This window comes from Paenibacillus koleovorans NBRC 103111 (assembly GCF_004000845.1).
GTDB lineage: Bacteria > Bacillota > Bacilli > Paenibacillales > NBRC-103111 > Paenibacillus_AA > Paenibacillus_AA koleovorans.
Window position 1 is genome coordinate 1 of sequence record NZ_BIMA01000039.1, and the last position, 57,671, is coordinate 57,671.

At 56.7% G+C, this 57,671-nt stretch carries 54 protein-coding genes, 1 pseudogene and 1 riboswitch (1 of these 56 running past the window's edge); of the genes and pseudogenes, 48 read left to right on the plus strand and 7 right to left on the minus strand.

Features of this window, described 5'->3' with window-relative positions; all coding sequences use genetic code 11:
• The coding region (locus PKO02S_RS32395; RefSeq protein ID WP_164821464.1) for a coiled-coil domain-containing protein at nt 1-982 on the plus strand (982 nt) is incomplete at its 5' end.
• Nucleotides 983-1,531: a CvpA family protein gene (locus PKO02S_RS14760; protein WP_127584092.1), complete on the plus strand. Its 549-nt coding sequence runs from the start codon at nt 983-985 to the stop codon at nt 1,529-1,531.
• A gap of 83 nt (nt 1,532-1,614) precedes the next feature.
• Here the strand turns inward: PKO02S_RS14760 and PKO02S_RS14765 are convergent, their stop codons facing one another.
• The 3 genes from PKO02S_RS14765 to PKO02S_RS14775 form a co-directional block, all read right to left on the minus strand.
• The gene (locus PKO02S_RS14765) at nt 1,615-2,352 is read right to left on the minus strand and encodes an SDR family NAD(P)-dependent oxidoreductase (protein ID WP_127584094.1); all 738 of its coding nucleotides are present in this window, start codon (nt 2,350-2,352) and stop codon (nt 1,615-1,617) included.
• A gap of 323 nt (nt 2,353-2,675) precedes the next feature.
• Complete coding sequence (locus PKO02S_RS14770) at nt 2,676-3,101, minus strand: cupredoxin domain-containing protein (protein ID WP_127584096.1); 426 nt, start codon at nt 3,099-3,101, stop codon at nt 2,676-2,678.
• Nucleotides 3,102-3,248: 147 nt separating this feature from the next.
• Nucleotides 3,249-3,614 carry a phage holin family protein gene (locus PKO02S_RS14775; protein ID WP_127584099.1) on the minus strand — a complete coding sequence of 122 codons (366 nt, stop codon included), beginning with the start codon at nt 3,612-3,614 and terminating at the stop codon, nt 3,249-3,251.
• A gap of 295 nt (nt 3,615-3,909) precedes the next feature.
• Between PKO02S_RS14775 and PKO02S_RS14780 the strand changes: the two genes are divergently transcribed.
• From PKO02S_RS14780 to PKO02S_RS14810, 7 genes are all read left to right on the plus strand, one after another.
• Nucleotides 3,910-6,273: an endonuclease MutS2 gene (locus tag PKO02S_RS14780; protein WP_246067025.1), complete on the plus strand. Its 2,364-nt coding sequence runs from the start codon at nt 3,910-3,912 to the stop codon at nt 6,271-6,273.
• A gap of 154 nt (nt 6,274-6,427) precedes the next feature.
• Entirely contained in the window at nt 6,428-7,105 is a 678-nt protein-coding gene (locus tag PKO02S_RS14785) for a PspA/IM30 family protein (protein ID WP_127584103.1), read from the plus strand.
• A gap of 107 nt (nt 7,106-7,212) precedes the next feature.
• Entirely contained in the window at nt 7,213-7,632 is a 420-nt protein-coding gene (locus PKO02S_RS14790) for a DUF350 domain-containing protein (protein ID WP_127584105.1), read from the plus strand.
• A gap of 104 nt (nt 7,633-7,736) precedes the next feature.
• Nucleotides 7,737-8,255 carry a hypothetical protein gene (locus tag PKO02S_RS14795; RefSeq protein WP_127584107.1) on the plus strand — a complete coding sequence of 173 codons (519 nt, stop codon included), beginning with the start codon at nt 7,737-7,739 and terminating at the stop codon, nt 8,253-8,255.
• Nucleotides 8,256-8,433: 178 nt separating this feature from the next.
• A complete protein-coding gene (locus tag PKO02S_RS14800; RefSeq protein ID WP_127584109.1) occupies nt 8,434-9,816 on the plus strand; it encodes an MFS transporter in 1,383 nt (460 codons plus the stop codon).
• Between the two features lie 69 nt (nt 9,817-9,885).
• Nucleotides 9,886-10,809, plus strand: coding sequence for a cysteine synthase A (cysK, locus tag PKO02S_RS14805; RefSeq protein WP_127584111.1), 924 nt, complete (start codon nt 9,886-9,888; stop codon nt 10,807-10,809).
• A 260-nt stretch (nt 10,810-11,069) separates the two neighbouring features.
• Nucleotides 11,070-14,582, plus strand: coding sequence for an S-layer homology domain-containing protein (locus PKO02S_RS14810; protein ID WP_164821465.1), 3,513 nt, complete (start codon nt 11,070-11,072; stop codon nt 14,580-14,582).
• A gap of 488 nt (nt 14,583-15,070) precedes the next feature.
• On the opposite strand, the gene PKO02S_RS14815 is transcribed toward PKO02S_RS14810, so the two are convergent.
• The 3 genes from PKO02S_RS14815 to PKO02S_RS14825 all read right to left on the minus strand — a co-directional run bounded on the left by PKO02S_RS14815 (nt 15,071) and on the right by PKO02S_RS14825 (nt 17,155).
• Nucleotides 15,071-15,730, minus strand: a complete 660-nt coding sequence (locus PKO02S_RS14815) for a hypothetical protein (protein WP_127584116.1) — start codon at nt 15,728-15,730, stop codon at nt 15,071-15,073.
• Nucleotides 15,727-16,281 (minus strand): RNA polymerase sigma factor, encoded by a 555-nt coding sequence (locus PKO02S_RS14820; protein ID WP_127584118.1) that lies wholly within the window; start codon nt 16,279-16,281, stop codon nt 15,727-15,729. Before PKO02S_RS14820 ends, PKO02S_RS14815 begins: the two co-directional genes overlap by 4 nt.
• An 82-nt stretch (nt 16,282-16,363) precedes the next feature.
• On the minus strand, nt 16,364-17,155 hold the full coding sequence (locus PKO02S_RS14825) for a class I SAM-dependent methyltransferase (protein WP_127584120.1): 792 nt from the start codon (nt 17,153-17,155) through the stop codon (nt 16,364-16,366).
• A gap of 186 nt (nt 17,156-17,341) precedes the next feature.
• On the opposite strand from PKO02S_RS14825, the gene PKO02S_RS14830 reads away from it, so the two are divergent.
• From PKO02S_RS14830 to PKO02S_RS32900, 28 genes and pseudogenes are all read left to right on the plus strand, one after another.
• Nucleotides 17,342-17,770, plus strand: coding sequence for a hypothetical protein (locus PKO02S_RS14830; protein WP_127584122.1), 429 nt, complete (start codon nt 17,342-17,344; stop codon nt 17,768-17,770).
• A 132-nt stretch (nt 17,771-17,902) separates the two neighbouring features.
• Nucleotides 17,903-18,394: an Lrp/AsnC family transcriptional regulator gene (locus PKO02S_RS14835; RefSeq protein WP_127584124.1), complete on the plus strand. Its 492-nt coding sequence runs from the start codon at nt 17,903-17,905 to the stop codon at nt 18,392-18,394.
• 12 nt (nt 18,395-18,406) lie between these two features.
• Nucleotides 18,407-19,627 carry an aminotransferase class I/II-fold pyridoxal phosphate-dependent enzyme gene (locus PKO02S_RS14840; RefSeq protein ID WP_127584126.1) on the plus strand — a complete coding sequence of 407 codons (1,221 nt, stop codon included), beginning with the start codon at nt 18,407-18,409 and terminating at the stop codon, nt 19,625-19,627.
• Nucleotides 19,628-19,751: 124 nt separating this feature from the next.
• Nucleotides 19,752-20,024: an aspartyl-phosphate phosphatase Spo0E family protein gene (locus PKO02S_RS14845; RefSeq protein WP_246067026.1), complete on the plus strand. Its 273-nt coding sequence runs from the start codon at nt 19,752-19,754 to the stop codon at nt 20,022-20,024.
• 150 nt (nt 20,025-20,174) lie between these two features.
• Complete coding sequence (locus PKO02S_RS14850) at nt 20,175-20,678, plus strand: hypothetical protein (RefSeq protein ID WP_127584128.1); 504 nt, start codon at nt 20,175-20,177, stop codon at nt 20,676-20,678.
• Nucleotides 20,679-20,737: 59 nt separating this feature from the next.
• A riboswitch (cobalamin riboswitch) is annotated at nt 20,738-20,950 on the plus strand.
• 215 nt (nt 20,951-21,165) lie between these two features.
• On the plus strand, nt 21,166-22,173 hold the full coding sequence (locus tag PKO02S_RS14855) for an ABC transporter substrate-binding protein (RefSeq protein ID WP_127584130.1): 1,008 nt from the start codon (nt 21,166-21,168) through the stop codon (nt 22,171-22,173).
• Between the two features lie 2 nt (nt 22,174-22,175).
• On the plus strand, nt 22,176-23,213 hold the full coding sequence (locus tag PKO02S_RS14860; RefSeq protein WP_127584132.1) for a FecCD family ABC transporter permease: 1,038 nt from the start codon (nt 22,176-22,178) through the stop codon (nt 23,211-23,213).
• Nucleotides 23,214-23,225: 12 nt separating this feature from the next.
• Nucleotides 23,226-24,053 (plus strand): ABC transporter ATP-binding protein, encoded by an 828-nt coding sequence (locus PKO02S_RS14865; protein ID WP_127584134.1) that lies wholly within the window; start codon nt 23,226-23,228, stop codon nt 24,051-24,053.
• A 207-nt stretch (nt 24,054-24,260) separates the two neighbouring features.
• Entirely contained in the window at nt 24,261-25,358 is a 1,098-nt protein-coding gene (gene cobT / locus PKO02S_RS14870) for a nicotinate-nucleotide--dimethylbenzimidazole phosphoribosyltransferase (protein WP_127584136.1), read from the plus strand.
• Nucleotides 25,359-25,374: 16 nt separating this feature from the next.
• Nucleotides 25,375-25,968: pseudogene (gene cobU / locus PKO02S_RS14875) on the plus strand (bifunctional adenosylcobinamide kinase/adenosylcobinamide-phosphate guanylyltransferase); the annotation flags it as partial.
• A 98-nt stretch (nt 25,969-26,066) separates the two neighbouring features.
• Entirely contained in the window at nt 26,067-27,101 is a 1,035-nt protein-coding gene (gene cbiB / locus PKO02S_RS14880) for an adenosylcobinamide-phosphate synthase CbiB (RefSeq protein ID WP_127584140.1), read from the plus strand.
• Nucleotides 27,080-27,895 carry an adenosylcobinamide-GDP ribazoletransferase gene (gene cobS, locus PKO02S_RS14885; RefSeq protein WP_127584142.1) on the plus strand — a complete coding sequence of 272 codons (816 nt, stop codon included), beginning with the start codon at nt 27,080-27,082 and terminating at the stop codon, nt 27,893-27,895. The genes cbiB and cobS overlap by 22 nt, the downstream gene beginning before the upstream one ends.
• Nucleotides 27,896-27,921: 26 nt before the next feature.
• The gene (gene cobD, locus PKO02S_RS14890; protein WP_127584144.1) at nt 27,922-29,028 is read left to right on the plus strand and encodes a threonine-phosphate decarboxylase CobD; all 1,107 of its coding nucleotides are present in this window, start codon (nt 27,922-27,924) and stop codon (nt 29,026-29,028) included.
• Nucleotides 29,025-30,608 (plus strand): cobyric acid synthase, encoded by a 1,584-nt coding sequence (locus PKO02S_RS14895; protein ID WP_127584146.1) that lies wholly within the window; start codon nt 29,025-29,027, stop codon nt 30,606-30,608. The genes cobD and PKO02S_RS14895 overlap by 4 nt, the downstream gene beginning before the upstream one ends.
• Before the next feature lie 21 nt (nt 30,609-30,629).
• Complete coding sequence (locus PKO02S_RS14900; RefSeq protein WP_127584148.1) at nt 30,630-31,196, plus strand: cob(I)yrinic acid a,c-diamide adenosyltransferase; 567 nt, start codon at nt 30,630-30,632, stop codon at nt 31,194-31,196.
• Nucleotides 31,196-32,224, plus strand: coding sequence for an RluA family pseudouridine synthase (locus PKO02S_RS14905; RefSeq protein ID WP_127584150.1), 1,029 nt, complete (start codon nt 31,196-31,198; stop codon nt 32,222-32,224). The genes PKO02S_RS14900 and PKO02S_RS14905 overlap by 1 nt, the downstream gene beginning before the upstream one ends.
• Before the next feature lie 397 nt (nt 32,225-32,621).
• The gene (locus PKO02S_RS14910) at nt 32,622-32,939 is read left to right on the plus strand and encodes an MGMT family protein (protein WP_127584152.1); all 318 of its coding nucleotides are present in this window, start codon (nt 32,622-32,624) and stop codon (nt 32,937-32,939) included.
• Between the two features lie 47 nt (nt 32,940-32,986).
• Nucleotides 32,987-33,904: a DMT family transporter gene (locus PKO02S_RS14915; RefSeq protein WP_127584154.1), complete on the plus strand. Its 918-nt coding sequence runs from the start codon at nt 32,987-32,989 to the stop codon at nt 33,902-33,904.
• Nucleotides 33,879-34,706, plus strand: a complete 828-nt coding sequence (locus PKO02S_RS14920; protein ID WP_127584156.1) for a threonine/serine exporter family protein — start codon at nt 33,879-33,881, stop codon at nt 34,704-34,706. The genes PKO02S_RS14915 and PKO02S_RS14920 overlap by 26 nt, the downstream gene beginning before the upstream one ends.
• Nucleotides 34,703-35,137 carry a threonine/serine exporter family protein gene (locus tag PKO02S_RS14925; RefSeq protein WP_127584158.1) on the plus strand — a complete coding sequence of 145 codons (435 nt, stop codon included), beginning with the start codon at nt 34,703-34,705 and terminating at the stop codon, nt 35,135-35,137. Before PKO02S_RS14920 ends, PKO02S_RS14925 begins: the two co-directional genes overlap by 4 nt.
• 124 nt (nt 35,138-35,261) lie before the next feature.
• Nucleotides 35,262-35,636, plus strand: coding sequence for an arsenate reductase family protein (locus tag PKO02S_RS14930; protein WP_127584160.1), 375 nt, complete (start codon nt 35,262-35,264; stop codon nt 35,634-35,636).
• Nucleotides 35,637-35,731: 95 nt separating this feature from the next.
• A complete protein-coding gene (locus tag PKO02S_RS14935) occupies nt 35,732-36,823 on the plus strand; it encodes a site-2 protease family protein (protein WP_373865212.1) in 1,092 nt (363 codons plus the stop codon).
• A gap of 113 nt (nt 36,824-36,936) precedes the next feature.
• Nucleotides 36,937-37,809, plus strand: coding sequence for a 5'-3' exonuclease (locus PKO02S_RS14940; protein ID WP_127584164.1), 873 nt, complete (start codon nt 36,937-36,939; stop codon nt 37,807-37,809).
• 1,011 nt (nt 37,810-38,820) lie between these two features.
• The gene (locus PKO02S_RS14945) at nt 38,821-40,443 is read left to right on the plus strand and encodes an extracellular solute-binding protein (protein WP_127584166.1); all 1,623 of its coding nucleotides are present in this window, start codon (nt 38,821-38,823) and stop codon (nt 40,441-40,443) included.
• Nucleotides 40,444-40,542: 99 nt separating this feature from the next.
• Nucleotides 40,543-41,505: an ABC transporter permease gene (locus PKO02S_RS14950; protein WP_127584168.1), complete on the plus strand. Its 963-nt coding sequence runs from the start codon at nt 40,543-40,545 to the stop codon at nt 41,503-41,505.
• A 125-nt stretch (nt 41,506-41,630) separates the two neighbouring features.
• The gene (locus PKO02S_RS14955; RefSeq protein WP_127584201.1) at nt 41,631-42,476 is read left to right on the plus strand and encodes a carbohydrate ABC transporter permease; all 846 of its coding nucleotides are present in this window, start codon (nt 41,631-41,633) and stop codon (nt 42,474-42,476) included.
• A gap of 72 nt (nt 42,477-42,548) precedes the next feature.
• Nucleotides 42,549-44,792 carry a helix-turn-helix transcriptional regulator gene (locus PKO02S_RS14960; protein ID WP_127584170.1) on the plus strand — a complete coding sequence of 748 codons (2,244 nt, stop codon included), beginning with the start codon at nt 42,549-42,551 and terminating at the stop codon, nt 44,790-44,792.
• Between the two features lie 11 nt (nt 44,793-44,803).
• Nucleotides 44,804-46,369: an aminotransferase class III-fold pyridoxal phosphate-dependent enzyme gene (locus tag PKO02S_RS32900; protein ID WP_218033932.1), complete on the plus strand. Its 1,566-nt coding sequence runs from the start codon at nt 44,804-44,806 to the stop codon at nt 46,367-46,369.
• A 403-nt stretch (nt 46,370-46,772) separates the two neighbouring features.
• Here PKO02S_RS32900 and PKO02S_RS14970 read toward each other — a convergent pair whose 3' ends face one another.
• Nucleotides 46,773-47,609, minus strand: coding sequence for a phytanoyl-CoA dioxygenase family protein (locus tag PKO02S_RS14970; RefSeq protein WP_127584175.1), 837 nt, complete (start codon nt 47,607-47,609; stop codon nt 46,773-46,775).
• Between the two features lie 137 nt (nt 47,610-47,746).
• Between PKO02S_RS14970 and PKO02S_RS14975 the strand changes: the two genes are divergently transcribed.
• From PKO02S_RS14975 to PKO02S_RS15025, 11 genes are all read left to right on the plus strand, one after another.
• A complete protein-coding gene (locus tag PKO02S_RS14975; protein ID WP_127584178.1) occupies nt 47,747-48,637 on the plus strand; it encodes a helix-turn-helix transcriptional regulator in 891 nt (296 codons plus the stop codon).
• A gap of 186 nt (nt 48,638-48,823) precedes the next feature.
• A complete protein-coding gene (locus tag PKO02S_RS14980; protein WP_127584180.1) occupies nt 48,824-49,576 on the plus strand; it encodes a hypothetical protein in 753 nt (250 codons plus the stop codon).
• Nucleotides 49,577-49,754: 178 nt separating this feature from the next.
• Complete coding sequence (locus PKO02S_RS14985) at nt 49,755-50,663, plus strand: serine/threonine-protein kinase (protein ID WP_127584182.1); 909 nt, start codon at nt 49,755-49,757, stop codon at nt 50,661-50,663.
• A gap of 5 nt (nt 50,664-50,668) precedes the next feature.
• Nucleotides 50,669-51,292 (plus strand): metallophosphoesterase family protein, encoded by a 624-nt coding sequence (locus PKO02S_RS14990; RefSeq protein WP_127584184.1) that lies wholly within the window; start codon nt 50,669-50,671, stop codon nt 51,290-51,292.
• 14 nt (nt 51,293-51,306) lie between these two features.
• Nucleotides 51,307-51,819, plus strand: a complete 513-nt coding sequence (locus PKO02S_RS14995; protein ID WP_127584186.1) for a GNAT family N-acetyltransferase — start codon at nt 51,307-51,309, stop codon at nt 51,817-51,819.
• A 291-nt stretch (nt 51,820-52,110) separates the two neighbouring features.
• The gene (locus PKO02S_RS15000) at nt 52,111-53,433 is read left to right on the plus strand and encodes a hypothetical protein (protein WP_127584188.1); all 1,323 of its coding nucleotides are present in this window, start codon (nt 52,111-52,113) and stop codon (nt 53,431-53,433) included.
• A complete protein-coding gene (locus PKO02S_RS15005; protein ID WP_127584190.1) occupies nt 53,430-53,798 on the plus strand; it encodes a hypothetical protein in 369 nt (122 codons plus the stop codon). The genes PKO02S_RS15000 and PKO02S_RS15005 overlap by 4 nt, the downstream gene beginning before the upstream one ends.
• Nucleotides 53,799-53,868: 70 nt before the next feature.
• Nucleotides 53,869-54,339, plus strand: coding sequence for a hypothetical protein (locus PKO02S_RS15010; RefSeq protein WP_127584193.1), 471 nt, complete (start codon nt 53,869-53,871; stop codon nt 54,337-54,339).
• A 205-nt stretch (nt 54,340-54,544) separates the two neighbouring features.
• Nucleotides 54,545-56,209 carry a copper amine oxidase N-terminal domain-containing protein gene (locus PKO02S_RS15015; protein WP_127584195.1) on the plus strand — a complete coding sequence of 555 codons (1,665 nt, stop codon included), beginning with the start codon at nt 54,545-54,547 and terminating at the stop codon, nt 56,207-56,209.
• Nucleotides 56,210-56,273: 64 nt separating this feature from the next.
• A complete protein-coding gene (locus PKO02S_RS15020; protein ID WP_127584197.1) occupies nt 56,274-57,248 on the plus strand; it encodes an alpha/beta hydrolase in 975 nt (324 codons plus the stop codon).
• A 63-nt stretch (nt 57,249-57,311) separates the two neighbouring features.
• Nucleotides 57,312-57,671, plus strand: the start of a protein-coding gene (locus PKO02S_RS15025) for an AraC family transcriptional regulator (protein WP_246067027.1). Its footprint extends 573 nt past the window's final position; the window shows 360 of its 933 coding nt (coding positions 1-360); the start codon lies at nt 57,312-57,314; the stop codon falls past the right edge of the window.

A 57,671-nucleotide genomic window follows, 5' to 3' on the forward strand; every position in this document is an offset into this window, starting at 1 on the left:
GGAGCTCAAGCAGCGTCTCGCCAAGGAGCAAGAAGAGAAGCTGCTGGCCCAGATCGTCAGCCAGCAAGAAACGTTCAGACGCCAGCTGGACGACCAGCAAGCGGCCCATGAGCTCGTGCTGCTGGGGCGCCAAGACGTCCTGCAGGAAGCCCAGGACGCTCATCAAGAGCAGCTCGACACGCTTGATCGCTTGCAGCAGGAGCAGCTGGATGAGTTTGCCCGCCAGCTGGCAGAGCTGCAAGAAGCTCACAACCATGCGCTCCATGACCTGCAGCATCGCAACGAACTGTCGCAGAGCGCGCTGGAGAAGCTGGCGGCGGATCTGCTGCGGACGCGCAACGAGCGCCAGCACGAAGCCGAGCAAGCGCTGGTCGAGCTGACGCGCTTGCAGGACAGCGAGCGCCAGCTGCAGGAGTCGCTCGACGAGAGCGAGCGCCGCCGACAGTCCGGCCAGCAACAGCTCACCGCTGCCCGCGAGGAGCTGCAGCAGGCGGAAACCCGCGTAGCGGCCGTATCCAAACGAGCGGTCGAAGAGACCGAGCAGCAATGGAAAGAAGCGCTCGACGAAGCCGAGGCCGAATGGCAAACCAAACAACGCAACCTGCAGGAGCAGCTGCATGAGGCCCAGCGGCTCGCGGAACGAGCCGAAGCCGAGCTGCATGCGACGCGCGAGCAGGCCGACGGAATACTTGAGGCGGCGAGCGCGCGGGCGGAGGCGCAATGGCTGGTGCGGCTGGAGTCCGCCGAGAGCGACTGGGAAGAGCGGTTCGAGCAAGCCCAGACGCGCATCCGCGAGCTGGAAGAGGAGCTGGAGCAAGCGCGCATTGCAGCGAGTGACTCGATCGAAGGCCAGCTGACGATGGAGATTGGCGCCAATGACGAGCTGGAGGCGAAATACAAGAAGCTGGAGCATGAGTACAACAAACTCAAAATCGAGTTTAACGAATGGATTGAGCTTGTCGAAATCGTCGAGAACAAGTAGATGCATGCGACCAATATGCTAGACATCATCGTGATCGTCATACTGGCGGGCGCATGGTTCCTCGGCTACACGCGGGGTTTCATCGCCCAACTGGTGTCTGTAGCGGGTTTTTTCATCGCCTATCTCGTTGCTTACTTAGGCTTCAAGCCCGTAGCCGCTGCGCTCGAGAAGGCGCTCCCTCTGCATGCATTCCAAGCAACCGAGCAATATGCGTTTCTAATCGAAGGCTTGAACCTGGACGTCTATTTATATAACGCGCTTGCGTTTACCCTGCTGTTCGTGCTGACGAAAGTGGGGCTTTCTTTTGCCGGCAAAATTCTGAACCTCATCGCCCGCGCTCCGGTAATCAAAACGGTCAACAAATGGTCCGGCGCCATCCTTGCCTTGCTGGAAGCGGTCCTGCTCATCGTCATCGGCATCCACGTAATGAGCGCGCTGCCTGCCGAGTCGGTTCAGAAGCTGCTGGCGGATTCCCGGGCGGCCGGATTCGTGATCGAGAACATGCCCGATGCTTTGCTGAAACTAAAAGAACTATGGAGTGACTCCTAAGCATAGGAGGAGGACGGTAATGCGCAGGGAGGCGCAGGTGGACGGGTCCTGTCCGTGGGCGTGGCACTCGGAGACGGCTAAGCTCAAATGCCGCTAACGATTTGGCCGTCGTCTAAGTATGGGGCCTCGAACAGCATGCCGTTCGGACCATGGGCCGGCAGCGTCGCCAAGCGGAGCAGCCCCGGTACGGCCGTACTCGGGTCGGCGCCGCTGGCTTGCATCTCGGTTTTCAGAATACCGGGATCGTACATATTGATCAGCAGGTCGCGGCCGCCTTCCTCGCCGGCTACCGAGCGCGTGAGTGATTCCAGCCCGGCTTTGCTGGCACTGTAAGCGGCGAAGCCGCCGGCTCCGTCAGGCGCCAACCCGGACGTAATGTTCACGATCCGCCCGTATTGCCGATCCTTCATAAAGGGCAAACAAGCTTTCATCATCAGAAAAACGCTTGTCAAATTATTAAGCAGCTGATAGTTCCACGCGTCTAGCGAAGTATCCAGCACCTTCCCCGTATCGAGGACGGCGGCGTTATTGATTAGGACGTCGATCCGTCCATAAGCTTTGATTACGATAGAGATCAGCGCATCCACATCCGACTCCGACGAGACATCCGCTTGTACGGCGAGCGCTCTTCCTCCGGCCGCTTCGATCTGCCTCTTCACATCCTCCAGCTTCGACACCCTTCTCCCGCACAACACGACAATCGCGCCTTCACGCGCGAATTGAAGCGCCGTTGCTTGGCCCAGGCCGGTTCCCGATCCAGTAATAATGGCGACGCGATTCTGTAATTTACATGCCGCCGGTTGTCCTACCTGATTTCCCACAATCCAAACCCCCTACTGTGATTAGCTCATGTCGGTCTACAAGTTGATTATACCAATTCCTTTTACTTAATTAAAGCGGCAAAGCTTAACAGGAGGACAGTGACAAAGTGTTCCGCGTCCCGTTACTTCCGCGCTAACCAAGGATACGTTCCTAGCACCCATACACCTGTTATAGCCCATCCGCTCACCAATTCAGCCATTCCAGCCATCAACCTGAGGTCTCTCAGACCCCTGCTCACGTACTCCCAGATACAGCCTAATCGATCACCCAACCCTACAAAAAAAAGCAGCCCCAACCGGAGCCGCTCCTAAACTGCATCTATTTAAGCTTCTACAACAATTTTCGCTTTCATTGTCATGTGGCCGTTGCCGCATGGCACGTTGCATTGAATTTCGTAAGTGCCTGCCTTTTCAAACTTGTATTCGACCGTTTTGTTCGTACCGACGTTCAAGTTTAGGCCGGTCGTTTGGAAGCCATGGGCGCCTTCGGTGCTGCTCAAAGTCACTTTGTACGTTTCGCCGGCTTTTACTTTGTATTCCGCTTGATCGAACTTCCAGTTGGTTGCGGTAATCTTGAGCTCTTTGGCAGCGGATGCCGGTGCGGCAGGAGCTCCGCCTGGGCTTGGGCTAGTGGTTGCAGGCGCCGATGCCGAAGGGCTTGGCGAGCTGCCAGGCTTGTTTTCCTTGGCGCAGGCGGCGATCGTGAATACGACGGTAAAAGCCATGAGTGCTACAATCAGTTTTTTCATATTACCCTCCTGTTATGAATGGGAAATCCTAACGCTCGCCCTTATTGTACACCATGTATGTACCCGGCCCCAAAGAAAGAAGGCCCATCCTCGGGGAGGATAGACCTATTTCAGACGATTTTTCATTACTTCGTCACAAAGCGCGAATTAGGTGGCACTGCGCTCCCTTTTTGTGGAATCGAAAGGAGTGCTGACCGGAATGAACAGATCGATGATCCCGATCACCAGAGCAGCCAGAATCGCGCCGAGAATGGAAACATGAACACCGCTGACGATAAATTGAGCGAACCAGATGATCGCGGCACTAACCAGAAAACCGACGATGCCCCGGCCGAACGGCGTGATCCGTTTGCCGAAGATGCCTTCGATAATCCAACCGATGACCGCAATGACGAGAGCGAGGAAAAACGCGCTCCAGAACCCGCCGATGCTGAAAGCAGGTACGATCCAGCCCACCACCATCAAAACGATCGTAGCGACGACCAGACGAACCAGATGGCCTAAGAAACTCATGGGAAACCTCCTTTATGTTACGGATTTATCAACCGCCGCCGCTATTTCCGTACGGACGACCATCAACAATCTTCCCAAAACGGCGATGGCGACGGCGGTGACCTTGTGATCCGTTCGGGATTAGTGTTTACGGATTCGCAGGAAGTATCAGTCCCACATCTCGGCAAAAATGATCGCCAAAAATCGTTATAAAGGAAGCGGGCATGGAAAGGGGCGTCTCCCTTCGGCTATAATAGACGGATAAGCCCTCGATATGCGACTTTGGCTTGACCCAGGAAGGGAGTTTCGAACGCAAGTGAATACAAAAATTTTACATACATTGGAGTTCGGCAAAATCATTCGCCGATTGGCGAACCATGCCGAAACATCGCTCGGCAAAGCCCAGGCGGAGGCGCTTCATCCGAGCTCGGACCTCGAGACGGTGAAGCTGCTGCTCCGAGCGACGGACGAAGCGGCCAAGGTCGACCGCCTGAAGGGCGGCGCGCCCTTCGGCGGCATCCGCGACATCCGGCCATCGCTGCAGCGGGCGCGTATCGGCGGGATGCTGAACGCCGCGGAGCTGCTCGACATCGCGAACACGACGTTCGGCGGACGCCGGCTCAAGCGGTTCCTGCTGGCGGTGCACGAGAGCGATCCGATCGCGAGCCTGGTTGCCGTGACGGAGACGATCGCCGACCATACGGAAGTCGACCAGCCGATCAAAGCCTGCATCGACGATCAGGCCGATGTCATGGACAGCGCCAGCCCGGAGCTGGCCCGGGTCCGCGTGGAGCTGCGGACGAGCGAGTCGCGGGCCCGCGACAAGCTGGAGCAGATGATCCGCACGTCGTCGATCCAGAAAATGCTGCAGGACTCGCTCATCACGATCCGCAATGACCGCTATGTTATACCGGTCAAATCCGAATATCGCAGCCATTTCGGCGGCATTATCCACGACCAGTCGGCATCAGGTGCGACACTCTTCATCGAGCCGGAAGCAGTCGTCACGCTGAACAACAAGCTGCGCGAGCTGAAGATGAAGGAAGAGAAGGAGATCGAGAAAATTCTTCTCCGTCTCACCTCAATCGTCGCCGAGCATCACGAAATGCTCGGGTACAGCGTGGAGGGCATCGCCGAGCTCGACTTCGTCTTCGCCAAGGCGGGACTTGCCCGCGAGCTGAAGGCTACTCTGCCGATGATGAACGACCGCGGCTTTCTCAAGATCAAGAAAGGCCGCCATCCGCTCATCGCGCCCGAGGCAGTCGTGCCGCTTGACATCGAGCTCGGCAACCAGTTCACGACGATTATTGTGACCGGGCCGAATACGGGCGGCAAGACGGTGTCGCTGAAGACGACCGGCCTGCTTAGCTTGATGGCGATGTCGGGGCTGTTCATCCCGGCTGAGGACGGCAGCCAGCTATGCGTGTTCGACGCGATCTACGCGGACATCGGCGATGAACAGAGCATTGAGCAGAATCTCAGTACGTTCTCCAGCCACTTAACGAATATTATTAGTATTCTCAAAGGCATGACGCCTAAAAGCCTCGTGCTGCTCGACGAATTGGGCGCCGGGACGGACCCTTCGGAGGGCTCCGCCCTTGCGATCGCCATCCTCGAAGAAATTCATCGCCTCGGCTGCCGCACGATCGCTACGACGCATTACAGCGAGCTGAAGGCATACGCCTTCGAGCGCAAAGGAATCATCAACGCGAGCATGGAATTCAACGTGCAGACGCTGAGCCCGACGTACCGGCTGCTCGTCGGCGTGCCGGGGCGCAGCAACGCATTCGCGATCGCCGAGCGGCTCGGATTGCCGCGGCGCATCATCGACACGGCGCGCGGTCAGGTCGGCGAGGACGACCTGCGCGTCGAGTCGATGATCGCCTCGCTCGAGGCGAACCGCGCCACCGCCGAGGCGGAGCGCCGCAACGCCGAACAGCAGCGCGCCGAGATCGAGGCGGTGAAGCGGCAGCTCGAGGACGAGCAGCGCCGCTTCCGCGAGCAGCGCGACAAGCTGCTCGTCCGCGCCGAGCAGGAGGCGCGCGACGCCGTCGCCAAGGCGCGCGCGGAAGCCGACGAGGTCATCCGCGAGCTGCGGCGGCTGGCGCTGGAGGAGCGCGGCGCGGTCAAGGAGCACAAGCTGATCGACGCCAAGCGGCGCCTCGATCAAGCCGCTCCGGAGCTGCGGGCGAAGGATCCTCAGTCAGCCGTCAAACGCAAAGCTGAGCGCGTCGAAGCGGGCGACGAAGTGCGTGTCGTCCACTTGAACCAGAAGGGCCATGTCGTGGAGCTGATCAACGACAAGGAAGCCATGGTGCAGCTCGGCATCATGAAGGTGAAGGTGCGGCACGACCAGCTCGAGAAGCTGAAGTCGGCCCCGGCGGCGAAGCCGCAGCAGCAGGTGTCCGCTACGGTCAAGCGGACGCGGGACGAGAATGTTCGCACAGAGTTGGATCTCCGCGGAGCGAACTTGGAAGAGGCGATCATGGAGACCGACCGTTTCCTCGACGAGAGTTTCCTGAACGGCTTCGGCCAAGTATATGTCATCCATGGCAAAGGCACAGGTGTCTTGCGCACGGGACTGACGGAATACTTCCGCAAGCATAAGCATATCAAGAGCTTCCGGCTCGGCAATTACGGCGAAGGCGGCGTAGGCGTGACGGTCGTGGAGCTGAAATAAACGATTTCCCAGGGCAAATATGGGGGCTGAAACCTTCGCTTCGGAATTGCGTATAAAAGGGTGTAACCGGAACAAACCACGCGCGTTGGACACGGATCAAATCCTTAACCATAACCGAATCAACATCAAACCAAATTTGCGGGAGGCATGAACAATGGGAATTTTCAAAAGACTGCGCGACATGACGATGGCTTCGATCAACGACTTGCTGGATAAGGCTGAAGATCCGGTCAAGATGCTGAACCAGTTTCTGAGGGACATGGAGCAGGACATTCAGGAGGCCGAGTCGGCCGTAGCCAAGCAGATCGCGATCGAGAAGAAATTCAAGCAGCAGCTTGAGGAAGCGCAAGAGATGGTATCGCGCCGTGAGGAGCAAGCGCTCAAGGCGCTGGAGCAAGGCAACGAGGACTTGGCTCGCCGTGCGCTGCAGGACAAGAAGGAGCATCAGATCCGAGTCGACGACTTCAAGAACCAGCATGCCGTGGCGAAGACGAATGCCGACCGCCTGCGCAGCCAGCTCGAAGAGATGAAGGACGAGTTCGGCAAGATGAAGAACAAGAAGGACTTGCTCGTTGCCCGTGCGGAAGCGGCGAAGGCCCAGAAGCATATCAATCAGGCGATGAGCGGCTTCGGTACCGACAATGCAGCCAAGGGCTTCGACCGGATGAGCGAGAAGGTGATGCAGCTGGAAGCCGAAGCGGAGGCTAGCAGCGACCTGCGTGCTTCGAATCGTTCGCTCGACGATGAGCTGAACCAGCTCGACAAGAACGACGGGGTTGACGACGAGCTTGCCGCTTTGCGCGCGAAGCTGGCTGAGAAGAAACAAAACTAGAACCGGCCTGACTCGAATACTATTGTGGTATACTGATAAGCAGAGAGACCGCGGGAAGCGATATATCCTCGGTCTCTTCAGCCTTTTGGGAAGGGCGCTGATAATCGATGGTTGAGGAAGTGGATGTGTTGATGTCGAATCCTTATTTGGAAACATTGGCTTTTTTCTCGGTTGCGATTCTGGCGTTGATTTTGTTCCTGGCGATTTTCGAGTTCGTCACGAAGTATAACGACTGGGCTGAGATCAAGAAAGGCAACGTCTCCGTCGCAATGGCGCTAGGGGGCAAAATCTTCGGGATTTGCAACATTTTCCGGTTTGCCATCTTGAACAACGACACGATTCTGCATTCCTTGATTTGGGCCAGCTTCGGCTTCGTGCTGCTGCTCGTCGCCTATTTTATTTTCGAGTTTCTCACGCCTGTGTTCAAGATCGACCAGGAGCTGGAGCGGGATAATCGTGCCGTTGGCTTCCTGTCGCTTGTGCTGTCGGTGGCCTTATCCTATGTTATCGGAGCGAGTGTGACTTAATCGGCATGAAATACTTATGGGGTACGTTATTTGCTTTGGCATTTGTATTTTTCGGCATCGGAGTTTATTATTTACTGAAGTAAATGTAGCGGAGGAAGAGGCAAATGAGCGACGATCGGCTAACGACGATATGTCCGTGGTGCTCGACGGAAATTGTATGGGACGAGGAGCTGGGACCGGAGGAGCAATGTCCGCATTGCTTGAACGAGCTGACCAATTACCGCAGCGTCAGTCTGTTCGATAGCGAAGAGGATGAGGCGGAAGACGAAGGCGATGCTCGGGCCACGATCCATGCTCACAGTCGGCAAGCTTCAGACGGAGACGACGAGGAGCTGTATACGATGTCGAACTACGAAGCGGTTGCACGCCATTTGCTGGACCGGCAGGACGTGTTCTCCGAATGCCCCGCTTGCGGCGAAGATATGCTGCACATCGGGGAATTGGAAGGCGGGCGTGTTGTGAAGCCGTCTTCGGCGCTGGCCGAATGGCCGGAACCGCTTCTGGGGGGCAAACTGCAGGTGGACGCATTCGTATGCCCGAGCTGCTTCCGGGTGGAGACCAAGTTGACCGATGAGTCCCGGATGAAGTTCGTTCGGCAGCTAACGAAGCAATTGGACGAATAGAATAGCAATCGCACATCAAACCAATTGCCGGTGATGAGGGAATTTGCCTCTGTCTTCCGGCGTTTTTTTGTGTTGGCTGGAAATGGCTGCCGGATGGGGATGTTTTCGCTGGAGCGGGGGAACGTTATAGGAAGTCGCCGATTGGCTGGCAATCCAGAACAGAACATAGGTGAACTTCATGCGCACAAAAGACCGACCTGCCGCTCGCTCGCGATGGGGCACACTTGGGCAGCGTCCGGAGGAGGACGGCGGGTACTTTCAGAACCGCGACCGTTCGGACGACCGTGATGGCGATAGGCAGACAGCCGATTGGAAGGATGAAGGCCGGAAGGAGCCCGCCAAGCAGGGAAAGGGTGCTCGATTGAACAGGCAAGCGTGGCTGCTGCTGCTCGTCAACGGCTTGTTCGCGGCGGCCAATGCATTGTCCGGCACTTTTGTGAACGTTTATTTGTGGAAAGTGAAAAACGATTTTGCGATGATCGGCTGGTTCGCCTTCTCTCATCAGATCACGATGGCGTTTACGTTTTGGCTGGCGGGCAAATGGGTCAAGGAAGGCAATAAGATGAACGCCCTGCGGCTGGGTGTCGTCAGCTCGGCGTTGTTTTATTTGTTCGTGCTGTTCCTGGAGCGGGCGGCGGCGGATTGGATCGTAGCGCTCGGCATCGTGCAGGGGCTTGCTTCGGGTTTTTTCTGGTTGGCCTTCAACGTCGTATATTTCGAAATCACCGACCCGGACAACCGCGATCGATTCAACGGCTGGGCGGGGCTGCTCGGCTCCGGTGCCGGGATGATCGCGCCTTGGGTGTCGGGCTTCGTCATCTCGCAGCTGCCGGGGAATGCCGGCTATCGCTGGATTTTCGGAGTCTCATTGGCCGTGTTCGTGCTTGGGGCGGTCGTTAGTTTTTTCCTGAAAAAGCGCAAGGTGGAAGGGACCTATGATTGGCTGCTCGGCTTCCGCACGCTCCGAGTGAGGGGTCCGTGGAGGCCAGTATTCGCGGCTCTGGTTGCCCAAGGCATGCGGGAAGGTGTGTTCGGTTTTATTATCGGGCTGCTTATTTACATTGCGACCCAGAATGAGATGCACATCGGCAATTTTTCGCTGATTACTTCCGCTTTGGCGCTTGTAAGCTTTTTCGTCGTCGGGCGATTTATCAAACCGGGATACCGCAAACGGGGCATGCTGGTCGGAGCCGCCGTGATGATAGGGGTGATTCTGCCCTTTTTCTGGAAATTGAATTACTCGACTTTGCTTATTTTCGGGATCGGAACGGCCTTGTTCATTCCTCTGTATGTCATTCCCATGACCTCCTCCGTGTTTGACTTGATCGGCAAAGACGAAGAGAGCGCCAAACAAAGAGTCGAGTATGTCGTCATTCGCGAGCTCGGGCTGAACGTCGGACGGATGCTGGGGACCTTGACTTTCATCTTGGTCGTCACTTGGACGCATTCTTCGCCGATGGCCATCAATTGGCTGCTGCTCGGCATCGGCAGTTCGCCTCTTTTGGCTTGGTGGTTTATGCGAGGTCGGCTTGCTCCGGTCCATAGGAAGGAAATCCGATAACCATACTGGAGATTGTATGGTATACTAAGGATACTTCTTAGGAATGGACGATGGAGGCGAGTGGGGAATATGAGTCGTAAACTGGTATCGAGCATTACCGAATTGATCGGGAATACGCCGGCAGTGAAGCTGAACCGGTTGACCGGACCGGAAGATGCGGAAGTGATTGTGAAGCTGGAATACTTCAATCCTAGCCGCAGCGTGAAAGACCGTGCGGCTTTTAATTTGATCGCGCAGGCGGAAGCCGACGGTTTGCTGGAGCCGGGCGCGACGATCATCGAGCCGACGAGCGGCAATACGGGCATCGGCCTGGCGATGAATGCGGCGGCCAAGGGTTATCGCGCCATTATGATCATGCCGGACAACTCGACCAAGGAGCGGATCAACATCCTGAAGGCGTACGGCGCGGAAGTCGTGCTGACGCCGGCGGCCGAGCGGATGCCGGGCGCAATCCGCAAGGCGGAGGAGCTGCGGGCGACGATTCCCGGCAGCTTCATCCCGCAGCAGTTCGAGAACCGCGCGAACCCGGACATTCACCGGCGGACGACCGCGCTCGAGATTCTCGAGCAGACGGAGGGCCGGCTTGACGTGTTCGTCGCGACCTCCGGCACAGGAGGGACGATCACCGGCACCGGCGAGGTGCTGCGCGAGCATCTGCCCGGCATCGAGATCCTCGTCGTCGAGCCGCAGGGGTCGCCGGTGCTATCCGGCGGGCAGCCCGGGCCGCACAAGCTCGTGGGCACGAGCCCGGGCTTCGTGCCGTCGATCTTGAACACGTCCGTGTACGACCGGATCGTGCAGGTGGCCGACGACGACGCGCTGCGTACGACCGTGGACCTGGCGCGGCTCGAGGGTATCCTCGTCGGGCCTTCGGCCGGCGCCTCCGTGTGGGCCGGCTTGCAGGCGGCGCGCCGCATCGGCCCGGGCAAGCGGGTGCTCTGTATTGCGCCGGACACCGGCGAGCGGTATTTGAGCATGGGTGTGTTTGGATAACAAGGTTTTGGAGAGGGGCGGACCTGGGGGTAACCTGGGGTTCGCTCTTTTTTATTTGTATCGGAGTCGTCCCGCACGCATCGGCACCGCATTTGTTGAGCTGAAAATAGTCGAGTAATAGCGAATATTTCAGTATTTTTTCAGAATGGTTCGATATGCTTAAGGTATTTGGGTCGAAAGACTCTTTTATCATGGGAGGAGAATGGTGGATGCAGGGGCAACTTTATGCGAGGCCCGCTTTAGCAAGGTTATTGGTATTTGTGTTACTACTGACGGGGGTAATGCCGTTGCTGTCGGCCAATCCCGCCAACGCGGATCCGGCTTTCAACGTGGATTCCTTCGGCCCTGCGCCTGCATCTGTCGGGGTATCGGTATACGGCGATTTGACAATTACGTTCGAGGAGCCGGTAACAGTAGTTTCGGGGAAGTTGATCAAGATCAAGTATGCGGCCGACGACATCACAGCGGAGACGATTAATACGAACAGCGGCGCGTTAACGGCATCGGGGTCGACAGTTACGATCAACCCGGTCTATGACCTTTTATACAACACGGCCTACTACATAGAGATCGCTTCGGGTGCCTTTAAAAATGCAAATGGCGATATGTACGGCGGCATTGCGGATAAAATAACGTGGACGTTTACCACGGAATCGCGCTCTGAAGTGACCGCAATTGACTCGCTTTCCTTGAAATCGTATATAAACAATTCTGCCGTCTCCACTATTCACTTGGTTGAAGGACGCATCTACGACTTTCCGGGAGGCACTATCTCGCGCAGCTTGCAAATCATCGGGCATGGCGCTGTAATTCGGGCCGGGGCCGGGGTTACGGATACGGTCGTCGGCGCGGACGGTGTCGTTGTAACCTACATGGGCATCAATTACGCAGGTGTACAAACCTTCATTCGAGTTGAAGGCACGGGGAGTCATTTGAAACTTAAAGATGTAACCCTGCAAAATGGGAGCAACAGCATCCACACCGTAATCAACGTGAAAACCGGCGGTTCTCTGACAATGGATAACACGACGCTACTTGATTTTCACAATAACCCTGTACCGGGCGACAACCTTAGTTTAGGGGTTCATGCCGAACCCGGCGCTGTTTCTACCACAATCAAAAATTCCAAGTTCGACAGCAGCAACGCTTTCCGCAACGCGATTGCTATTCGCAGCGGAGCGCTTGAAATTACGAACAATTCGTTTGAAGGAACCGATTACCCGCAACGTCTGCGTCAGTCCGACGGCTACGAGTATGCCATGTACATTTATGGAGGAGCAGGCAGCATTACCAATAACAAGATTACAGGTTACGACAGCACGACTCAGCTTGGTTATGTAAGTTCTGCTATTTCTGTTATCGGCTTCTATAGTACCAACCTCTCCATTTCCGGCAATTTGCTTCTGTACAATGATTCTGGAGTCGATATCACGCAATCATGGGACGGGGTTACGACTAACACGACGATGATTGTCAACGGTCAGAGTCTCGTTTCAAGTGACGATGCCTACCTCATCGGCGAGCAGTTGAGAGAATCGAATTCGCAAGACAACGTATCCATTTCCTTGGATCAGGGAGATACGACCCTTGTGACTTCGCCTGCCAACAAACAGTACTATACCGTAGTCGGCGGTTATCGATCGCCCGCTCTGACAGTATCGGATGTGACATACAGCAGCGCCAAGCTGAGCTTTCCGAGCGGATTGATCGACATCTTGAATGCCGCTACTTCAATTTCCTTGGAACAAAAAGTAGATTATGCAGCAGCTTGGACAGCTTTGCCGCAAACCTGGACAGGGGTGCCAACGAGCATAGACGTCTCGTTTGATCCAGGCCATATGTATCAATTCCGGGCAAAGCTTACACACGTGACCGATCTTTCGCCTCCGGACGCGATAACATACTCCAATTCCGTAGAGGTGAAAAGCCCAGGGACCTCAACACTTGTGGCTACACCATCGGGCGATGGAGCGGTGACATTGTCCTGGACGCCGGTCGAACGGGCAACAGGCTATAAAGTGTACCAATCCGTCACCTCCGGTGTGTACGGCTCGCTGATCGATACGGTGGCCGGATCGGTCTATGGCAAGAACGTAACCGGACTGACGAATGGAACGCTGTACTACTTCGTGATAGTAGGCCAGATTGACACGGTGGATGGGGCGTACTCGAACCAGGCATCGGCTACACCGTTGACGGTGCCAGGTGTACCTACGGGTGTTTCCGCTACAGCAGGTGACGGGTATGCATCTGTGTCCTTCACGGCGCCTGCATCAACAGGCGGTACTCCGGTCACCGGTTACACCGTAACTGTGTCGCCCGGAGGCCGTACCGTGAGCGGAACGTCGAGCCCAATCCGGGTCGACGGGCTGAGCAACGGCACGAGCTACACTTTCACAGTTGCAGCGGTCAATGGACAAGGCAGCAGCACAGCTTCGGCTCCGTCCAACTCGGTAACGCCTTCGGCGCCACCGTCACCGTCACCGCCGTCGCCGCCGCAGACTCCGGTTACGAATCCGGATACCGGTGTAGTCGTGTTAGTGAACGGCAAAGAAGAAAACGCAGGCACCGCCAAAACCGAAAAAGTCGGCAACCAAACCGTGACCACGATTACAGTCGATCCCAAGAAGCTGGAGGAACGGCTCGCCACCGAAGGGACAGGTGCCGTGCTTACGATCCCGGTCAATTTGAACTCGGATGTAATAGCCGGCGAATTGACGGGCGCGATGGTGAAGAGCATGGAAGAGAAGGAAGCCATCGTCGAGATCAAGACGGAGCAAGCTTCCTATCGCCTGCCTGCGGACCAGATCAACATTTCGGCCATTACCGGCCAGCTCGGATCGAATGTCAACCTGCAAGATATCAAGATTCGCATTGAAATCACCCAATCGGACGAGTCGTCCGTTAAGGCTGCAGAAGAGTCCGCCGACAAAATGGGCTTCGAGCTCGTGGCAGCGCCTGTCATTTTCCATATCACCGCTACCTACGGGAACAAAGAGGTCGAAGTCGACCGCTTCAACGCCTACGTAGAGCGCACGATTACGTTGCCGGCTCAAGTGGATCCCAATAAGATCACGACGGGCATTACGGGTGATGGGGCAGGCAACTTCTGGCATGTTCCGACGAAAGTATTTATGGAAAAGGATCGCTACCAAGCAATAATAAACAGCTTGTCCAACAGTGCCTACTCGGTCATCTGGAATCCGAAGCAGTTCCCGGATGCAGCCGGGCATTGGGCGAAGGAAGCGATCAACGACATGGGCTCTCGGTTGGTGGTTGAGGGCAAGAGTGACAGCGAGTTCGCGCCTGATCTATCGGTTACGCGTGCTGAATTTGCCGCCATTCTGGTCAGAGGGCTCGGCCTGAAGCCGATGAAGGGCAGCGCGCCGTTCAGCGATGTGAAGACGACCGACTGGTACCACGATGCGTTGCTGACCGCCCGCACTTATGGCTTGTTGGACGGGTTCGAGGACGGCACGTATCGCCCGACCGCGTCCATCACACGCGAGCAGGCAATGGTCATCCTGACCCGTGCGATGGGACTGACCGGACTCAGCAAGAAGCTTCCGGCGCTCGGCGCACAAGACGGACTAAGCGGCTTCCAAGACGCGGTTCTCATATCGGCTTGGGCGAAGGGCAGCGTCGTCGACAGCTTGCGAAGCGGTTTAACCAATGGGCGTGCCGCCAATGAGCTGGCACCGCTGGCGTCGATTACGCGTGCGGAAACCGCAGTGCTCGTACAGCGTCTGCTTCGTTTGTCGGAGCTTATCTAATAGCTGCAATAAAAGGCATCGTCGGGCTTCCGCCCTGCGATGCCTTTCTTATGGTTCCCCCTTTCTAAGGACGGAGACAACGGCCTCCATTGTGCTGGAGTCCGACTTTTCCTGACTACGGGAGGCACCCGCTAAATATAGGGGGTGCTCCAGTCCGAGTTTACCCGCTTACAGAGGATTTTTTACGCACCTCTCACAAAACCCCCCGCTCCAATTCGGCAAACTCGGACTGGGGGGCCTAATCTGTCTAGGAGCGGCCTTGCAGTCCGACTTTTTCGGACTGCATCCAGCGAGCGGTTACTTGGCGTTCGTGGGGGAGGGGCAGGTTGACAAGGAATCCGCCTTCAGGGCGACAGATTGGTGGAAACTGGGCCAGAGAACGAAAGTGGGCTACTAACAAACAAAAGTTTTCTAAATTGCGGGTCGGAATTGTTATAGTTGTCGTAGTAGTCGGAAAATAGTTGGGTTGGTCTCCACTTCCCTGGCACTTACCGAGGCACCCGAACATCCAGCACAGCAAAAAGCTGTTCGTCCAGCATGACGCGGAATGTCCAGCCCCCTTCGACCGGAACGAGAAAAGAGGTAGACACCCGAGTGAAGTCATCGTAGGCTTGCCCGACTTGGGCGAGCTCGACCTCCGGAAGCTCCATGTAAGTCAATCCGCTGGCTGTATGCACGGCTTCGATGCGAACGCGCTTCGTCTTCGCTTCGTCGAACGGGATGTATAAGTTCCACCAGCAGCCTGCCGCTTCGCCTGCATGATAATCACCGCCGGGAAATGCCTCGGCTACTTTGCGCCCCCCTTGCTCGTAAACGATCGGAGCAAGCTGCACGCCAGCTGGAGAACGGTCCACAGCGGAAGGAGGCCCTGATAGCTGGAGAACGGCGGCGACCGCAGCTGCCACTATGAGCAGCCCCGCCATGGCATAACCTGCCGCAGCTGTACGAATCATCCGCCAACCCGGTGGCCATATCATGCTCTTGCCGCCTTTGCCGACGCCTCTGCTTTCTGCTGAAACACGAGCGACAACCAGCTCCTGAAGCCGCTTGTTCATGCCTCCCGCCGCTCCGCCCGGCTGCTCCCGCAGCTCCTTGTACCAGGCAGGCACTCCAGCCTCTCTGCTTCCTTCTGTGTCTGACGATTTCATGACCGCATTCCCTCCTCGTCGTCCGTAGCTGTGTTTGCTTTGAGCTTAGCCCGCGCTCTATGAATGCGGGATTTGACAGTCCCTTCGGAAATGCCCAGCAGCTGGGCGATTTCCCGGTACGACAGCTGATAATGCGCCTCGAGCACAAGCGCCTCTCGCAGCTTGGGCGACAGAGCCATGACGCTCGCCCAAACCTGCTGCAGCTCCATCCGCTGCAGAGCTTCGTCCTCCGCCGACCGATGCCGCTCCTTGCTCGCGATCCAAGCGTGCAAGACGGTTCTCCGGAAAAAGGAGGCGCGCCTGAAGTTGAAGCAAGCGTTGCGAGTGATGCGCAGAAGCCAGGTACGGACGCTGGAGTCTCCTCGGAAACCGGCGAGATTCCGGTAGGCGCTCAGGAACACATCCTGGGACAAATCATCCGCCGCCTCCCGTTGCCCGGTCAACACATATGCATAGCTCCACACCTCGTTGCCGTACGTCTGCATCAGGTCGCGAAGCAAAGTGCCGGGGTCGTCCGTATGCGTCAGCCCGCGCAAATAATGCTCCTCCATCGAATCACCTCACCTTAATAGAACCGCAAGCAGCAAAAAAGTTCCCTTCCAATAAAAAGAAAGGAACTTTACACAGATCACCTTACAATTTGCGTGCCGCCAGGGTGAATGTCTTCGGAATGCCTTTGTCGAACAAGTCGGAGGAGGCGTTCGCTTCTTCGTCCAGCCGTTCCAGGAACAACCCGGCGGACGCCACCCCGGTCACGATCTCGCCAAGCGTCCACTTGCGGAGCTTGACCTTGTGCATGGTCGCGGAATCGAGCCCCGGGACGAACTTCGAATAGGCGACATCGGTCTCCTCGATGGACGTGTCGAAATAGTCGCCGGTCACCTTATGCTTGCGAATGTTGGCCGTCGTTCCGCGGGAGGTGATCAGCTTGGTCGAGACGGGGTGAAAATCTTGCAGAATAAACCGTCCGCCGGGGTGCAGCAGCCGATTTACGATCCGCATCAGAGGCTCCAGCTCGAGAAAATAGTGAAGGATGCCGAATTCCATCAGCACGAGGTCATAGTCCCCGGTCAGCTCTTCGTCCGGCAGCTCCAGCACGTCCGCGACCACATAGCGGAGCGGGACCCCTGCTGCCGCGGCGAGCTCGCCGGCGTATTGCGCGTTCTCGTCGGAGAAATCGACGACTGTGACCGTCGCGCCGAGCAGCGCCATCGGGACCGCCTTGCCGCCGTGCGAGCCGAGCAGGTTCGCGACTTTCCGCCCGGCCAGCTCGCCGGTATAGGCGGCGAAGGAGCGGATGCGGGCGGCAGGATCGGCTTTCAGGCGAGCCGCAGCTTGCTCGGGCGTGCCGAATCGATGCACCCAAGCGTCGTAGGCGTGCTGGTTCCACGCCTTGGCATTGTGAAGATTCAATTCTTTTTGCATAGAGCGTCCTGTTCCTTCGTTCACTTGGATTATTGTACCCAGTATATCCAACGAACAACCAAGTAGCAATCCATGCTTCCGTGAAGTTGTAAGAGAAGTAGGAAATGAGAAAGATGTTGTATTAAAATACATAATAGTGCATAATTATAAGTGCAACGAATGAAACCGCTAATGAGGTGATACAAGATGATGATTGCATTTGAGAATCGAATGCCGGATCCGTATATGCTCGAGAAGCTGCTGAAGGAAAGCGCCAAACAACGTGAAAACGCCGGGCCCAATACCGCTGCTGTAGCCGGTTCCACCCCAATCGGAAGTTCGCCTTCCGCCACATCCGACGACGACACCTTTCCTTATAGCATGATGGATACCTCAGCGAACGACCGGATCATCGCCGCCTATGACGACAGCCGGTTGGTCGGCTTTGGCCGCTTGGTGGCTTCCTCCGCCTCGGCCTCCGCCGACCCAGCCTCCTCCTCCTCTCCTTACGACGGTGAAGAGCAGCCAACCACCTCCTTCGTCGTGCTGACGGATGATGGGCATCGCGACCTGATCCCGACGATTACGAAGCTGCTGCATGCCCGCAAGTATGTCCGTAGTCACCATACGATCTAGGATAATGCCGGTCCCGAACTTGTATTAGAGCCCCGCGGCTTTTGCGGGGTATTTTTGCTTTGCACGGCAGAAGGTTTGATGTATGATGGGATATAACCGAAAGTCAGCTATAGGAACGGAGGAATTGGCGGCATGAAGGAGATCAACTACAAAATATTGGACCTGCTGAAGGAAGACGCCCGACGCGGACCCGATATTATCGCGACGATGCTGGACATTACCCAGCAGGAAGTGATCGACGCGATCGACGAAATGGAAGAAGGCCACGTCATTGTGAAATACGCGACCGTGGTCAACTGGAGCAAGGTCGATGACGAGAAAGTGACGGCGCTCATCGAAGTGCAAATTACGCCGGAGCGCGGAAGAGGGTTCGATGCGATCGCGGAAAAGATTTATTTGTACCCGGCGGTAAAATCGGTCTACCTCATGTCCGGCGCCTATGATTTGCTCGTGGAGATCGAGGGCAAGAACTTGCGCGAGGTCGCGGGATTCGTGTCCAACAAGCTGTCTCCGATTGAGAGCGTGCTTTCGACCAAAACGCATTTCATTCTCAAAAAATACAAGCAAGACGGGATCATCTTGGAGGATCACGTGGATGATCACCGGATGCAGATATCCCCGTAAAGGACGATGGCGATGATTAATCAGGAGCAATTAACGCCGGGCCAGACCGGCTCTAATAAGTCGATGAAGGATTACCTCAATCCGCTCGTCCGCGATATTCCGCCGTCGGGCATCCGCAAGTTTTTCGACCTCGTCAGCGCGAGCAAGGACATCATCTCGCTCGGCGTCGGCGAACCCGATTTCGTCACTCCATGGCGCGTCCGCGAAGCTTGCGTGACATCGCTAGACCGCGGCCGAACCGCCTACACGCCGAACGCCGGCCTGTTGGAGCTGCGCGAAGCGATCGCCGAATACTTGAACACCCAATTCGCCGTTCGATATGAGCCGAAGGACGAAGTGATCGTCACGATCGGCGGCAGCGAAGCGATCGACCTGGCGCTGCGTGCGTTGATCTCCCCCGGCGATGAGATTCTCATCCCCGAGCCGTGCTACATCTCTTACTCGCCGATTACTGCGATTACGGGCGGCGTGCCGGTCGGTATAGAGACGTTCGCGAAGGACGACTTCAAGCTGCGTCCCGAAGCGCTTCGCGCCAAAATTACACCGAAGTCCAAGGTACTCATGGTGTGCTATCCGAGCAACCCGACAGGCGGCATCATGACCCGCGAGGACTGGGAGCCGATTGCGAAGATCGCCGAAGAACACGACCTGATCGTCATCTCCGACGAGATTTATGCCGAGCTTACGTACGGGTCGAAGCATGTAAGCTTCGCTTCGCTGCCGGGCATGAAGGATCGGACGATTCTGGTCAGCGGCTTCTCCAAGGCGTTCGCCATGACCGGCTGGCGGATGGGTTATGCTTGCGGGCACCAGGAGTTGATCGCGGCCATGCTCAAGATTCACCAATACACGGTGATGTGCGCCCCGGTAATGGGCCAGATCGCCGCTTATGAGGCGCTCAAGAACGGCTTGGAGGAGAAGGATCGGATGGTTGAAGCTTACAACCAGCGCCGCCGTCTCGTCGTCAAGGGCTTCCGCGAGATCGGCCTGGACTGCCATGAGCCGAACGGCGCGTTCTACGCCTTCCCTTCGATCGCTTCGACAGGACTTACGTCGGAGGAGTTTTGCCAGCGGCTGCTGCTCGAGGGCAAGGTCGCAACCGTGCCGGGCCAGGTGTTCGGCCTAGGCGGCGAAAGCTTTATCCGTTGCTCCTATGCGACCTCCGTCACCCAATTGACTGAAGCGTTGGAGCGAATTTCCACTTTTGTCGACAAAGTCAGAGTAAGTTCGTAAACGGTTGTTGGACGCATAGTGCAATGGACTCTCCCTTTTTTTTCTACTTTCTGGTATATTAGACTTAACCGTTGCATTGCAAGCGCACGGTTTTGTCTAACCATGGTGCAAAGGGGGAATTCATATGCTTTACGAAGCCGATATGATTCGCGCTACCTATCCTCACAGCCTGGTTCGAGAAACATCCAGACCGCTCCGCTGGTCTTACCGCAGCAAGAACGACTCTACGACCCCGACCCCCGACACCTCGGTATCGCTGGAAGATGAGATTGTCCGCTTGCGCAAGTCGATGGAGGATGCATACGTAGCCAATCAGTCGTTAACCGCCGACATCGTCATCGAGATTAGCCGAATGCTCGACATCAAGATTTTGGAGTACATGCGCAAATCTCGCTAAAAGCCTTACGGTTCTGCCTTCTACCTAACGACCCGTTCCAATCGCGCCACGCCGCGGTTGGCGGGTCTTGTTTATTTTCGTATCGGCGGCCGTTATGATATGATGGGTGTCAGGATAGAGAGATCAGGACAGGAGGAGAACGGCTTACAGATGCGCAAGAAATCGATTATGTTAGGACTTGTTATGGCAATGCTGATAGGGGTGCTGGCAGGCTGCGGGGGACCGAAATCGGATGTGCCGATGTTCGCGATGTTCCCGGACAAATATCCGTTCAACAAGATTGAAGTGATGGAGTCGACGCTAAAAGCCAAAGTAGGCGAGACGCCTACGCTCGAAATCAATTCGAGCCCGATGTTTAATATGGACAAGCTATTCGTAGAGCTCGCGGCAGGAGATAACGGCATCATTATCGTTCCGAAGGAGCAATTCGATATGTTCGCCAGCCAGGAAGGCTATATTCCGCTGGACGATACGTTCAAGAAGGAAGATTACCCGACCGGCGTGTACAAGGATCAGTTGGTCGGCGTGCCGGTGTCGGACTCCAAGTGGTTGACGGACCTCGGCTACAAGGGTCCTCCGATGATGGCGTTCGTTCCGTTCCGGGCGAAGAACAAAGAGATGGCGAAGCAGGTGCTGAAGGCGATCATGCAATAGGCTTGTCAGATCAGACCCCTTCTACTATAATTCAATAGGTAGCAGCTTGATCAATTGAATACTTGGAATATCCTTCAGGTGCCGGTGCTGCGTCTTCTTCCTGGAAGGCACGTCCGGTTAAAAGGGAAGTCGGTGTGAATCCGACACGGTCCCGCCACTGTAAAATAGGGATCTGCCTCATCGGTAGCCACTGTCCGGACGACGGATGGGAAGGCGAGGGAGATCATGCTGAACCTATAAGTCAGGAGACCTGCCTGTATGGAGTCAAGCTTATGGAATCCTTCGAGGAAAAGGACCGGCTGAATCAGGCGTCGCAGGCACGGACCACATCCGACCTGGCTTTTCTTCAACCCTGAATTTGCTGACCTCTGTCCCATCGCGGATGGAGGTTTTTTAGTTGTACTAGCCTTCCTAATAGAAGCGGATCCTTGGCGTTCAATCGGACAAGCTCTCGATATTTTTGCCGTAGGCAGGGGAGAGAGAATCGATGAAGAGCAAATGGTTGGTTGGTTTGGCGGCGCTGTTGGTCAGTGCTATGGTGATAGCGGGATGTGCGGATAATGGCAGCGGAGGCACGCCTAGCGGGGTCAAGGAACCTACGACAGCGGCGGGCGGCAGCAGCGTTAGCCCAAGTGCCAGTCCAAGTCCGAGCGCACCGGCCGCGGCAAGCAAGAAGACGGTATACCCGCTGACGGTGAAGGACGCTTCCGGCAAAGACGTGACGTTCACGAAGGCGCCGGAGCGTATCGTGTCGCTATCGCCGAGCGAGACGGAGGTCTTGTTTGCACTCGGGTTAAACAGTAAAATAGTGGGTGTATCCCAATACGACGACTACCCGGAAGAGGCAAAATCGAAGCCGAAGATGGGCAACCTGCAAGGAAACCCGGAAGCGATTATCGCCGCCAATCCGGATATCGTATTCGCCGGGCTGTCGCTGAACAAACCTTCGGTGGACAAGCTGACCGAGCTGAAGATGAACCTGTTCACGGCGGAGCCGAAGACGGTCGACCAGGCGATCGAGCGGATCGCGCTGTACGGCAAAATCACCGACACGCAGGAGCAGGCCGATAAAGTGATCGCGCAGATGAAGGCGGATAAGCAGAAAGTCGCCGATGCGTTGAAAGGTTTGAAGGACGACCAGAAGAAAAAAGTATACGTAGAGTTCTCCGCGGGCTGGACCGTGGGCAAGGGCGAATTTATGGACGATCTCATTACGCTGGCAGGTGGCGTGAACGTGGCGAGCGATCTCCAGGGCTGGAAGCAGATCAGCGAAGAGAAGATTATCCAGTCGAATCCGGAGGTCATCCTGTTCTCCAAGGGCGTGCCGGATCTCGAGAAGACGATTCGCGGCCGCGGCGGCTGGGACAAGATCAAGGCGATGCAAGACAACAAGGTGATTGCAGTGGACGACAACCTGCTGTCCCGTCCGGGCCCGCGAGTAACGAAAGCGTTGATAGACGTAGCGAAAGCCATTTATCCCGATCTGGTGAAATAACGATGAAGAAGAAGCTGTTGGTTGGAGGAGGAGCAGGCATGCTTCTCCTTCTTCTCTCTATGGTGGTCAGTTTGTCGATGGGGGCGGCGCATTTGCCGATCTCGCACGTCTGGCTCATTCTGCTGCACAACATTCCGTGGGTTGGGGATGCGGTGCCGGTCACCTGGCCGGAGTCCTCCGAGCAAATTATTATGAAGGTGCGCTTCCCCCGGGTGATGCTGGGCATTCTGGTGGGGGCTTGTTTGTCGCTTGCGGGAGCGGGCTTCCAGGGCGTGCTGCGCAATCCGCTGGCCGATCCGTATACGCTTGGCGTAGCTTCGGGTTCGTCCGTCGGAGCCGCGTTTCTCATCCTGTTCGGGCTGCAATATGTGCTGCTCGGGCAATGGACGATTCCGTTGGTGGCTTTTACGACCGGCTTGATCAGCTTGTGGATCGTGTTCCGGCTTGCTAATTTTCAAGGGAAGTTTCAGATGGAGACGATCATCCTCTCGGGGGTGGTCGTATCGGCGTTTCTCGGAGCGATCGTGTCGTTCATGGTGTCGATGTCGAGCCGGGTTGTCAACGATATTTTGTTTTGGCTGATGGGCAGCTTGGCGCTGAGAGGCTGGTCGTACACGTGGATCGTACTGCCCTATTTGCTGCTCGGACTGGTCGTGCTGACGGCGAGCGCGAGGTCGCTGAATTTGTTCGCATTGGGCGAAAGGCAGGCGGCGCATCTGGGGGTGTCGGTGGATCGGACGAAAAAAGTAGTTTTGATTATGTCCACCTTGCTGACGGCGGCGGCTGTTTCCGTGTCGGGCGTTATCGGATTCGTCGGGTTGATTACGCCGCATCTCGTGAGGCTGATGGTCGGGCCGGATTACCGGCTGATCGTGCCTTTGTCGATGATCGCCGGCGGCATTTACGTGCTGTGGGCGGACACGCTGGCGCGGATGGCGCTGAGCCCTACGGAAATTCCGCTTGGCGTGGTGACGGCTTTTATCGGGGCGCCGTTTTTCGCTTATTTGTTGAGCAAGCACAAGAAGACGATAAGGGGCTAAGGGGGCGGCGAAATGGTCATTACGATGGAACATGTGAGCAAATTGTTCGACCGTCGGCCTGTGCTGGCGGATGTGAGCGGTTCGGTGCGGCGCGGCGAGCTGTTCGGCATCATCGGCCCGAACGGGAGCGGCAAGTCGACGCTGCTCAAGCTGCTGTCGGGCGTCGAGAAGGCGGATAGCGGCGTTGTGGAACTCGATGGCCGTCCGGTAGCCGGGTATTCGCGTCGAGAGCTGGCGCGATGGGTCGCGGTGCTGCAGCAGGAGCCGCTGCCGGCGATCGGGTTCAAGGTGCGGGACGTCGTGGAGATGGGCCGGTTCCCGTTTCAGAATTGGCTCGGCGATGAGACGGGCGATACGTCGGCGCTGATCGAGGGGATCATCGAGAAGCTGGGGTTGGGAGCGCTCGCGGAGCGGACGCTCGAGCACTTGAGCGGCGGCGAGCGGCAGCGGGTGGCGCTCGCCAAGGTGATGGCCCAGCAGCCGAAGCTGCTGCTGCTGGACGAGCCGACGACGTACCTGGACATCGGGTACCAGGTCCAGATGATGGACGCCGTCCGGCGCTGGCAGACGGAGTCGGATTTGACCGTCGTGGCGGTGCTCCACGACTTGAACTTGGCGGCGCAGTATTGCGACCGGCTGCTCGTGCTGCACGAAGGCGTCGTCGCTAGCGTGGGGACGCCGGCCGAGGTGATGCGGCGCGAGCTGATCGCCGCGGTGTACGGCACGGAGCCGATCATAGCGGCTCATCCTGTGAGCGGCGTGCCGCAGATCATGCTGCAGCCGGGCTGGGGCGCCGGGGCTCGCGCGGGCAGCGGCGCTGCTGTAGGCGTGGGCCGCTGAGTCGGCAGGAGCCAGAGTAGACGGCAGGGTTGATGGATGGACTAACTGGAGCTGTGACTGGTGCTGGATGCGGGAGTTGGTGCAGAAATGGACGAACTGGAGCTGTGGCTGGTGCTGGATGCGGGAGTTGGTGCAGAAATGGACGAACTCGGGTGCAGAATGGTGCTGGGTTGGTCGCAAAGATAGACGGGATGGGGGATGTAGTGTATGGAGCGTGTTAGCGAGAGCAAGCTGACTGAGCTGGAGGCGGCGCTGGCGAAGGTGATCGGCGGAATTCAGCCGATTGATGCGGAGGCGGTCGAGGCGGCCAAACGTCGGCTCGATCAATTGACCAAGCCGCCCGGCAGCCTCGGGCGGCTCGAGGAGCTCGCCTGGCAGATCGCGGGGATGACCGGCAGGCTCGACCCCGACCTGTCGCGCAAGGCGGTCGTTGTCATGGCAGGCGACCACGGCGTGTGCGAGGAAGGCGTGAGCGCCTTCCCGCAGGAGGTGACGCCGCAGATGGTGCTCAACTTCCTGCACGGCGGCGCCGCCGTGAATGTGCTGGCGCGCCATGCGGGAGCGGAGGTCGTCTGCGTCGATGTCGGCGTGAAGGCCGACATCGCGCATCCGCAGCTCGTGAGCCGCAAGGTGCGCTACGGCACGGCGAACATCGCCGTGGGGCCGGCGATGAGCCGGGCGGAAGCCGCGCAAGCGGTGCTAGTCGGCGTCGAGACGGTGCGCGACCTCGGGGAGCGCGGGTTCAGGCTGTTCGCGACGGGGGAGATGGGCATCGGCAACACGACCCCGAGCTCCGCGCTGCTCGCGGCGCTGACCGGCGCGAACGTCGAGGCCGTCGTCGGCCGCGGCACCGGCATCGACGAGGCGAGGCGGCAGCATAAGGCCGCGGTCGTGCGGCGCGCGCTCGAGGCGAACCGAGAGGCGGTCGCCGCCGGCGCCGGCGATCCGCTCGGCGTGCTCGCCGCGCTCGGCGGCCTCGAGATCGCCGGCCTCGTCGGCGTCATCATCGGCGCCGCCGCGCAACACTGCCCCGTCGTGATCGACGGGTTCATCTCTTCGGCGGCGGCGCTCGTGGCGAGCCGGCTCGCTCCTGAGGCGGCGAGCTACATGCTGCCGTCGCATTTGTCGCAGGAGCAAGGCCACCGCCAGCTCCTCGAGGGCATCGGGATGAAGCCGATGCTGGAGATGGGCATGCGCCTCGGCGAAGGCACAGGCGCAGTGCTCGGCCTCCCGATCGTGGAGGCGGCGGTCAAGATCATGAACGAGATGGCCACGTTCGAAAGCGCCGGCATCTCGAAAGGGTAGGAGTCGATTCGACGCGATGCGGAACAACTGGAACACGATACTCGTCACTGGCGGCGCCCGCAGCGGCAAAAGCTCGTTCGCCGAGCGGCTCGCGCAGCGGCTGGCCGCCCGCGGCACCTATATCGCGACGGCGCAGGCGCTCGACGCGGAGATGGACGACCGCGTCGCGCAGCACCGCCGTCGCCGGGACGATGTCGCCCCGGGATTCTGGGCGACGTTGGAGGAGCCGCTGCAGCTCGCGGAGCGGCTGCGCGCACTCGGGGCGGCGGCGTCCGGCCAGACCGCGCCTCAGCCGCCGCAGGTAGTGCTAGTCGACTGCCTCACATTGTGGCTGTCGAATCATGTGCTCGTCCACGAGCACGACGAGCGCATGGAGGCGCGGATCGAAGCTGAGCTCGAGGAGCTGGAGGCGGCGATCCGGCAGTTCCCGGGGCGGCTCGTTCTCGTCACGAACGAGGTCGGCAACGGCATCGTGCCTGCATATAAGCTGGGGCGCGTGTTCCGCGACCTGGCCGGGCGGATGAACCAGCGCCTGGCACGGATATGCGACCGCGTCTTCCTCGTCACGGCGGGTATCCCGATCGAGCTCAAGAGCCTCGAGTTCCGACTGGACGAGCTGGATGCTCTGGACGACCTAAATGTCCTGGATGCGAATGTGAATGTAGAATCGGATGCAGATGTTGATGCAAATGGGGATGGGGAGCCGAAATGCTGATCTACTCCCTCCCCGAAACCGCCCTGATGATCGCCGCGGCGATTGCGCTAGACTGGCTGATAGGCGACCCGCGGTGGCTGACCCACCCGGTCGTATGGATCGGCCGCTTCATCACTTGGCTGAGCGGCTTGCTGCGACGGCGCGAGCAGGCGTCGGAACGAGGCAGCGGCGCGAGCGTCGGAAGCAGCGGCGCCAGCGTCGGCTTGTCCCCGCTGCAACTGCGTCTGCGCGGCGTCTTGCTTACTGCCGCGACCGTGCTGCTCGCCTTCGCCGCCGTGTGGCTGCTCTGGTGCGTTGCCGACCGCATCCACCCGTGGCTAGGCTACGCGGTGAATGTCTGGTTCATCTCGACGACGATCGCCGTGCGCGGTCTGCGGGATGCAGCCGTGCAAGTGCTGGAGCCGCTGAGCCGCGGCGATCTGACGAATGCTCGCAAGTACGTCGGCTACATCGTCGGGCGGGACACCGATAAGCTGGAGGAGCGGGAGATCGTTCGCGCAACGGTGGAGACGGTGTCCGAGAACACGGTCGACGCCGTCGTGTCCCCGCTCGTGTTCGCCCTGCTCGGCGGAGCTCCGCTCGCCATGCTGTACCGGGCGGCGAACACGCTCGATTCGATGGTCGGCTACAAAAACGAGAAGTACCGCTACTTCGGTTGGGCATCCGCTCGTTTCGACGATGTTCTGAATTATATACCGGCACGAATGACGGGGCTTCTGATTGTGCTTTACAGCCTTCTGGAGCCCGGTCTATCCGCCCGTCGCTCGTTTCAGGCGATTCGCCGGTTCGCCCACCTGCATCCGAGCCCGAACAGCGGCATACCCGAATCCGCCGTCGCCGGCGCGATGGGTGTGGAGCTGGGGGGCTTGAACCGCTACGGGGAAGTCGTCAGCGACCGGGCGCGGATGGGGTGGCCGGAGCAGGAGCTGCGGCAACACCATATCGGCCGAACGAACCGCATTTGCTATGGGATCAGTTGGCTTTGGATGGGAGCGATGGGCTGCATATGGGCAATTTCCAACCTGTAGAATGGCTGAAGGCTTGCGCCGCGGCTTTCCAATTCCTGACCCGGATTCCGGTGCGGCTTCAGCTCGATTACGACGAGGCGCTGTTCCGGCGCAGCGCCGTCTTCTATCCGCTGGTCGGCGCCGTCATCGGCCTGCTGCTGCTGATCGCCGCGAAGCTGCTGGGTGCGGCGCTCCCCCCTGCAGCCTCCGCCGTCCTGCTCGTCGGAGGCTGGCTAGCTGTTACCGGCGGCCTCCATATGGACGGCCTGATGGACACCGCCGACGGCTTGCTCAGCCACCGCTCGCGGGAGCGGATGCTGGAGATTATGAAGGACAGCCGCGTAGGCGCGATGGGGGTGATGGGCGGCGGCTGGATGCTGCTGCTGAAGGCGGCGCTGCTCTACTCGCTGCTGGCCGATAGCGTCCATCCAGAGGCGCTGGATTACCTCGCGATCGTGCCGATCTGGAGCCGGTTATTCCTCGTGTACGCCATTGCCGGCTGGCCTTATGCCCGTGAAGGAGAAGGGCTCGGCCGGTTGTTCGCCGCCGTCTCCACTCGAGAAGCCGCACTCGCAACCATACTCGCCGTCGTACTGACGCTTGCTTTGTTCAATCCGCTTCAAATGGGTGTAGGCACGGCGTTGCTGCACCTGCTGACGACTGCCGCCCTAACTGCCATCATAGGCATCCTGGCCGCCCGTTGGATGGCCGCCAAGCTCGGCGGTCTCACGGGAGACACGTACGGCGCCTTGAACGAGCTGCTCGAGGCGGCGCTGCTGCTGGGGGCGGTCGCTTGGGGCTTTTATATGCAATAACTAGTAAAGGACGGATACTTACCGCTATGCTAGAGAAATACGGACACGGCGGCGACCTGCTGACCGCAGCCGAACAGTATGGAATACCGGTCAGCGGCTTCCTCGATTTCAGCTCGAATATGAACCCGTTCGGTCCCCCTTCCGTCGTAGGCGAAATTGCAACCAACCAATGGAAGCAGCTCGCCCGGTACCCCGATCCGGCCGTCCGCGAGCTGCGCAAGGCGTTGGCCGACCGTTATGGGATCGAGCCGGAGAGCATTCTGGTCGGCAACGGAGCGGCGGAGCTGATCGATCTCGCGATACGCTTGATTCAGCCGACGGCTACGGCGCTTGCTCGACCTTCGTTTACGGAGTACGAGGAAGCGGCTGCCAAGACGAACAGCAAGCTGCTCGGCATCCCTTTGTCGCACGACAACGATTTTACGCCGCAAGCCGATCAGTTGAGCCAAGCTGCCGCTCAAGCCGATCTGCTCGTGCTCGGGCATCCGAACAATCCGACCGGACAGCTGCTGGACCACACTTTGATGCGCTCGTTGGCCGAGGATGGAGTCGAGCTCCTGCTCGATGAAGCGTTTATGGATTTTGTCCCTGACGGCGACGAGGTACACAGCTTGCTGAAGCTCGCTGCCCGCACTCCTAATCTGCATGTGCTGCGCTCGATGACGAAGTTTTACGCCATCCCTGGCATTCGTCTGGGCTTCATCGTGTCGCATCCGGATTGGATCCGCCGGCTTCGCGAGCGGCAAGTGCCATGGAGCGTGAACAGCTTCGCCCAATGGATCGGCGCCGCCGTGCTGCGGGAAGCCGAATTCGAACGGAAAACCCGAGAATGGCTGGCGGAAGAAAACCCATGGCTAACGGGACAGCTGACCGCCCTCGGCATGCGCGTCTGTCCGAGCAGCGTCAACTACTTGCTGTTTGCGTTGCCGCAAGACCTCAGCGTGAAGCAGCTGCAGCGTTTGCTCGGCCGAAGAGGCATCCTGATCCGCGACGCTTCCCTGTTCGAAGGGCTGAATGAGTCGTATGCCCGCGTGGCCGTAAGGCGCCGAGAAGAGAATGAGCGTCTCGTGCGCGAGCTGGGGGACGCCGTGAGGCAATGGGAAGCCGGAGGAGAAGGAGGAATAGACGAATGAATCCAACGGAAACGGAACGAGAACAGGGATCTTCAACACCTGCAGCCCGCACGCTGATGTTTCAGGGAACGTCTTCCGATGTGGGCAAAAGCATACTGACTACGGCGCTCTGCCGCATTTTCCGACAGGACGGCTATCGGGTGGCTCCTTTCAAATCGCAGAACATGTCGCTCAACTCCTACGTCACGCCGGACGGCAAGGAGATCGGCCGCGCGCAAGGGATGCAAGCCGATGCCTGCGGCATTGCCGCCACGACGGATATGAATCCGATTCTGCTGAAGCCGAAGAAGGATATGGTCGCCCAGGTCGTCGTGCACGGCAAGCCGCTCAAGGACTTTGACGCGCGCGCCTATCGGGAGCAGTACTTGAAAGAAGCGGAGATCATCGTTCAGGACGCGCTCCGTCGGCTTCGCTCGCAATACGAGATCGTCTGTATCGAAGGGGCGGGCAGCCCAGCCGAAGTGAATCTGAAGGATCGCGATATCGTCAACATGCGGCTGGCGGGCTGGGCCGATGCGCCGGTGCTGCTGGTAGCCGACATCGACCGGGGCGGGGTATTCGCTTCCATCGTCGGCACGCTGGAGATTCTAGAGCCTGAGGAGCGGGATCGGGTGCACGGGTTCGTCATTAACAAGTTTCGCGGGGACGTCTCGCTCCTGCAGCCGGGGCTCGATTGGCTCGAGGCCAAGACGGGTAAGCCGGTGCTCGGCGTCATTCCTTATTTGCACGAGCTTGGGCTGGAGGACGAGGATTCCGCATCGCTCGACGCGAAGCTTAGTAAAGGCGGGCTGCAAACCTCGTCGCGGGATCAAGCCGACCTTCTCGATATAGCGATCCTGCGCCTCCCGCGCCTATCCAACTTTACCGACTTCGACCCGCTGCTGGCTGAGTCCGATGTTTCGCTTCGCTATATCACATCGCCTGACGATTGGGGCACACCAGATGCAGTCATTTTGCCCGGCAGCAAAAACACCGTCGACGACCTGCTCTACCTCGGAGCGAGCGGCCTCGTGACTCGTATTCGCGCTTTTGCGGAGGCAGGTGGCTGTCTGGCCGGCATTTGCGCCGGGTATCAGATGCTGGGCCGCCGTTTGCTAGATCCGGATCGTGTGGAGTCGGATGTGCCGGAGCTGGAGGGGCTTGGTTTTTTCCCGACCGAAACGGTATTCGCAGGTGAAAAAAGGACGGAGAGGATTGTAGGCACTACTTCGTTATCCGATGCGCCGGTTCGCGGCTACGAGATTCATATGGGGCGGACCCGTTTTCTCGAGCCGGTGGACCAGCCGTTCCGCATTAAAATTCATGATGCGCCGGAAGCTCCGGAGAGCTATCATCCTGATGGAGCGGTGACGGCCGACGGCCGAATTTGGGGCACATACATTCACGGCATTCTTCATAATGATGCGTTCCGCCGCAAGTGGCTGGACGGGCTGCGCCAGCGGAAAGGCTGGGCACCCCTGGACGAGACGGAGACGACGGCTTACGAGGGGCGGCGCGAAGCTGCTTTTGACCGGCTGGCTCAGCATGTGCGGGATCATTTGGATATGAAGCGTATATATTCCATTATGGGGTTACACTGATCTTAGAGGAGGACACGGGCGATGAAAATTTATACGCGTACGGGGGACCAAGGGCAGACGGGCGTAATCGGAGGACGCGTCGACAAAGACGATGTCCGCGTGGAAGCTTACGGGACGGTAGATGAGTTGAACTGCTTCGTCGGTCAAGCGATCAGCTTTATGAGCGATGACCGGTATGCCGATCTACGCGACGATTTGTTGAACGTGCAGCATGAGCTATTCGACTGCGGTTCCGATTTGGCGCTGCTCAAGCAAGATTTGCGGCCTTACAAAGTGACGGCGCCGATGGTGGATCAGCTCGAGGTATGGATCGACAAATACGATGCCGAGACGCAGGATTTGACTCGTTTTATCCTGCCCGGCGGCTGTACAGTGTCTTCGGCTCTACATGTGTGCCGGACTGTCTGCCGTCGTGCGGAACGCCGGGTCGTCTCGCTCGCCAAGGAGCAGCCGATCAATGAGGAAGTGCGCCGTTACCTGAACCGCTTGTCCGATCTGTTCTTCACGATAGCTCGGACGGCCAATGCCCGCGAGAGCGTGCCGGACGTGGAATATATTCGCAGCGCCGAGGTGTTTCGTCGAAAATAATGAGCTATTATGAACCTTTAACTTATACAGTTACTGCCGCGGATGAGGGTATGCTGCTCAAAACCTTGCTCCAAAACCGGCTGGGCGTGTCGCGCAAGCTGCTGTCGCGGGTCAAGCAGACGGAGCAAGGGCTGACCGTAAACGGCGAGCGGGTGTATACGACCGTCCGCGTGAAGGCGGGAGATTTGGTCGAGGTGCGGATGGAGGAGGAGGAGTCGGATGACATTTTGCCGGAGGCGATGTCGCTCGACATCTTGTTCGAGGATGAGCATCTGCTGGTTGTGAACAAACCGGCGGGGCAAATCGTACATCCTACGCATGGCCACTATACCGGTACGCTTGCGAACGGCGTCGTCCATTATTGGCAGCAGCAAGGGACGCGCGCCCGTTTTCGGCCGGTGCACCGGCTGGATCAGGATACGTCCGGCGCACTCGCGATCGCGAAGAATCCGTACATCCATCAGAATATTTCCGAGCAGATGCAGGCGGATGAAGTGGAAAAAGCATACGTCGCCTTTGTCCACGGTGCGGTGGACCCTGCGAGCGGTACGATTCGAGGACCGATCGATCGGGATCCGGCACAGCCGCATATCCGGATCGTCATGCCGGAGGGACAAGGGTATCCGTCCGTCACCCATTACGAGACGGAGCAGGTGTACGCCGGGCTCGCTTCGCGCGTGCGCATCCGCCTGGAGACGGGGCGTACGCACCAGATCCGCGTCCATATGCGGCATATCGGCCATCCGCTGATCGGGGACGCGATGTATGGGTTGGCGAGCCTGGAACGGGGCGGAGCCGGATTGGCCGACGGCGAGGCTGGAGCAGCGGCAGTCGACTCAGCCTCAATCAACTCCTCCGCTCTCTGCTTCGACCCGTCTCTGGACAAGCTCATCGCGCGCCATGCGCTCCACGCCGCGATGCTAGCGTTCAAACATCCGGTCACCGGGGAGCGGATGCAGTTCGAGGCGCCGCTGCCGGGCGATTTGGCCGGGCTTGAGCAAGCGTTGGCTGTTCGTGCATATTGTTAGCGACTTCTACGGAGGTAAAGTACACAAATAAGGAAGCGAATTTCTCTAGTTGCAGCGTCTTCCTATTAACTATGAACCCAAGTACATAGTTCGCGAAGTTGGCTTCCCGAGTTGTGTACTTGAGTTCATAGATCGCATAACGAAGTAACACTCAACGCATTTTGCTTCCGTATCTATTTACTTTGCTTCTCACCATCTGAACTCTTCATTGTTTCTACCGGTAAACTTCTGCATCAGGTGAAATTTTTCACAACCACCAACAGGGGGGCACGAACTCCTTTTTTCCAGATTTCAACAGGGGGCACGAACTCCTTTTTGCCAGATTTCAACAGAGTTCGCGCGCATACCGCCACGCCATCGCATCCACTCCAGAACCGGAAAGGAGCCACATCCCGCCATGCAGCCCTTTACGCGACGCGTCATCGAAATCATTCAAAGCATCCCGCCGGGCAAGGTCATGACCTACGGTCAAATCGCAGCCGAAGCCGGCAGCCCGAGAGGCGCCCGCCAGGTCGTTCGCATTCTGCACTCCCAATCCAGAGCCCATAATCTCCCGTGGCATCGCGTGGTGAATAGCCAAGGCGCCATCGCGCTCCAAGAGGACGAGCATCGCTTCCTGCAAATCACCAGCCTGCGAGAAGAAGGGGTGGAGGTGTCGGAGGACGGCTGCGTCGAGCTGGAGGAGTATCGTTATCTATCGGAACCCAAGCTGTGATATAGTAGCGGTAAAGCAGCATCTCACAACAGGAAGAAGGAACACCGTTGCCACGACTACTATATGCAGCTCTGATCGCGCTCAGCCTTATTTGGGGCGGCTCTTTTTATTTCATTAAAACGTTGCTCGACGATTTCGGCCCGTGGACGATCGCCTTCCTGCGTTCCGCCTGCGGTCTACTAGTGGTCACGTTTATTATGATCGCCATGCGCAAGCCGTTCGCGCTCCGCTCCATCCCCTGGATCCCGGTGACCATCATGGCGATGGTCAATACAGCAATCCCCTGGGCGCTGATCGGGTTCAGCGAAACCCGGCTTGCCAGCGGCACCGCCTCCATTCTGAATGCGACGACGCCGATCTGGACCATTCTCGTCGGGATTTCGCTGTTCCGGCAGCCGTCCAACCGCAATCAATGGCTGGGCGTCAGCGTTGCGTTTCTCGGCCTGCTCGTGCTGCTCGGGGTCACTCCCGGCGCGATTGCGTCGATGGATCCGATCGGCTTCGTCGGCATGCTGCTGGCGGCGATTTGCTACGGCTTCGGCTCCCAGCTGTCCAAACGGCTGCTCGTCGGCTTCTCGATGTATCAAATCTCGTTCGGCACCTTGCTGACAAGCGTTCTGGCATGCGGGGTGTTAGGCGCACTGACGGAGCCTGTCGTAGCCGCCGATCTAACCCAATGGAGCAACCTCGTGCCGATTATCGGGCTCGGCGCGTTCGGGTCCGGCTTTGCTTATATTTTGTTTTATTACATGGTGCAAAAAGGCAGCCCGGAATTCGCTTCCATGGTGACCTACTTGGTGCCTTGCACCGCTCTCGTCTGGGGCGCGTTGCTGCTGGATGAGGTGATTCACTGGAATTCGGTGGCCGGACTGGCGATCATCTTGGGCGGCGTATTCCTCGCAAGCAGACCGGTTCGAACAAAGGAAGGAGATCGCCCGCATGGAGCGCGTATACGACACCGCTGACGCTAAATCGCAGGGTGCCTCCACCTCTGCATCTGCCTCCACCTCCACATACGAAACCGCGCAGGTGTGTCTGCTGGCCGGCAAAATCATACTGGAAAACGGCGGAGAAACGCACCGGGTCGAAGATACGATGACGCGAGTCGCAACGGCTTTCGGCCTGCCGAACTCGCATAGCTATGTGACGCCGACGGTAATCATATTCTCGATCGACGGTCCGGAGCAAATCACCCGGCTGATCCGCATCTCCGACCGCTCCACGAACCTGATGCGCGTCTCGGAGGTAAACGCCGTGTCCCGACGCATCAGCCAAGGCGAGCTGACCGTCGCCGAAGCGTATGCGCTGCTCGAGCAGATCGAACGGACGGACAGCGGCTACGCCAAGCGGGTGCGGATCCTGACGGCGGCTCTTCTCAGCGCCTGCTTCTTAATCATGTTCGGCGGAGTGTGGGCGGACTTCATCCCTGCGCTGGCGGCCGGTGGTGCGGGCTACGCCTGCTCGATTTACTTGCATCGCGTCGTGCCGATCAAATTTTTCGCCGAGTTTCTATCCGCTCTCGTGATCGGGGCGATCGCCATTTTGGCTATCAAGCTGGGCTTGGGCCAGGACCTCGATACGATTATCGTCGGCTCCGTCATGCCGCTCGTACCGGGGCTGCTCATTACGAACGCGGTGCGGGACCTGATGGCGGGGCATTTCGTCTCTGGCTTGTCCAAAGGGGCGGAAGCGCTGCTCACGGCATTCGCGATTGGGGCCGGCGTCGCCTTCGTGCTGTCGTTCTATGAAGGGAGCGCGCTGCTATGATCGATATCGCGGAACAGCTGCTCGTCAGCTTTGCAGCATCGGCTGCATTCGCTGTTTTGTTCCATGCGCCTCGAGCGAGCTTGCTTCATTGCGGCTTCGTCGGTGCGCTGGGGTGGGTGCTTTATGTGCTGCTGCTGCGCGTGCCGGCGGATCCGGTGCTGGCGGCGCTGCTTGCTTCCTTCTTCGTCGCGGTGCTCAGCCAGCTGTTCGCGCGGACGTACAAAGCGCCGGTCATCATTTTCATAGTAGCCGGAATTATTCCGCTTGTGCCAGGCGGGATGGCGTATGACGCGATGCGCAATATCGTGGAGAATCAGTATGATCAAGCGGTGCAGCTGGGGGCCAAAGCGTTCATGCTGTCCGGCGCGATCGCGATCGGCATCGTGTTCTCGGAAGTGTTGACGTATTTGTCGCGGCGGCCGAAGGGGTAGCAGTCTGGGAAACTTTTTACCGTCGGCCAGAGCGGTCAGGAGCGGGTTTGCAGTCTTGTTTTTTGCGTAGCGGTGGGCTATTCTTGAGGTTGACACTCTATCGAACGGAGGGAGATTCGCGAACATGGCGGTTACGTTATACGGGTATGCCAAGTGCAGTACATGCCGGGATGCTATGAAATCTTTGCAGCGCAAAGGCGTGGAAGCGAAATTATTTGATATGTTTGAGACGGCGCCTCCGCAGGAACGTATTAGAGAGTGGATGGCGGCGAGCGGGCTCCCGCTGAAGAAGCTTTTCAACACCTCGGGTGAAGTGTACAAGGAAATGAATCTGAAGGACAAACTCGGCGACATGTCTGAGGATGAGCAGATTGCGCTGCTGGCTTCGAACGGCCGCTTGGTCAAACGTCCGATCGTAGTCGATAGTAGAAGAAAAAAGAAGATTACGGTTGGTTTTAAAGAAGAAGAGTATGAGCGTGTTTGGGGACCGAATACATAAAGACGGTGCGGTAGCGGCTGGGAACAGCTAGTGGAATGATTCGTTTCGGCGAGACGAATACAGGTCCGGTGCCTGTCTGTTGTGGGGAATGGGGGGTGCAGGTCTTGGCGGGGCAAGAAAATCCGAATAAATCCAGGTGGTGGGGAATCGGGGCGATCGGTACTTTCCTGCTTGGTCACGTGAAGACGCTGTTGTCTCTTTTCTCCATGGGCAAAACCGGAGGGGCGGTGCTAAGCGCCGGAGTTGCGATTGTGTTCTACGCTTGGCTGTACCAGTGGGAGTTTGCCGTCGGCGTTGTGGTGATGGTGTTGATGCATGAGCTCGGTCATGTTATGGCTGCCAGGCAAAAGGGATTGCCGGTAACGGCGCCTTTTTTCATCCCCTTCCTGGGAGCGCTCATTATGCTGAAGCGCAATCCGCGCGATGCAGTGACGGAAGCATATATCGCCATGGGCGGACCGGTTGTCGGGACGGCGGCGGCTTTGCTTTGTTTTCTGCTGGCTTGGGTCCTGGGGCATCCGCTGTTCTACGTTATTGCCTACATCGGGTTCGTGTTGAACCTGATCAATTTGCTGCCGATTCACCCGCTCGACGGAGGACGGATCGCGGTGACGGTAACCCGCTGGATGTGGGTGGCCGGCTTGTTGTCGGGAATCGTGATCGTCATTTATATCAAATCGATTCTGCTGTTCATCGTATGGGCGCTGTTCTCGATCGACCTGTTCCTGCGGTTCGTCTGGCGGGGGCCGAATCAAGGTCGCAGCTATACTTTGTACGGCCGGATCGATCGGAAAATCGATGAGATTGCTTACGCGAACTGGCTCATCTCGGGGTATCAGTACACAGGCGATCTGGAATTTACTACATACAGCGATTTGGAAGGCCGCCAGTGGGTGGAAGTGTACTGGGATTTGACCGGGGCTACTCAAAAGTTCGAGATGCAGGAGCAAGGGATCGTCAAGCGGGTCCACAGCACAAGCGTCGAGTACAAGTGGAATCAGGCGCCTAAGCGGCTTGTTATGAAAGTGGAAATCGACTACATTCCGCACGAAAACGATCAATATTATGTGGTGTCTCGTAAGGTGCGGTGGAGATACGGGCTGGCGTACGGCGGGTTAGCTTTGTTCTTGATGTTGATGATGTGGGCGGTGCATATGAAAATTCCTCCTTTTGTTGGGTTTATGTAGGGTGGTTGGCAGACCGGTCCGCAGTCAGGCAAGCTGTCCTCTGGTCTGTCGGTCGTTCAAGTCGACAAATTTCCCGGGCAATAGTTTGGAAAAATGGTGAGGAGTGAGGAGCGATGTCGGAAAAACAATCTTCCGTTATGCTGGTCGATGGGATGGCGCTGCTGTTTCGGGCGTATTTCGCCAGTGCGTACAGCGGATACATCAAGCGCACGAGCACCGGGTTGCCGACGAATGCGGTGTACGGGTTCGTCAGGTATATGCTCGAAGCCGTCGAGCAGTTCGGGCCATCGCATGTGGTATGCTGTTGGGACATGGGAAGCCGCACATTCCGCACCGAGCAATATGCGGATTACAAGGGCAACCGGCCGGAGGCGCCGGAAGACCTGGTGCCGCAGTTCGACCTTGTGAAGGAGGTCGTGGCCAGCTTTGGCATCCCGAACGTCGGCATTCCCGGCTTCGAGGCGGACGACTGCATCGGCACATTATCGTTGGCATTTAGCGCCGAGGCTGACGTGATGATCCTGACGGGCGACCACGACATGCTGCAGCTGGTGTCGGAGCGGACGAAGGTGATCATCATGAAGAAAGGCCCAGGCAACTATATGGTGTACGACCCGCAGACGCTGCTCGAGGACAAGCAACTGACGGCGGCGCAAATCATTGACCTCAAAGGGCTGATCGGCGACACGAGCGACAACTACCCGGGCGTGAAGGGCATCGGGGAGAAGACGGCGCTCAAGCTGCTGCAGGAGCACGGCTCGATCGAAGGGATTCTGGACAACCTGGCGGCGCTGCCAAAGGGCGTCAAGGCCAAGCTCGAAGCCGGGTTGGACATGCTGCATCTGTGCCGCGAGCTGGCCACGATCCGGCGCGATGTGCCGGTTGCCTGCACGCTGGAGACTTGCTGCTGGGCGTTCGACCGGCATCAGGTAATCGCCAAGTTTGAGGAACTCGAATTTAAGGGACTTATGAAATTAATTGGTTGAATGGGGGACTCCCTGGCGGTTTGTGCGCTTGGGAGTTTTTTGTTTTGTGTGGGGCGTGCTGGGAGTGGGGCTATTTAGCAGTATGTGATGGGAAATCTCCAGGTAACATTGCGTTGCAGTAGTCCGGGGAGTCGGACTATAGGGCCAATCGGACTACAGTGGAACGCTGCGAGCTAGAGGTGCGAGAGCAGCCCAACGAAAGTACTAGTTACCCGGAGCTGAGCGGAAGGGATAGTGCAGAAAACGTAGGTGGACGGGAGGGCGTGAGGGTAGAATGGCTAAAGTGTGGCGGACCACCAGGTAACCATAGTAGGTCGCGTAGTCCGAAAAAGTCGGACTACGGAGTGGCTACGGGCTCCAAACACTCACGCAGTCCGAATATGCCCAATTGGAGTGGGGGTTTCCGACGAGCATTCATGATAACGGCCCTGCAAGTGGGCGAAGTCGGACTACAGAGTCAATCGCTCTACGAAGCTGCTCCGTAGTCCGATTTTTTCGAACTGCAGCGGCACATGGCAGGTTATAGATGCGAGAGCGGCTCAGCGAAGTACTAGTTACCCGGAGCTGAGCGGAAGGGATAGTGCAGAAAACGCAGGTGGAAGGCGGAAGTGAGGTTAGGTAGGCTTGGTCGCTCAAGGAGGAGACTGGGTACCTGGAGCTGAGCGGAAGGGATAGTGCAGAAATCGCAGGTGGACGAGTGGGAGCAAGTCCAGAAGGCTTTTGGTAGTCCAACGAGGCACTGGCTTCTCACGTCTGAGCCAATGGGATAGTGCCAAAAACGCAGGTGGACGAGAAGGAGTTTAGCCCGTCCCACTTGCTCATTTTCCACCGCTTGCGCAAATTCCACATCCGCGGGGCCTTGTGTGGCAAGAGATTCGCGCTTTTTCCACCGTCCGCCGCACGGAAATGAAAACGCTTTATTGTCATCGCGAAAGCGCTCTCTAATAATAAAAAGTGTGGAAAGGCGAACACCGCCGCCATAAAGGGCCAAAATAAAAAGGAGGCAACAAAATGGTTCGGAAGCCAGGAAGGGTCAGCTTTACTCTCGCCCTTGCGGTCGCCTTGCTTGTCGGCTGCAGCAGCAGCGGCGGCAAGGGATCGGAAGGAACCAAATCATCGCCGCAGGCGTCCACGGCGCCGTCGGCCTCGGCGAACGCTCAAGCGGGCGGCGATGTCGGAGGCCTCAAGCTGCCGATCGTAGACAAACCTACGACGCTGACATGGATGGTCTCGATCGACAGACCGCCGGAAAACTTGGCGAGCTCGCTCTTCGTCAAGGAGATCGAGAAGCGCACAGGCATTACGCTCGACATCCAGGTGCATTCCGCGCAAGTGTACAAAGACAAATTGAAAATCGTCCTGGCGTCGGGCAAGCTGCCGGATATTTTCAGCGGACTTACCTTGGCTGAAGCGAACAAAATGGGCGGGCAAGGCGCGCTTGCACCGATCAATCCTTACATCAAAGACCTTCCGAATTTCAAAAAGCTGTACGTCGACAACGCGGACAACAACTGGATCATGAAGTCCTGGACCGACGACAAGAACAATCTATACACATGGCCGTCGTACGGCTTGCAGTGGGACGTGAACCACGGCTTCCTGTACCGCAAGGACGTGTTCGACAAGCTCGGCATCAAGGAATGGACCAATACCGACGAGTTCTACCAAGCGCTCAAAAAACTAAAAGAAGCGTATCCGAACTCCTACCCGTACGCGAGCAAAACGAAGGAAAACATTTTCCGCGACTGGGCATTCGGATGGGGGATCGGCGGGTCGAGCTTCCCGGCCTATTATGATGAGAAATCGAAAGACTGGAAGTTCGTTTACACGTCGTCGGAATTCAAGGCCGAGCTGGACTTCTTGAAGAAGCTCTACAGCGAAGGGCTGATCGATCCGGAGTTCATCACCGACACGGAAGCGTCCTGGACGGCGAAAATGACGACGAACAACAATTCCTTCGTCACCTTTGACTGGATTGGCCGTCTCGACCTGTTCGCCAACCAAGTGAAAGCGACCAACCCGAACTACAACCTGCGGTACGGCAACCCGGTCGGACCGACCGGCAACATCCGCTCGCTGCCGCGGATCGACAACTTCGGCCTCGTCGTAGCCGAAGGCAAGAACAAGGAAATCGCGCTCAAGCTGCTCGACTACCTAAGCAGCCCGGCCGGCGGCTCCTTCCTGACGATGGGTATTGAAGGCGAGACGTTCAAGATGGAGAACGGCAAGCCGGTGTATCCGGAGCTGAAGGACTTGCCGAACGTCGACATCTACGCGCTGGAGAGCAAATACGGCCTGTGGATCGAGTCGATGGTGCTCCGTCCGGACAAACGCAACGTGTATTTCAACTACACGGAGAAGGAACAGGAAGCGCAAGACAAGATCAACAAAGCGAAAAAATTCGAGCCGCTCGATCCGGTATTGAAGTTCACGGACGACGAGACGAAGGTCATCGCCGAATACCGTGTTGCACTGGACAAAGCGGCCAACGAGTTTGCCACGAAGTATGTGATGAAAAAGGAAGTTGGCGAAGCCGATTGGAAAGAATTCCAGACGAGCATCGAGAAGCTCGGATCGGCGAAGTTCATCGAGGCGTATGCCGCGGCGCAGAAACGCTACAACGACGGCAAATAAGCAACTGATGGTCAGGCGCCCGGATCCGGAGAAATGGAGTCCGGGCGTCCCTGCCCTCGCTCGATCATTACTACCAGAGAGATAAAGGAGGGAGTCCAGATGCTGCAATCCAAGCAACAAGTCGCCAAGCCTCCAGCCGGACGTTTGCCTTCGAAACCCGTTGCGGTCTGGCGCCACATCAAGCGAGATCGGCAGCTGCTTCTCTTGTTTCTGCCTTGCATCGTGTTCTACATCCTGTTCCGGTACGGCCCGCTGTACGGCATCATCATCGCCTTTAAGGACTACAACGTCTACCAAGGCATCTGGGGCAGCGAATGGGTCGGCCTGGAGCATTTCCGCAAGTTTCTCGACAGCCCGGATTTCTGGAAGCTGTTCAAGAACACGCTGCTGCTCGGCTTTTTTACCCTGATCTGGGCGTTCCCATTCCCGATTGTGTTCGCGGTGCTGCTAAACGAAGTGCGGATGGTCCGGTTCAAAAAGTTCGTCCAAACGTCCAGCTACTTGCCGGCATTCCTATCGGTCGTTGTGGTCAGCAGCATGGTCATCGACTTCCTCTCGCCGACACACGGACTGGTCAACCAGGCGCTGAAGGCGCTCGGGCTCGACAGCATTTATTTCCTGGCCGCACCGGAGTGGTTCCGCACGATATACGTGTCCTCGGAAATTTGGCAGCATATGGGTTATGAAGCGATCATCTATTTGGCCGCGATCGCGAGCATCGACCCGACCTTATACGAAGCCGCGAGAGTGGATGGCGCGAAACGGTTCCAGATGATGCGCTATATCACCGTGCCGAGCATTCTGCCGACGATTCTGATTCTGTTCGTGATCAAGGCAGGCGCCATGTTCCGGATCGGCTACGAGAAGGTGCTGCTGCTCTACAGTCCGATGACCTACGAGGTTGCCGATGTGTTCTCCACGTTCGTTTATCGCAAAGGGCTGCTCGACACGAACTACAGCTATGCGGCGGCGGTGGGCGTGTTCGAATCGCTGATCGCGCTGATCATGCTGCTTATGACGAACATGCTGACCTCGAAGGTGGGGGGGAGGGGACTGTGGTGACGACGAATACGGCCAGTACGGCAAACTCATCAAATCCTGCAAACTCATCAAATCCAGCAAACGCATCAAGCCCAGATCACCCGACAAATTCACCCAGACCGGTCAACCGCAACCCATACAACCGCATCACGCTGTTCGACTGGTTTCTCGTTCTGCTGCTCAGCTTGGTAGCAATCTCGACGCTGTACCCCGTCCTCTACATCGTGGCGATCTCGTTCAGCGATACGGCCAGCATCGTGCAGAACCGGGTGTTCCTCTGGCCCAAAGGGTTCAACCTGCAAGCGTATCAAGAAATTCTCGCCACACCGCGCATCCCGCGCGCTTACTGGAATACGATTGTTTATACAAGTGTAGGCACATTTATCAACCTGCTGATGACGGCGGTGGCTGCGTATCCTTTGTCGAGACCAGGCTTTTTCGGACGTAGAACGTTTACCATAGCGATCGTGTTGACCATGTTCCTTTCCGGCGGCATCATCCCTTCCTATCTGATCGTGCAAAAGCTTCATCTGATCGATACGATGTGGGCGCTCGTGCTGCCGAATGCGATTTGGACGATGGAGCTGCTGATCTTAAAAAGCTTTTACGAGTCCATGTCGAGCTCCCTGCGTGAATCGGCGATTGTGGACGGGGCGTCCGAGTTCCGGGTTTTATTCCAAATCACGATCCCGCTGGCCAAACCGGCGCTTGCCTCCATCGGCTTGTTTTATTTCATGGGGCACTGGAACAGTTTTTTCATCCCGATGATTTATTTGAACGATTCCGATTTGTACCCGCTTCAGGTGGTGCTGAGAGATATGCTGTTCAGCGCTACGGTCAAGGATTCGACGCTGGTGGATAAGGCGACGCTTACCCCGCAGGCTTTGAAAAACGCAACGATTTTCATCTCGATGATTCCCGTGCTGATGGTGTACCCGTTTGCACAAAAATATTTTGCGAAAGGGATCATGCTGGGTTCGGAAAAAGGATAAGCACGACGATGCAGCGAATATAGAAGCATCCTGTTTAATACCTGTATCCTAATTTGGAAAAGGGGGGCGGTAATGAAGCTGAATATCAGTTTGTTTGCCAACAAGGATTTGCTCAAAATTTTTGGCGCGCTGCTATCGGTTGTCATCATCATGTTCGCTTCTAATTACCTCGTGTACAAAAACTCCTTGTCCAGCATCTACATGCAAGTCAGCGAGAACAACAAGCTCACCGTACAGAACACCATACGAGCCTTCGACGAAAGCTTCAAAGACATCAATGACCTGATTTATTCCATCCAGATGCTTCCATACCAAGTGTGGAAATCGCATGACGACGGTCTGGTCGACCTGCATGAGGCGTATCGGATGTACAAGGAAATCGGCGAGCTCACGACCTCGATCGATTATGTCGAAGAGGTGGCGATCTTCCACAGAAACTCCAGCCTCGCGATCACGAGGGTGGGCACGATCCATATGGAGGAGCTGTTCAATCGCCAGTACACCAACAAAACCTATGTCGCCGAGCTATGGAAAACGTTCGCGGCCAACCAGCATCCTTTGCGCGTCTTTCCGGCCGAGTCCTTCACCAAGAGGGGCGTCGACAGCAAGCTGAGCCTGCTGCCCGTCCTCGGGAGCAACCAGCTGTCCGATCTGAACGTACTCGTCTACCTGAACATGGATAAGCTGCTGAAGCATATCGACCAATCCGGAAGTGTCGTGAAGGATGCGTCGCTGATCGTGTTGGATCAGAATCGCAGTGCGGTGTTCAATACGGAGGCCGGCTGGGATTTGGTCGAGGCGATGAAGGCTTTGAACTTGGGGACGCAATCGGAGACGACGCTGAAGAAAAAGGATTTCGAGTACACCCTGATCAAATCCGACTACAACGGCTTTATCTACATCGTCAAGTCGCCTTACACGCTCGCTTTGATGACAACGGTGGCGAATACGAATCGGCTTATCATCGTGATCGCGATCGCTTATGTGCTGCTCTCGACGGTGCTGCTCAGCTATTACTTGTACAAAGCGGTGCGCAGCATTCTGGCGCTGATCGGCGGGAGGGAAATCGGCGGAACGGGCTACCGGAACATCAAAACCGGGATCGTCACGATGCAGCAGGAGAACGAGACGTTCAAGAGCCAGATGGCTTTTATCCGCATGGAGATGAGGAAAAACGCGTTTCTCGACATTCTGCGGGAGTCCGGTCCGACAGCGGAGGCGGATCAGCGGATTGAGCCGTACCTGGTCGATATTTTTCAGGAAAAATATTTCCTGCTGGCGGGGTTCCATCTGTATTCGGCCGGCGCGAACCCGATGGGAGATGCGGGGACGACCGAGGTGTACACGGCGGTGTTGCAGGAGGAGCTGATCAAACGAGTGGGCAAAGGGGTCGTCTTCCACATGACGAACCGGCGGTACTTGGCGGTCCTCAGCATCCGGCATCCGATCGATCGGGAATCGACTCTGAAACGACTGAGAAGCTTGGCCCAGCATGGGCTTGGGGAGCAGCAGGAGCATGCGCTTATCGTCACGGCAAGCCGGCTGTACGCGGCTCAGACGTCGAATGTGCCGATCGCTTACCAGGAGCTGGAGAGCGGTATGACGTACCGGAACTTGCAGCAGGACGACCCGCTTATCGATTGCCTGGCGATCCGATTGAACGGGAAGGTGCTCGTCCCGCTGGACGAGATCGATCGGGCGGCGCATTCGCTCAAGGCCGGAAACGTCGACGACTGTGTGCGGATCGTGGACGAGATCGTAGCCGCCAATGCCAAGCAGCGCGCGCATTACCAGCAGATGGTGCCGATCATGAAGACGATGTTCTACGCGTTCGTCAATCAGCTCGATTCCGGCGTCGTCCCGACTCATGAAATCGTGGCGCTCGAGGCGGAGTTCAACCGGAGCTTGGAGGATGCGTTCCACTACGGTGCGATGCGGGAAGGGTTGGTCAAGGCGATTCGGACGATTTGGGACAAAATCCGGTTGGACCACCGAGGCCGGCTGAGCCCGTCGGATATCGCTCGGTTCATCGACACGCATTATATGGAGCCTTTGCATCTGGAGCAGATGGCGGAGCTGATGGAGACGTCGCCCAAATATTTCTCCACTTATTTCAAGAAGCAGTTCGGCGTCAATTTCGTGGAATACCTGAATCGAGTCCGTCTCAAGCATGCGAAGGAGCTGCTGAGAGCCACCGACTTGACCGTCGCGGAGATCGGGGAGAAAACCGGCTTCCTGACGGCGACGACATTCACCAATACGTTTCGAAAATACGGAGGGGTTTCGCCTAGCGAATATCGCAAGCACTTGTTGTAGGGGTAGAGGAAGTGAGAGAGACCTCTAACCACGATGAGCCTGCCCGGGATGGGGTAAATTGGAGCGCAAAGGGGACTGATGATGACTTTGAAGCCTATTTCGGAAGCATATTCGCTCGATCCGTATCGGGGAATGCCCGATTATCCGCTGATCGTGCGGGGCGAGGGCTCCGGCTGTACGACGACGCCGGGCGCCATTATTGGGGCGGCAGCGGGGGCAGCGGAGCGATCAGCCTCGGCCACCAGCACCCGCGCGTCGTGCAGGCGGTGCAGCAGCAGGCGGCGGAGCTGCTGCATGTGGGGTGGAACGTGCCGACGGGCGTTCGGCACGAGCTCGTGCAGCGTCTGGGGCGGTTCGCCCCATACTGCGCGGTGTTGTTGGCCGTCGCCGGGACGGAGGAGACGGAGGCGGGGTTGAAGGTCGCGCGTGCGGCTACCGGGCGGCGCGGGGTGCTCGCGTTTGACCGGGCGTTTCACGGGAAGAGCACGGGGGCGCTGGGGGCGACTTGGAAGCCGTCGTTTCGCGCTTACAGTGCGTTCGACCGGGATTCGTATCGGTCGGTGCCCTACCCGATGCAAGGTATCGGGAGCAAGCTGGCGGGTGTGACGGTGGAGCAGTGTTTGACGGAGCTGCGCTCGGAGCTGGAGGAGTTAGGCCGTTGCGGTGAGTTACCGGCGGCGTTGATCGTGGAGCCGATTCAGGCGGCTGAGGGTGTACATGCGGGCGGGGCTGACTTTTTGCGTGAAGTCGTCGAGCTGGCGCGCCGGTATGGGATCGTCTCGATATTCGACGAGATCTATATGGGCTTCGGGCGGACCGGCGCTCCGTTCCACTGCGTGAAGACGGGCGTTCTTCCTGACTTGCTGCTGTTCGGCAAAGGGCTCGGCAACGGGGTGCCGAGCGCCGGCGTGATGGGTCCGTCGCGGATCAAGAACGCGCTGCCGGCGGGCAACCATAGCTCGACGTTCGCCGCGAATCCGCTTAGCTGCGCGGCAGGGCTCGCCGTGCTGGACGTGATGGAGGCGACCGAGCCTTGGTTGGCCGCAGAGCGGCTAGGTAGCGAGCTGAGGCTCGGCATTGTGCCACAGACGCCGGTGCTGTTCAGCGGTACGATCGCCGATAACATCCGCTACGGCAACCCGGACGCGACCGATGAGGCGATCGAGAAGATGGCCGGGCGCGTAGGCGGTTGGCACTGGCTGAAGTCGCTGCCGAATGGCCTCGCGACGAAGATCGGCGAGAGCGGCAAGGGCGTATCCATGGGTCAGAGGCAGCTGATCTCGCTGTGCAGGGTCATGCTCCGCGACCCGCGCATTCTCATTCTCGACGAGCCGACGGCGAGCATCGATCCGTTCACGGAGTCGCGCATTCAAGCGAGCATGAATGAGCTGTTCGATGGTCGGACGGTTCTCGTCATCGCCCATCGGCTGTCCACGATCAAGAGCGCCGACCGCATCGTCGTGCTGGAACGAGGTAAACTGGTGGAGCAAGGCAACCACGAAGAGCTGCTCGAGAAGGGCGGTCACTATGCGGACCTGTACAACCAATATTACCGTCATCAGGAGCTTGCCATCTAGTTAGGAAAAACGAAGAGGGGCAGCGAGAACTTCAAATTTGTAACGAAACTGAAATGTAATCTTCATCCCCGTTTAATGATGGCGAGCTATACTTATTTACGACCCCCTTTTTGATATAGAACGCCTTGAAGACCCGCGGCCCGTTGCTGTGGGTCTCTTTCTTGCAGTTTCGGCTAACCTTGCGATTCAGAAGGCGGCTAGTCTAGGGTAAAAGGTGAAGTCAGTCGTCGTCGTGCGTCGGGCCACAAAGAAGGCGACCCATTTGTAACGAAATTGAAATGTGCCGTTCATTCCGTTTTAATGTTCGCGGGGTATACTTACTTACGACCCCCTTTTTGATATAGCAAGACTTAAGACCCGCAGCCCGTTGCTGTGGGTCTCTTTTTTTGAGCTGGCGTATTGCTTAGCTGCTCCGGTACACTTCCGGGAAATGCGCGCCGCGCAAAATCTCCCCGGGAGCCACCTCGACATAAGCGTCCATGACGTGTTTGCCTTCCGGCTCGTAGCGGGTGTACCCGGGCATGTAGTGGACGGCGATCGCCCTGCGTTTCAGCTCCGAACGATTGTGCGGGCTGCCATGCCAAGTCAAGGAATGGTGGTAACCGACTTGGCCTTTCCTAATCTCGAAGGGGACCGCCTGGACGATCGCTCCTTCCGGAAGCAGCTCAGGCTGTCTGTGGTAGGGCATGAAGTCCGACGTTGCGGCCAAGTGCCGCTGATGATCGCCCCACTTGTGCGAGCCCGGCACCATCCACATGCAGCCGTTCTCGATGACGGCATCGTCGAGGGCTACCCAGGCGCTGACCAAGTCCGCCGGCTGCACGACCGGCCACAGCGGGTAATCCTGGTGCCAGGCGGTCGGGCCGCCCGTAACCGGGGGCTTGTATTGGACTTGGTCATGCCAGATGCGAAGCGCGTCCGTCTTGCACAGCTGAGCGATTTCTTCACAAATCCGCGGATGGGAAGCATGCTGATAGAACAAATCGCTGGCCATCCAGATGTTGACGACTTGGATTACTTTTTCGCTGACCGACATCTTCATGTTGTCATACAGCGCTGGAGACTCATCCCCATCCAGTTCTTTCAAGTTCCGATTCAAGACTGGCTTCTTGACGGATTTCCCTTCCAGCACCAGATCGAGCTCTTCCCGCAGCCGCTCCACTTCCTCCTCGCTCAGCACTACATCGCCTTTCAGAAACCCGTTCGTTTCAAACTCCTTCACTTGCAGCCCCGTCAACATATTCGTTGCGCTCCTTTGTCGATACATTTAAGATGAGGTCATTGAGGTCAGTATAGCGCGCCGAGGGTGCCTGGTATTTGCATAAATTCAAGCTTCCGCTTTCACTTTTCCAACATTGTTCGAGAGGGAACGTTGCCATGTTTCTGGGAAACTTAAACAAGCTGTTGCCAACCGTCAACTTTGCCTCGCGGACGGCTCAGTCGGCTGGGACGGATTTCGGGATCCGCGTCATTCCGGATTTTCAGCTGTTCCACGTCATTCACGGCAAAGCCGTGCTGCGCCTAGGCTCCAAGGTGTACACGATACTGGACGGCGGGGCTGTTTTTTACGGGATGGATACGGCTCATCAGTTAAAGCTGCTTGCGAACACGGAGTTCTATAGCATGCATTTCAGGTGGGATTCCCCCCAGCCCGACCCTGTTCACCCGGCCTATCAAATTCGTTATTTGGAGCCGGATCAGCTAGCCGGAGTGCCCAGTACGCATACGGTGGAGATTCCGGGGCGAGGCACGGTGGCGATTCCGAATGCGTTTCGCGAGCCGGTGCTGGAGCCTTTGTTCGAGAAAATCGTAAACGAGTACATTCAGGAAAAGCCTGGGTATGCGTTCATGCTGCGGGGGCTGCTGATGGAACTGCTCACGGTGTGGATACGTCAGTTGTCGGAGAAGGATGCGAAGTCGGATGACTGGAGGTTAAGCAAAGCGATGCGAGCCTTGTCGGAGGAGCCGGAGCAGAATTGGTCGGTCGAGGAGCTGGCCAAGCTGTGCGGGTATCATCCCACCTATTTCACCAAGCTGTTCCGAGAACGGTTCGGCGTCGGGCCCAAGCACTATTTGCTCGAGAACCGGACGAAGGTTGCCAAACGGATGCTGCTGGAGAACAAGAAGCTGGAAGAAATTGCAGAACGCCTCCAGTACGGCAGCATTCATTATTTCAGTACGCACTTCAAGAAAGCGACGGGGTTGACGCCGAGCGAGTTCAGGCAGCAGGGGGTTCCTCCGGGGGCCGAGGAGTTGGAACCCAAGTAAACTGAGTACTTAGGTTCATAACGCTCCGCCAACCCACCAAGCGTTATGGTGAATAATATACTCAACTAACCACCTCACTGTAGCTGTTCAAATTTTGGATCGTATTGTGACTGTAACACGCCTCTGCATGATACTGAGCTTTTCAATTGAGAATAATACATATAAAAAAGGGAGTGATAGCGGACGATGGAAGAGGAGTTGTACGTTCAAGTGAAAAAGCACAAAGATCGATTGATTCTGCAACAACCTATTTTTCAAAGTCTATCTGATTTTTTACAGGTGAATTTTGGATATGATGTTCTATGTTGTGGGTATTACAGAAAAAGAATGAAATCATTACCATCTTATGTTATTAATCGCTTAGACATTTACTCAGCCGACAATGCCTCTTTTTCAAAAATGAGAGAGGATGGATTTACACAAAACTTACATGGTGTGACGGCCCCAAAGGTTGAGCAGACGCTAGATTATATAAAAAAATTAATTGTGGACCATCGTGTTCCTCAACGCTTTCCATTCTACAGAAACCCCAAAATATATTCGACACTCCACTTAAAAGTTAACGAAAAGCTAATCATCGAAACAAATCGCCTGTTTGTCATGAGTCACTCATTTGAACAAGCTTATAGAGAATTTAGTTTGACCAATCAATCTAAATCCATTGTGAATTTGATAAACTCAACCTTTCCGTCTCTTCCTATTTATCGTGTGCTAATTAACTTCGGTAGCATTTTTGTGTTTTTCCAAACGGATGCCGACAAGGAAAAGTACGATCTAGACGGTACTTCTGAGGAGATTAGAAATGTCTGTTTTTATTATCTGAAGGAGAAGGATGAATATGGATTGTATCGAGAGAAACACCATGTTCCTTTCCAAACAGATAGCGACGAAAAAGTTAAGAAGGAATTCGAAGGAAGTTATTTTTATTATTTTAAATAATCTTGGGTTAATGATCATGGGCAATACTTACTTACGACCCCCTTTTGATATAGGAACACCTTTAAGACCCGCACCCCGTTGCTGTGGGTCTCTTTCTTGATAGTCGTTCTTTCCCTTGCCGGGAGGGGGCGAAAAGGATATGGTCAGCTGTATAGACCCTTATCCCAGGAGGCATGGAATGAAGAACGATCCCATCCAGATTCAGATCGACGATGTACAGGCTCAGGTGCAAGAGGCGCATGACTTCGAGTGGCTGCGGACGTTGGGGCGCGTGGTGGCGGTGTTCGATCAGCAGGATTCCGGCAACATCAGCTTTGGCGTGGAAAAGAGCGGGGCGAAACGGTTCGTCAAATACGCCGGAGCGAAGGCGGTTACGTTCTCGGGCGAGCCTCGGGACGCGGTGCAACGGTTGAAGGCGGCGGTTCCCGTCTTTCAAGAGCTGCGCCATCCGGCGTTGGTCGAGCTAGTGGATCACTTCGAGGTAAACGGCGACGGGTACGCCGCGGTGTTCCACTGGTTCAAGGGCGAGTCGCTGCACAATCATTGGATGTTCCCGCCCCCGGCCAAATACACCGATCCCCGGTCGCCAAATGTGAGGTTCCAGCAGCTGCCTTTGGAGGATCGGTTGCGTGCGGTGGATACGATCTACTCGTTTCACGCGCATGTGGAGCGGCTTGGTTATGTGGCTATCGATTTTTACGACGGCAGCTTGTTGTACGACTTTGATCGGCGCGAGCTGAAAATATGCGATATCGATCTTTACGAGCGCAAGCCTTTTATCAATACTATGGGCCGCCTGTGGGGCTCTTCGCGGTTTATGGCTCCGGAGGAGTTTGAGCTCGGGGCAACGATCGATGAACGAACCAATGTGTTCAACATGGGGGCGACGGCATTTGTTTTGCTCGGCGGGGAACGCGACCGGGCGTTGGCGAAGTGGACGGCAGGGGAAGCGCTATATGAAGTGGCCCTAAAGGCGGTTGATCCCGACAGGGAGCGGCGCTTCGCAAGTGTAGCCGCGTTTAAGGCGGCTTGGGATGCGGGCAAGGCGGAGTGTGGAGGAGCCAACGTTAACGGACAGGATCGGTGATGAGGATGAAGCTGCTGATCGTCTCGGATGAGGAATCGAAGTACATCTGGGATTATTTTGACAAGGAACGGTTCAAGGATGTGGAGTTGATTATTTCGTGCGGGGATCTGAAGCAAGCGTACTTGTCGTTCCTGGTCAGCATGCTGGACGTTCCCCTGTACTATGTCCACGGCAACCACGATACGGATTACAAGAAACACCCGCCGGAGGGCTGCGTCAGCTTGGAAGATCGAATCCTCACTTACAAAGGTGTACGCATAGCAGGTCTAGGTGGAAGTATCCGGTACGCTCCTGGTGAGTTTCAATTTACCGAGCGACAAATGCGTTGGCGAATGGTAAAGTTGAAGCCAAACCTTTGGTGGAATCGCGGCCTCGATATTCTGGTCACTCACGCACCGGTGCTCGATCTAGGGGACGGCCGAGATCCCGTGCATAAAGGCTTCGGCTGCTTCCGAACGTTCATGGATGCGTACAGTCCCCGTTATTTGTTCCACGGCCACCAGCACTTGAACTACGGCAGAAATGAAAGAATCCATACGTATAAGGACACGACTATCATTAATGGGTTCGGCTATTATATTGTGGATTTTCCGTCGCGAGGCAAAATAGAAGTTTTCAAAGGAAAGTAAGAGGGGGAGTAAGAATGACGATCAGAAGGCTGACTCCGGCGGATGCGTCCGCGTACAGAGAGATTCGGCTGGAGGCGCTGCAGGCTCATCCCGAGGCGTTCAGCTCCAGCTATGAGGAGGAAGTGGAACGGTCTTTGGCGTTTTTTGAGGAAAGGCTGCGTTCGGAGCAGGTGTATACGTTCGGCTCGTTCGCGGAGGACCAGTTGCAGGGAACAGTCACGCTGCTGCCGGAGTCGAAGTCGAAAATCAAACACAAAGCGCATCTTGTCGCCATGTTCGTGCGTCCTGCTGCTCGCAGGTCGGGGGTGGGGCGGGGACTTTTGTCGGCGGCTATCAGTCAAGCGCGGGCTTTGGGCGGGATCGAGCGGGTGTATCTAGGCGTTACCGCTACCAATGTTCCGGCGAGACGTCTGTATGAGGCGCTGGGTTTCCAGTCGTACGGACTCGATAAACGCGGGATGAAGATTGGAGATCGGTACTTGGATGAGGAATTGATGGTGCTGGAGCTGGATCGGGTGCTGGAATAGAGCAAACTGCTGCCTACCCAAGTAAAAATGTCCCGCGACCAACTACAGCTCCACTACAAGCCCAAACTTCACAAGCACCTTAGTCAATCTGCCACCCAGCTAAATATCAGCTTCTCCACGACGCGAATCCCCCCAATACGCCACCCACGTATATCCGAGATGCACCTCATTTCTCGCTCGAGTTAACAAAATTTATGAAATTTTTATCAATCTTACAATTCAAGAAAAACATTCTTACCTCTCGAGCGTCTAATATAAATGTGAAATGGCATCGTGGAGGAGGTTGGCAAGGTGTATCTACGTTTGGTTGTATTAGTGCTCGCGTTCGAAGTACTGGTCACGGTTGCGGTCGGGATCGGCATTTATCAAGGGTTCGCCATCTTCCCCTACTCGCTCGCCAATCCAGTGGAAGCTGTTACCCAGACAAATAGCTTCACGGCGGTCATCCCCATGTATTTGCCGGAGCTGCCGGATTTGAAAATTCCTTTTACGTCGCTGAAAACGAACTCACAGCACGGGGGACCGTTATCCATATTCGTCTCGACTGTAATCCTGATCGTGCAAGCTTTCGTCAGAGGCATGTATTTAGGCGGGATACACGGCTGGCTACAGGGCAAATTACCGCTCTCCTTAATCGTCGAGGGACGCCGATACTTTTATCGCATGTTTGGATGGTCGTTCCTTCAAGCGATACTCGGCGGGCTGCTGCTTGTATTGGCGATGACTGCTATACCTTTAGGTATCTTGATCTTGTTGATTTTGCTGCTATTCTCGCTTGCTCCGTACTTGGTCGTCATTCGCAACTATTCGCTGGGATATGCATTGGGAAAGGCACCGGGCATGTTGGGCCGACGGTTTTTCGCTTTGCTGCCCATTGCGGTAGTGGCACTACTGGGCACGCTGTTCATCGGCCTGTTTCGAGCGCTTCCTGCGCCATACGGGTATGCGGTGCCGCTGCTATCCTACGCGTTTGTCGGAACGGGTCTGATCGCCTTGGTTATGAAAAGCTTGAGCTCCAAGCCAACGGCCGCTGAAACAGAAACAAGGACCGTCGTTGTCCAGAACCCGCAGCTAGAAGCACCTAAACCTCGGAGCCCAAGAAAGCTCACCCTTCTTCTCCCTCTGGCGTTGATCCCGCTCCTGACTGCAGCGGCCTTCTGGGCGGCTTCCGGCTCTTACTTGCGTTTGCTGGATTGGGGGACGAAGGAGCAGCTTGCCGGCATTTCCTACAAACCGAGCTTATCGGACGTGTATTACGCCTCACAAGGACGATACGCCACATACGAGTGGCTAGAAGGAGACTTTCGGATAGCCATCGATCTCCCGGACCTCTCCAACGACAAGAAGCCCCGAGAGTTGAACGGGGTTGCGGAAATCACTTGGCTTGTGGATGAGGAGGAGGTGTCCGAGACGCGAACACCAGGTCGGATTACGAATCGAGTAGACGTAGTGCCTCTCACGCGCACCAGCCATGTGATGTATCGGCTCGTTCAAACAAGGGGACCGGATGGCAGCCTTTACTACACAAGCGCCGGAGGGGCTGCTAACTTATTGCCGGGCGATGAGAAGCCGCATCAACCATTCGAAGTGCAAACAGCGCCTTCCAGAGCATGAACCGTCCTGAGCTTGGGTTGGCCGTAGCGATGCAAGAGGCAGACGGTCGGATGGTCGTCCAGATGATCGACATGATCCAACGCTCCGGTGCGCAAGTCGTTGTGCCCGCTTGGTTCGAACAGCAGTGGACGGATTATTTGAGGAGCCTTTATGAGGGAGCGAGCCTTGAGGAGATGCTGAGGTATTTGACGGCCGTCGGCTCCAGCAAGGGCTTCGAAAGCCGGACTATTCCCGAGCTTAGCACCGATACGAAGACCGCCACTCAGTTGACCCTCACCTTCCCGAAAGGTACGATCCGGATTCAGGCCGAGAGTTCGATGAAGGATGCCAAACAGTCCAAATTCCAGGTGGACTTGAACCGATAGAACGGCGCTCAGAGGGGCGCTTGAAGTTCAGGGACGTCGGTATCGCATTCCGGAAGAGCTGTCCGATCAGTTGTTGCAACCTTCATCGATGGCTAATCCAAGCTCAATCTTGCAACAGCAGAAGGTGCCGACAGAGAGCGGACGGTACGAGTTCCTGGGCAGCATCGGGCTGTTTGCCAATGGGCCGGGGCGGATGCTTCACCTGTTGTTTGACCGGGAGGAGCAGCGGTGGAAGGCGTTTGAAGATTGGGGTATTCCGTACGTGAAAGATCTTGACCGGGACGGAATGAGTGAGATCCTCGTGCAGTTTGAAGGTTTGCATTTGAATGGACCGAATGTTAATGTGTACTCTTTTTCGGAGGATAATGGATTGGAGCGGGCGTCGGTTGTCACAGAGAAAGAGGCTCAAGGACGGCGTCTGGCAGCTCAAGTCAATAGGGAGCCGAGCGTTTGGACGATAGAGGTGGGAGAGGAGCATGAGTCGGGATTTCGAAGCCGAGAGTACCGGTATGAGCAAAAGAAGCTTCGACTAATCCGTTGAACACAGAAGTAGAACACACGAAAGGAGCCTCCTGCAGAATTCTGCGGAAGCTCCTTTTTTCAATATAAGTACGATACCACGATTTGGGTCCGGAGGGAAATTAGTTCAATAACTTGCCCACAAAAAGAGGAGATTTTTCCAAATTGTCGAATATGAGTATTTCGTGATGAGTATACAGAGATTCCATAAAAAGGACAGGTGTGCGATGAAGAGAAAGAGTTGGAGATGGAAGAAGCTTGCTGCGATTCTGAGCGTGGTGCTAGTGGTGGTCATTACGAGCTGCCAGGCGATCTCGGGGTTCGACGTGAACAAGGCGCTCGTGGAAGCGATGGTCGCCAAGTCGATGGAAGGCAAAGGGGAGTATACGCTGAGCCTGGTGCTGGATGAAAAAGCGCAGATCGATCCGAGTCGATTGGCGATGCTCAAGCTGTTCGAAACGGTGAAGGTGAAGCTCGATTCCATCAAAATGGAGAGCACCGCTAAGTTGTCCATGAAGGGATCGGCTTTGATTGCGAAATATAACATTCCTTTCGAGGCGGCTCTGAACGAGGAACAAATGGTGCTGAAGATTGAAGGGGCCAAGAAGCCGCTCGTCTTTGACTTGGCCGAGGCTAAGGGTGATGCTGCCGCTGCGCAGGAGATGCCTCCATTCTACACGGAGCTGCAGAAGAAGCTGAGCGACGGCGAGCTGACGAGCAGCATGATGGCTTACTTGGTGAAGCAGCTGCCGAACCCGAGTAAGCTAAGCGTGGACAATGTAATTGAAACGATCAACGGCGAGTCGGTGTCCCTGCACAAGCTGCATGGCGAGATCACGGGGAAAGAGCTGATCCCGCTTGCGAAAGCATTTGTGAAAAACGCGCTGAAAGACGACGAATCGCTAAAAGAACTGATCGGGCAGCTGTATGACGCGCTGTATCCGCTCTTGTCCGCGGAGCTGGAGAAGGCGATAACGGCGCCGAAGGAAGAGGAGCTCTTGTTTGACGATGCCGATCTGGATTTTGATGAGGCTTACCCGGGTATAGTCAATCCGTTCAGTCAGCTCAAAACCGCAATGGACCCGATCCTGAACGGATTGAAAGCGGTCCTGGACGATCGCGAGATCGCAATAGAAGTCATTCATACGGAAGTTAAGCAAGTGTTCGTCATCCTGTTGGTGGCGTTGGAAAGTCTCGGCGCGAAGGAGCAAAAGTCTTGGGAAGCCGCTTTTAACGAGAACAGTTACTTCAAGACCGACCTGTATTTCGATAACCGCTTCAAGCTGCGCAAATCGAACTCGGTCATTCAGATTGCGCCTCAGATGGAAGATTCGAACGGCTTGACCGCGATCCGAATCGAGGCGAGCACGGAAAATTGGAATGTGAACGAGAAGGTTCAAGCGGATTCGATCCCTCTGACGGGAGGCGGCATGACGTTCACAAGGGAGACTCAGCCGACGGACTTCCTGCAAAACCTGGATCCGAAGTCGGACGTCTACCAACTGTTCCGCAAAGACTTGGGGATTGCCAAAGTGTCGTTCCCGCTGTATATCGGAGCCGGCCTGTATATTCCAGGGGTTGGAATGCCTTATATTGAGAATGGTGTGACGATGGTACCGACCCGTTTTATAAGCGAACGCCTGCATGCTAAGATCGAATGGGATCCGGCAACGCAGAATATCAAAGTTCTCGATACGCTCAGCTCGCGTACGATCGTGCTCCATGCCGGCAACAAGGTGGCGCTGGTGGACGGCAAAAGCGTCGAGATGGAGCAGGAGGTCGTCGTCCGCGACGATACGAGCTATGTGCCGCTCAGCTTTATCGTGACCCAGCTCGGCGGCCGTACGGAATGGAACGACGAGATGCGAGCGATTCAGATTACGAGAGAGTAAGGAGGCGAGGCTGTCGAGTTGATCTGGCGGCCTCGTTTTTCATTAGAGGGGGGACTAGTGGAGGATGGCTGGAATTCCTGTAGTTGAAAAATGGGCCCGTGGTGCAGCGGCCTTAGTCGGATTTCCGTTATCCGCGTACCAGCTGGCGGCATCGGCTAGGGATGCTTCCCGATACAAGCCGGTAGGACGAATGGTAAAAATCGGAGATCGTCACTTGCATGTCTGTTTGACCGGGGAAGTATTGTCAGGCACCGGCACGCCAACCATTATTTTGGAATCGGGGATGGGCGGTTGCGCGTTGGATTGGGCTTTGGTACAGCCGGAGCTTTCCAAGTATGCCGCCGTGTTGTCCTATGATCGTGCCGGGTTTGGATGGAGCCAAGAGACTTTGCCGATCTCGACATGCTGGCACTATGTGTACGATCTTCGCGAACTGCTGCAAACGCTAGGGCTGAGACCACCGTATCTGCTAGTTGGACATTCGTACGGAGGGATGATGATGCGGTTGTTTGCTTCGTATTATCCGAACGAGGTTCAAGGGCTAGTGCTGGTCGATTCTACACATGAAGGGCGATATTTGGACGGGAGCACTAGCAAGGCAAGGAAGAAAGAACAAGCGGGGTATCGGAAGCTAATGAGACTCGGTTATCTGTTGTCTCCAATAGGAATTCCGCGTATGCTGAGAAGGTCGATTGGGTCGAAACGGCTGCCTCCGAATGTGCAGCACATCGTCACTGCATTGGGATACCGAAGCCATGCTTACACGGCCGCTTATGCGGAGCAGCTGGGTACGGAGCAGAGCGCTAGACAGTTGAAGTTCTCACAGCCCTTGCCTCCCGAGTTGCCCGTTGTCGTCCTGACCGCAGGGAAGCAGAACGAATCGTGGAAAAAGGGGCAGGCGTTCCTGCTGCAGCTGACCCGGCAGACGACCCAGATCATCGTGGAAGATAGCTGGCACTCCATCCAGATTCACAAGCCGCAGGCTGTGATTGATGCGGTGAGGGGATTGTTGGATCACAAGAGGAACGGTGTTTTATGAAAAAAACTGACCTAGCAGAATCGTGCATGAACGGCTAGGACGGCGGAGCGAGAAAGCTTTAAGATGAAGAAGGGAAAAGGAGGCCGGGACAACGGGATGGATTGGCTGACAAGGATGAACGGCGCGCTTGAATATATCGAAGGCAACTTGGCGGGTGAGATCGACTACAATCGGGCGGCGGAGATCGCTTGCTGTTCGGTGTACCACCTTCAACGGATGTTCTCGTTCATGGTGGACATCCCGCTGTCCGAGTATATTCGGCGGAGAAGATTGACGCTGGCGGCGTTCGAGCTGCAGCATAGCGCGATCAAGATCATCGACCTGGGCATGAAATTCGGCTACGACTCCCCGGAGGCATTCGCTCGCGCGTTTCAGAAGCTGCATGGAGTCCCCCCGACGTTAGCGCGTCAGAAAGGCACGGCG

Excerpts from the sequence above, each read along its gene's own strand:
- cysK (WP_127584111.1), top strand. The coding sequence starts at position 9,886 with ATGAGTCGTAAACTGGTATCGAGCATTACCGAATTGATCGGGAATACG.
- PKO02S_RS14980 (WP_127584180.1), top strand. The coding sequence starts at position 48,824 with ATGGAAGAGGAGTTGTACGTTCAAGTGAAAAAGCACAAAGATCGATTG.
- PKO02S_RS15015 (WP_127584195.1), top strand. The coding sequence starts at position 54,545 with ATGAAGAGAAAGAGTTGGAGATGGAAGAAGCTTGCTGCGATTCTGAGC.
- PKO02S_RS14970 (WP_127584175.1), bottom strand. The coding sequence starts at position 47,609 with ATGTTGACGGGGCTGCAAGTGAAGGAGTTTGAAACGAACGGGTTTCTG.
- PKO02S_RS14865 (WP_127584134.1), top strand. The coding sequence starts at position 23,226 with ATGGTCATTACGATGGAACATGTGAGCAAATTGTTCGACCGTCGGCCT.
- PKO02S_RS14815 (WP_127584116.1), bottom strand. The coding sequence starts at position 15,730 with ATGAAATCGTCAGACACAGAAGGAAGCAGAGAGGCTGGAGTGCCTGCC.
- PKO02S_RS14845 (WP_246067026.1), top strand. The coding sequence starts at position 19,752 with ATGCTTTACGAAGCCGATATGATTCGCGCTACCTATCCTCACAGCCTG.
- PKO02S_RS14940 (WP_127584164.1), top strand. The coding sequence starts at position 36,937 with ATGTCGGAAAAACAATCTTCCGTTATGCTGGTCGATGGGATGGCGCTG.
- PKO02S_RS14770 (WP_127584096.1), bottom strand. The coding sequence starts at position 3,101 with ATGAAAAAACTGATTGTAGCACTCATGGCTTTTACCGTCGTATTCACG.
- PKO02S_RS14990 (WP_127584184.1), top strand. The coding sequence starts at position 50,669 with ATGAAGCTGCTGATCGTCTCGGATGAGGAATCGAAGTACATCTGGGAT.
- PKO02S_RS15005 (WP_127584190.1), top strand. The coding sequence starts at position 53,430 with ATGAACCGTCCTGAGCTTGGGTTGGCCGTAGCGATGCAAGAGGCAGAC.
- cobS (WP_127584142.1), top strand. The coding sequence starts at position 27,080 with ATGGGCAATTTCCAACCTGTAGAATGGCTGAAGGCTTGCGCCGCGGCT.
- PKO02S_RS14895 (WP_127584146.1), top strand. The coding sequence starts at position 29,025 with ATGAATCCAACGGAAACGGAACGAGAACAGGGATCTTCAACACCTGCA.
- PKO02S_RS14960 (WP_127584170.1), top strand. The coding sequence starts at position 42,549 with ATGAAGCTGAATATCAGTTTGTTTGCCAACAAGGATTTGCTCAAAATT.
- PKO02S_RS14930 (WP_127584160.1), top strand. The coding sequence starts at position 35,262 with ATGGCGGTTACGTTATACGGGTATGCCAAGTGCAGTACATGCCGGGAT.
- PKO02S_RS14840 (WP_127584126.1), top strand. The coding sequence starts at position 18,407 with ATGATTAATCAGGAGCAATTAACGCCGGGCCAGACCGGCTCTAATAAG.
- PKO02S_RS14925 (WP_127584158.1), top strand. The coding sequence starts at position 34,703 with ATGATCGATATCGCGGAACAGCTGCTCGTCAGCTTTGCAGCATCGGCT.
- PKO02S_RS14945 (WP_127584166.1), top strand. The coding sequence starts at position 38,821 with ATGGTTCGGAAGCCAGGAAGGGTCAGCTTTACTCTCGCCCTTGCGGTC.
- PKO02S_RS14800 (WP_127584109.1), top strand. The coding sequence starts at position 8,434 with ATGCGCACAAAAGACCGACCTGCCGCTCGCTCGCGATGGGGCACACTT.
- PKO02S_RS14855 (WP_127584130.1), top strand. The coding sequence starts at position 21,166 with ATGAAGAGCAAATGGTTGGTTGGTTTGGCGGCGCTGTTGGTCAGTGCT.
- PKO02S_RS14950 (WP_127584168.1), top strand. The coding sequence starts at position 40,543 with ATGCTGCAATCCAAGCAACAAGTCGCCAAGCCTCCAGCCGGACGTTTG.
- PKO02S_RS14820 (WP_127584118.1), bottom strand. The coding sequence starts at position 16,281 with ATGGAGGAGCATTATTTGCGCGGGCTGACGCATACGGACGACCCCGGC.
- PKO02S_RS14835 (WP_127584124.1), top strand. The coding sequence starts at position 17,903 with ATGAAGGAGATCAACTACAAAATATTGGACCTGCTGAAGGAAGACGCC.
- PKO02S_RS14760 (WP_127584092.1), top strand. The coding sequence starts at position 983 with ATGCATGCGACCAATATGCTAGACATCATCGTGATCGTCATACTGGCG.
- PKO02S_RS14900 (WP_127584148.1), top strand. The coding sequence starts at position 30,630 with ATGAAAATTTATACGCGTACGGGGGACCAAGGGCAGACGGGCGTAATC.
- PKO02S_RS14860 (WP_127584132.1), top strand. The coding sequence starts at position 22,176 with ATGAAGAAGAAGCTGTTGGTTGGAGGAGGAGCAGGCATGCTTCTCCTT.
- cbiB (WP_127584140.1), top strand. The coding sequence starts at position 26,067 with ATGCTGATCTACTCCCTCCCCGAAACCGCCCTGATGATCGCCGCGGCG.
- PKO02S_RS14975 (WP_127584178.1), top strand. The coding sequence starts at position 47,747 with ATGTTTCTGGGAAACTTAAACAAGCTGTTGCCAACCGTCAACTTTGCC.
- cobT (WP_127584136.1), top strand. The coding sequence starts at position 24,261 with ATGGAGCGTGTTAGCGAGAGCAAGCTGACTGAGCTGGAGGCGGCGCTG.
- PKO02S_RS15020 (WP_127584197.1), top strand. The coding sequence starts at position 56,274 with ATGGCTGGAATTCCTGTAGTTGAAAAATGGGCCCGTGGTGCAGCGGCC.
- PKO02S_RS14790 (WP_127584105.1), top strand. The coding sequence starts at position 7,213 with ATGGTTGAGGAAGTGGATGTGTTGATGTCGAATCCTTATTTGGAAACA.
- PKO02S_RS14920 (WP_127584156.1), top strand. The coding sequence starts at position 33,879 with ATGGAGCGCGTATACGACACCGCTGACGCTAAATCGCAGGGTGCCTCC.
- PKO02S_RS14825 (WP_127584120.1), bottom strand. The coding sequence starts at position 17,155 with ATGCAAAAAGAATTGAATCTTCACAATGCCAAGGCGTGGAACCAGCAC.
- PKO02S_RS14795 (WP_127584107.1), top strand. The coding sequence starts at position 7,737 with ATGAGCGACGATCGGCTAACGACGATATGTCCGTGGTGCTCGACGGAA.
- PKO02S_RS14995 (WP_127584186.1), top strand. The coding sequence starts at position 51,307 with ATGACGATCAGAAGGCTGACTCCGGCGGATGCGTCCGCGTACAGAGAG.
- PKO02S_RS14905 (WP_127584150.1), top strand. The coding sequence starts at position 31,196 with ATGAGCTATTATGAACCTTTAACTTATACAGTTACTGCCGCGGATGAG.
- cobD (WP_127584144.1), top strand. The coding sequence starts at position 27,922 with ATGCTAGAGAAATACGGACACGGCGGCGACCTGCTGACCGCAGCCGAA.
- PKO02S_RS14850 (WP_127584128.1), top strand. The coding sequence starts at position 20,175 with ATGCGCAAGAAATCGATTATGTTAGGACTTGTTATGGCAATGCTGATA.
- PKO02S_RS14985 (WP_127584182.1), top strand. The coding sequence starts at position 49,755 with ATGAAGAACGATCCCATCCAGATTCAGATCGACGATGTACAGGCTCAG.
- PKO02S_RS14775 (WP_127584099.1), bottom strand. The coding sequence starts at position 3,614 with ATGAGTTTCTTAGGCCATCTGGTTCGTCTGGTCGTCGCTACGATCGTT.
- PKO02S_RS14785 (WP_127584103.1), top strand. The coding sequence starts at position 6,428 with ATGGGAATTTTCAAAAGACTGCGCGACATGACGATGGCTTCGATCAAC.
- PKO02S_RS14910 (WP_127584152.1), top strand. The coding sequence starts at position 32,622 with ATGCAGCCCTTTACGCGACGCGTCATCGAAATCATTCAAAGCATCCCG.
- PKO02S_RS14830 (WP_127584122.1), top strand. The coding sequence starts at position 17,342 with ATGATGATTGCATTTGAGAATCGAATGCCGGATCCGTATATGCTCGAG.